This is a genomic window from Bacillus sp. J33 (genome assembly GCF_000518885.1).
Lineage (GTDB): Bacteria > Bacillota > Bacilli > Bacillales > Cytobacillaceae > Cytobacillus.
Genome location: NZ_JAEL01000012.1, coordinates 1 through 57671, shown reverse-complemented (window position 1 = coordinate 57671; position 57671 = coordinate 1). Strand labels below are relative to the sequence as shown.

General features: G+C 39.3%; 46 protein-coding genes and 4 pseudogenes (1 of these 50 running past the window's edge). 6 read left to right on the top strand and 44 right to left on the bottom strand.

Annotated elements, in window-relative coordinates; translation table 11 throughout:
• The 16 genes and pseudogenes from L634_RS0105600 to L634_RS0105525 form a co-directional block, all read right to left on the bottom strand.
• A protein-coding gene (locus L634_RS0105600) for an IS110 family transposase (RefSeq protein WP_026581599.1) crosses the window boundary here: on the bottom strand, positions 1 to 878 show its 5' portion. It extends 418 nt beyond the left edge of the window; 878 of the gene's 1296 nt are visible here — the first part of the coding sequence; its start codon is at positions 876 to 878; its stop codon lies beyond the left edge, outside the window.
• Positions 879 to 1100: 222 nt separating this feature from the next.
• Positions 1101 to 1406 (bottom strand): hypothetical protein, encoded by a 306-nt coding sequence (locus L634_RS30660; protein ID WP_232233708.1) that lies wholly within the window; start codon positions 1404 to 1406, stop codon positions 1101 to 1103.
• Between the two features lie 123 nt (positions 1407 to 1529).
• Positions 1530 to 1967 carry a VOC family protein gene (locus L634_RS0105590; protein WP_026581598.1) on the bottom strand — a complete coding sequence of 146 codons (438 nt, stop codon included), beginning with the start codon at positions 1965 to 1967 and terminating at the stop codon, positions 1530 to 1532.
• 161 nt (positions 1968 to 2128) lie between these two features.
• Positions 2129 to 2437 carry a DUF4362 domain-containing protein gene (locus L634_RS34185; protein WP_269521444.1) on the bottom strand — a complete coding sequence of 103 codons (309 nt, stop codon included), beginning with the start codon at positions 2435 to 2437 and terminating at the stop codon, positions 2129 to 2131.
• Between the two features lie 270 nt (positions 2438 to 2707).
• The gene (locus tag L634_RS0105580) at positions 2708 to 3079 is read right to left on the bottom strand and encodes a hypothetical protein (RefSeq protein WP_026581596.1); all 372 of its coding nucleotides are present in this window, start codon (positions 3077 to 3079) and stop codon (positions 2708 to 2710) included.
• A gap of 117 nt (positions 3080 to 3196) precedes the next feature.
• Complete coding sequence (locus tag L634_RS30655) at positions 3197 to 3496, bottom strand: hypothetical protein (protein ID WP_034262050.1); 300 nt, start codon at positions 3494 to 3496, stop codon at positions 3197 to 3199.
• Positions 3497 to 3851: 355 nt separating this feature from the next.
• Positions 3852 to 4266 (bottom strand): annotated as a pseudogene (locus tag L634_RS34180) (condensation domain-containing protein); the annotation flags it as partial.
• Positions 4267 to 4287: 21 nt separating this feature from the next.
• Positions 4288 to 4638 (bottom strand): GIY-YIG nuclease family protein, encoded by a 351-nt coding sequence (locus tag L634_RS0105565; RefSeq protein ID WP_026581594.1) that lies wholly within the window; start codon positions 4636 to 4638, stop codon positions 4288 to 4290.
• A gap of 25 nt (positions 4639 to 4663) precedes the next feature.
• Complete coding sequence (locus L634_RS0105560; protein WP_026581593.1) at positions 4664 to 5419, bottom strand: DUF2087 domain-containing protein; 756 nt, start codon at positions 5417 to 5419, stop codon at positions 4664 to 4666.
• Positions 5420 to 5774: 355 nt separating this feature from the next.
• Positions 5775 to 6359: a TetR/AcrR family transcriptional regulator gene (locus L634_RS0105555; protein ID WP_026581592.1), complete on the bottom strand. Its 585-nt coding sequence runs from the start codon at positions 6357 to 6359 to the stop codon at positions 5775 to 5777.
• 7 nt (positions 6360 to 6366) lie between these two features.
• A complete protein-coding gene (locus L634_RS0105550) occupies positions 6367 to 7116 on the bottom strand; it encodes an alpha/beta fold hydrolase (protein WP_026581591.1) in 750 nt (249 codons plus the stop codon).
• 128 nt (positions 7117 to 7244) lie between these two features.
• A complete protein-coding gene (locus L634_RS0105545; RefSeq protein ID WP_026581590.1) occupies positions 7245 to 7625 on the bottom strand; it encodes a DUF6262 family protein in 381 nt (126 codons plus the stop codon).
• A pseudogene (locus L634_RS30650) lies at positions 7618 to 9728 on the bottom strand (tyrosine-type recombinase/integrase). The gene L634_RS0105545 and the pseudogene L634_RS30650 overlap by 8 nt, the downstream one beginning before the upstream one ends.
• Before the next feature lie 13 nt (positions 9729 to 9741).
• A pseudogene (locus L634_RS34175) lies at positions 9742 to 9843 on the bottom strand (tyrosine-type recombinase/integrase); the annotation flags it as partial.
• 206 nt (positions 9844 to 10049) lie between these two features.
• Positions 10050 to 10403 carry a CBO0543 family protein gene (locus L634_RS0105530; protein ID WP_232233707.1) on the bottom strand — a complete coding sequence of 118 codons (354 nt, stop codon included), beginning with the start codon at positions 10401 to 10403 and terminating at the stop codon, positions 10050 to 10052.
• Positions 10404 to 10425: 22 nt separating this feature from the next.
• Positions 10426 to 11565, bottom strand: a complete 1140-nt coding sequence (locus tag L634_RS0105525) for a DUF2515 family protein (protein ID WP_084028838.1) — start codon at positions 11563 to 11565, stop codon at positions 10426 to 10428.
• Between the two features lie 66 nt (positions 11566 to 11631).
• Between L634_RS0105525 and shc the strand changes: the two genes are divergently transcribed.
• Complete coding sequence (gene shc, locus L634_RS0105520; RefSeq protein WP_034262069.1) at positions 11632 to 13506, top strand: squalene--hopene cyclase; 1875 nt, start codon at positions 11632 to 11634, stop codon at positions 13504 to 13506.
• 662 nt (positions 13507 to 14168) lie between these two features.
• On the opposite strand, the gene L634_RS0105515 is transcribed toward shc, so the two are convergent.
• Positions 14169 to 14606, bottom strand: coding sequence for an SRPBCC family protein (locus tag L634_RS0105515; RefSeq protein WP_026581586.1), 438 nt, complete (start codon positions 14604 to 14606; stop codon positions 14169 to 14171).
• A gap of 415 nt (positions 14607 to 15021) precedes the next feature.
• Here L634_RS0105515 and L634_RS0105505 point away from each other — a divergent pair, with 415 nt between their 5' ends.
• The gene (locus L634_RS0105505; RefSeq protein WP_026581585.1) at positions 15022 to 16443 is read left to right on the top strand and encodes a Na+/H+ antiporter NhaC family protein; all 1422 of its coding nucleotides are present in this window, start codon (positions 15022 to 15024) and stop codon (positions 16441 to 16443) included.
• Positions 16444 to 16599: 156 nt separating this feature from the next.
• Here L634_RS0105505 and manA read toward each other — a convergent pair whose 3' ends face one another.
• The 16 genes from manA to L634_RS0105420 form a co-directional block, all read right to left on the bottom strand.
• On the bottom strand, positions 16600 to 17544 hold the full coding sequence (gene manA / locus L634_RS0105500) for a mannose-6-phosphate isomerase, class I (protein WP_026581584.1): 945 nt from the start codon (positions 17542 to 17544) through the stop codon (positions 16600 to 16602).
• A gap of 67 nt (positions 17545 to 17611) precedes the next feature.
• Positions 17612 to 18493: an ROK family protein gene (locus L634_RS0105495; RefSeq protein ID WP_026581583.1), complete on the bottom strand. Its 882-nt coding sequence runs from the start codon at positions 18491 to 18493 to the stop codon at positions 17612 to 17614.
• Between the two features lie 17 nt (positions 18494 to 18510).
• A complete protein-coding gene (locus L634_RS0105490) occupies positions 18511 to 19911 on the bottom strand; it encodes a glycoside hydrolase family 1 protein (RefSeq protein ID WP_026581582.1) in 1401 nt (466 codons plus the stop codon).
• A 347-nt stretch (positions 19912 to 20258) separates the two neighbouring features.
• Positions 20259 to 21713, bottom strand: coding sequence for an ABC transporter substrate-binding protein (locus L634_RS0105485; RefSeq protein WP_026581581.1), 1455 nt, complete (start codon positions 21711 to 21713; stop codon positions 20259 to 20261).
• A gap of 25 nt (positions 21714 to 21738) precedes the next feature.
• Positions 21739 to 22722, bottom strand: a complete 984-nt coding sequence (locus L634_RS0105480; protein ID WP_232233706.1) for a carbohydrate ABC transporter permease — start codon at positions 22720 to 22722, stop codon at positions 21739 to 21741.
• Between the two features lie 37 nt (positions 22723 to 22759).
• Positions 22760 to 23641, bottom strand: a complete 882-nt coding sequence (locus L634_RS0105475; RefSeq protein ID WP_051428263.1) for an ABC transporter permease — start codon at positions 23639 to 23641, stop codon at positions 22760 to 22762.
• A gap of 297 nt (positions 23642 to 23938) precedes the next feature.
• A complete protein-coding gene (locus L634_RS0105465; protein ID WP_026581578.1) occupies positions 23939 to 25459 on the bottom strand; it encodes a response regulator transcription factor in 1521 nt (506 codons plus the stop codon).
• The gene (locus L634_RS0105460; protein ID WP_026581577.1) at positions 25452 to 27260 is read right to left on the bottom strand and encodes a sensor histidine kinase; all 1809 of its coding nucleotides are present in this window, start codon (positions 27258 to 27260) and stop codon (positions 25452 to 25454) included. Before L634_RS0105460 ends, L634_RS0105465 begins: the two co-directional genes overlap by 8 nt.
• 75 nt (positions 27261 to 27335) lie before the next feature.
• Complete coding sequence (locus L634_RS0105455) at positions 27336 to 30458, bottom strand: alpha-mannosidase (RefSeq protein WP_026581576.1); 3123 nt, start codon at positions 30456 to 30458, stop codon at positions 27336 to 27338.
• 54 nt (positions 30459 to 30512) lie between these two features.
• Positions 30513 to 31124: a YesL family protein gene (locus L634_RS0105450; protein ID WP_051428245.1), complete on the bottom strand. Its 612-nt coding sequence runs from the start codon at positions 31122 to 31124 to the stop codon at positions 30513 to 30515.
• 211 nt (positions 31125 to 31335) lie between these two features.
• The gene (locus tag L634_RS0105445; RefSeq protein ID WP_026581574.1) at positions 31336 to 33996 is read right to left on the bottom strand and encodes an endo-beta-N-acetylglucosaminidase; all 2661 of its coding nucleotides are present in this window, start codon (positions 33994 to 33996) and stop codon (positions 31336 to 31338) included.
• A gap of 120 nt (positions 33997 to 34116) precedes the next feature.
• A complete protein-coding gene (locus L634_RS0105440) occupies positions 34117 to 35448 on the bottom strand; it encodes a glycoside hydrolase family 125 protein (RefSeq protein WP_026581573.1) in 1332 nt (443 codons plus the stop codon).
• 4 nt (positions 35449 to 35452) lie between these two features.
• Complete coding sequence (locus L634_RS0105435; RefSeq protein ID WP_026581572.1) at positions 35453 to 38161, bottom strand: alpha-mannosidase; 2709 nt, start codon at positions 38159 to 38161, stop codon at positions 35453 to 35455.
• A gap of 12 nt (positions 38162 to 38173) precedes the next feature.
• Positions 38174 to 39100 (bottom strand): ROK family protein, encoded by a 927-nt coding sequence (locus tag L634_RS0105430; protein WP_026581571.1) that lies wholly within the window; start codon positions 39098 to 39100, stop codon positions 38174 to 38176.
• Positions 39101 to 39754: 654 nt separating this feature from the next.
• A complete protein-coding gene (locus L634_RS0105425; RefSeq protein ID WP_026581570.1) occupies positions 39755 to 40132 on the bottom strand; it encodes a DUF6220 domain-containing protein in 378 nt (125 codons plus the stop codon).
• A gap of 14 nt (positions 40133 to 40146) precedes the next feature.
• Positions 40147 to 40734, bottom strand: a complete 588-nt coding sequence (locus tag L634_RS0105420; RefSeq protein WP_026581569.1) for a TetR/AcrR family transcriptional regulator — start codon at positions 40732 to 40734, stop codon at positions 40147 to 40149.
• An 844-nt stretch (positions 40735 to 41578) separates the two neighbouring features.
• Here L634_RS0105420 and L634_RS0105405 point away from each other — a divergent pair.
• Positions 41579 to 42445, top strand: a complete 867-nt coding sequence (locus L634_RS0105405; protein WP_026581568.1) for an AraC family transcriptional regulator — start codon at positions 41579 to 41581, stop codon at positions 42443 to 42445.
• A 267-nt stretch (positions 42446 to 42712) separates the two neighbouring features.
• Here L634_RS0105405 and L634_RS0105395 read toward each other — a convergent pair whose 3' ends face one another.
• The 10 genes from L634_RS0105395 to L634_RS0105345 form a co-directional block, all read right to left on the bottom strand.
• Complete coding sequence (locus L634_RS0105395; RefSeq protein ID WP_026581566.1) at positions 42713 to 43525, bottom strand: sugar phosphate isomerase/epimerase family protein; 813 nt, start codon at positions 43523 to 43525, stop codon at positions 42713 to 42715.
• Entirely contained in the window at positions 43512 to 44702 is a 1191-nt protein-coding gene (locus tag L634_RS0105390; protein WP_026581565.1) for a dihydrodipicolinate synthase family protein, read from the bottom strand. Before L634_RS0105390 ends, L634_RS0105395 begins: the two co-directional genes overlap by 14 nt.
• Positions 44674 to 45864 (bottom strand): Gfo/Idh/MocA family protein, encoded by a 1191-nt coding sequence (locus tag L634_RS0105385; RefSeq protein WP_026581564.1) that lies wholly within the window; start codon positions 45862 to 45864, stop codon positions 44674 to 44676. Before L634_RS0105385 ends, L634_RS0105390 begins: the two co-directional genes overlap by 29 nt.
• Before the next feature lie 329 nt (positions 45865 to 46193).
• Complete coding sequence (locus L634_RS0105380; RefSeq protein WP_026581563.1) at positions 46194 to 47462, bottom strand: TRAP transporter large permease; 1269 nt, start codon at positions 47460 to 47462, stop codon at positions 46194 to 46196.
• On the bottom strand, positions 47459 to 47980 hold the full coding sequence (locus L634_RS0105375; protein WP_026581562.1) for a TRAP transporter small permease: 522 nt from the start codon (positions 47978 to 47980) through the stop codon (positions 47459 to 47461). The genes L634_RS0105380 and L634_RS0105375 overlap by 4 nt, the downstream gene beginning before the upstream one ends.
• A gap of 79 nt (positions 47981 to 48059) precedes the next feature.
• Positions 48060 to 49094: a TRAP transporter substrate-binding protein gene (locus tag L634_RS0105370; protein ID WP_051428261.1), complete on the bottom strand. Its 1035-nt coding sequence runs from the start codon at positions 49092 to 49094 to the stop codon at positions 48060 to 48062.
• Between the two features lie 240 nt (positions 49095 to 49334).
• Positions 49335 to 50183 (bottom strand): helix-turn-helix domain-containing protein, encoded by an 849-nt coding sequence (locus tag L634_RS0105360; RefSeq protein WP_026581560.1) that lies wholly within the window; start codon positions 50181 to 50183, stop codon positions 49335 to 49337.
• Positions 50184 to 50767: 584 nt separating this feature from the next.
• On the bottom strand, positions 50768 to 52333 hold the full coding sequence (locus tag L634_RS0105355; protein ID WP_026581559.1) for an HAL/PAL/TAL family ammonia-lyase: 1566 nt from the start codon (positions 52331 to 52333) through the stop codon (positions 50768 to 50770).
• A gap of 27 nt (positions 52334 to 52360) precedes the next feature.
• On the bottom strand, positions 52361 to 53941 hold the full coding sequence (locus L634_RS0105350) for a BCCT family transporter (RefSeq protein WP_084028835.1): 1581 nt from the start codon (positions 53939 to 53941) through the stop codon (positions 52361 to 52363).
• A 409-nt stretch (positions 53942 to 54350) separates the two neighbouring features.
• Positions 54351 to 54908 carry a helix-turn-helix transcriptional regulator gene (locus L634_RS0105345; protein WP_026581557.1) on the bottom strand — a complete coding sequence of 186 codons (558 nt, stop codon included), beginning with the start codon at positions 54906 to 54908 and terminating at the stop codon, positions 54351 to 54353.
• Positions 54909 to 55010: 102 nt separating this feature from the next.
• On the opposite strand from L634_RS0105345, the gene L634_RS0105340 reads away from it, so the two are divergent.
• Positions 55011 to 56510, top strand: coding sequence for a recombinase family protein (locus tag L634_RS0105340; RefSeq protein WP_026581556.1), 1500 nt, complete (start codon positions 55011 to 55013; stop codon positions 56508 to 56510).
• A 59-nt stretch (positions 56511 to 56569) separates the two neighbouring features.
• On the opposite strand, the gene L634_RS33305 is transcribed toward L634_RS0105340, so the two are convergent.
• Positions 56570 to 56731 carry a hypothetical protein gene (locus L634_RS33305; protein WP_157452361.1) on the bottom strand — a complete coding sequence of 54 codons (162 nt, stop codon included), beginning with the start codon at positions 56729 to 56731 and terminating at the stop codon, positions 56570 to 56572.
• 429 nt (positions 56732 to 57160) lie between these two features.
• On the opposite strand from L634_RS33305, the gene L634_RS0105330 reads away from it, so the two are divergent.
• Positions 57161 to 57385: a hypothetical protein gene (locus L634_RS0105330; protein ID WP_026581555.1), complete on the top strand. Its 225-nt coding sequence runs from the start codon at positions 57161 to 57163 to the stop codon at positions 57383 to 57385.
• A 126-nt stretch (positions 57386 to 57511) separates the two neighbouring features.
• Positions 57512 to 57671: pseudogene (locus L634_RS33300) on the top strand (IS21 family transposase); the annotation flags it as partial.

Genomic DNA, 57671 nt, shown 5'->3' with positions numbered 1-57671 from the left:
TTTATCGCTAACATTTGTGGTACACCGGGTATTTCATCAAGCAGACCATCTATTTTTGCATCCAATTCTTCGAACTGTAATTGGATTAATTCATACTTAGCCAGAATGGTTTTTAGCTCTAGCCTGGCCATTTCAGCACCTTGTCGAAGTCCGATGGATTTACTGGCTGCTTGCTTTAACTCCCGGATCTTGTTTATTCCAACACTCCGGGATACGGATTTTCTTAAATGGATTAGCAGTTCATCTTCGTTGAATTCAGCAATTTCATGTGGCAAGGCATAGAGCTTTAAGAATTGTAACGCTGCCTTGCCTTCCCACTTCTTAAACACCGACAGGAATTCCGGAAAATACCGGTCAATCCAATTGTGTACCTGTCCTTGGACTGTTTGAAGGTCTTCGGTTAGTAGATCGCGTATTTTCTTTGCCACACGGAGTTCGGCATAAACACCTTGCGGTATCGTAGGTTCGGCATATCTTCCGTCCTTGACCAGCTGAGCTATGACTTTGGCATCTTTGACATCGTTTTTGGTAGGTGAGTTATCATCTAACTCCTTGCTTTTCTTGACGTGCAAGGGGTTTACAGCGACAAATTTAATCCCGTTTTCTTTTAAAATATGGGCCAGGTTAAACCAATAGTGACCTGTTGGCTCCATGCCAACCATCACTTTATCCATACGCTGTTCTTTTTTGATTTCCGAAATCCATTTTAGAAAATGTTCAAATCCTTCTTTTGTATTTTCAAATTGACACGGAGATCCAAACTCTATTCCTCTAAAATCCTGTGCACGTGCCACATGCTTGAATTTAGCAATATCGACTCCTATAATAAGAGTTTGAGAAGATATTTGAGCAATCTTCTTATTCTGGTTATAATTCATTTTAAGGCCTCCTGGTATTTGTGAGATTTGTCCTTTTTGCTGGCCAGCGTCAGGACTCTCTCATTCTACCAAGAGGTTATTTTTTTGTTCAAACTCCATTTTCCTTCATTACAGGAATGCTGCCCCTTTAATAGAAAAAAAGCCCCTGGACGGCGGCTAATCTTAAACATAACGTTGTGCAATATATAATTTAGTTTAATATCCCCCAAATATTTCCGTCATTCATCTTAAAGAAAGTACCAAATATCCCAAAAGTTCTAAAAGTGAATTGCTCACCGTTTTGAAATTCAAAATCCGTCTCATAGGAGGCAAATATGCCAGCGTTCTAAAATGCGAAGAACTATTCCATATTATCTGATTGTCTTTTGTACATTCTTCATTCCAAACTATATTGTTACAAACAATACCATTCTCTGTTAATATCCATTTATCAAATTCATCCTTGGTAGGAGTAGTAAGCACCATTATAGCTATTAAAAGAATAACTGTAAAAATCCCTACTGCAAATCTTCTCTTCTTATTTTTCAAATGAGATGCACCCGTTACTTGAATAAGAAAAAGCGATCCTTCGTTATTGAAGCATCGCACCCGAGAGTTTAAGAAGAAATCTTTAAAGTTGGAGGTCTAAATTATTTAAAGTCCATTCAATATTTATCTGATTTTCTCGGCCAACTCTAAAATAATTCCCTCTGGACCACGAACGTAGCATAACTTATAACTTTCTTCATATTGCTGTATCTCACTAAAGATTTCCGTGCCTTTCTTTTTCAATCTTGCAACAATAGCCTCAATATCTTCAACAGCAAAGCAAATATGTCGGATACCCAGCGTATTTGCAAAAGGTTGCTGAATATCTTTTTCATCTGATGGCGTATAAAATTTAACTAGCTCTATCCATGTCTGACCATCTGGCATCCCCAATCCTACACATAACGTTTTAACATCATTAAGCCCAACTATTCTGTCCAACTGTTCTCCATCCAATTCCCATTCCGCTTGCACTTCAAGTCCTAAATCAAGAAAAAACGCTTTAGCCTCTGAAAGATCATTTACGTTTATACTCACCTGATCTATTCTATTGATCTTCATATCTCATACCTCCTATATTCCTGTTATTCTCAATACCTGTATTCGTGTTAGGTTTGTTTGAAATTCTAATTCGCTTAAAACAGAAAATATCCTTCTTCAACAAACCTGTCCTTTAGTTAAAGAAAAACGACTCTTTCAAAGTGATTTTGGTTCTGTAATTATCAAAAACTTTCTGCCAAGAAATAAGGTATTTCGTAACCCTCACATCCAGTAATTAAGTATGTTTTTTCTTCAACAATTATGCTTTCGCAATTAAACGTTTTAATTTCGTTGCTACCGTATTCATCTCTAGTGTTATCCCTAGTGACCTCTAACTGTTCTCCATTAAAATTAATATCAGTTAATATTGGGTCCCCTTCTTTGGTATAGCCAACCACACGGATACTATCCTTTTTCCCTGTTTCTGTATTTCGAATAAATTTTAATAATCTCGATTCATTTTCAATATCACCAGAATTCCCATTTACAATATCAGTATCAGATGGTGTATAGCCTTTTGATTTGGTAGGTGAATTAGTATTTGAATTAGTGCAACCAGTAACAAATATAAAAAAGATGCAAATAGTTACTAAACATATACATAAACGTCTCAGAATACTCCCTCCCTTTTATCTGTTTGACGGTAATTAATGATTTAAGGTTTCTTTTCCTTTTACTAAACTCCCTTTTGTTGAACAAGAAAAAAGCTGCCTGATTAGCAGCTATCTTGTATACAAGAAACAGTTTGTTTAAGACACATATTATAACTCTCTTAAGCGCACTCGTATTTCTGAAGCTATCTTAGTGGGGTTATCGATTTGGAAAATAACATACTTATACTTTTTATGTCCTTCCAGTTCAATAATAACCAGTGGTACACGACCTCCGTAAGATAAAAAATACCATTCACCTCGATATTTATAACTGCCCTCATAAATATTTAATGGAGAAATTGAAGTACCGGGCATCCTCATCATCCATTGTGGAGCATCGAAATAATCTACTAAAACACTTTTTATCATACGGTAAGGCATTATAACTCTTCGTTTTAAAGCAAAAAATCCTGTTAAGCCTGTAAGATTTAAAATTAATTCCTGAACACCGAATATTACCTGTCTGCCCGTTGTTTCCACACTCCCTTCAACTAAAAAAGGTGTAAGTTTTTTTGTAATTCCTTATCCGCTTACGAATTGCACCCCTTTTTTGAATGTAATTAATAAAAGATAATCATTGTTAAACTTTAGTGTCCGTTAGCTCAATTTTTTGTAGGAATCTTTAATCTTATGATAGGGAATTAACACAAAGGGTTGGTCTGTAGGTGTGAATTGCTCGATTCCATTCTGGTTTTCATCAGGTAAAAAGTATGTTCTTCCCCATTTTTTAAATATCCACCCTTCACAGCCTGCTGGGATTATCCCCCAGTTTTCTTCTTTAATATCGTCTAAAAAAGGATAAAACCCACCAAAAACATTATCGAGAATACCTATTACCTGGCATGGTTTAATAATCTGAATCCGATACAGTTTCTCTTCTTTGAATACAGAAGCCATTGATAATAATCTCCTTTTAGAAATATTTTTAACCGAATCCCCCTATAAAGAATATTTGATGAATCTTTACTTTCTATTTCTAATGACCTGCATTTCGGGAATATTTCTAACAATATCTTTATTTATTACTACGGTTTCTATAGAAAAATGGTTTCAATCACATTCAAATTATTAATTTAATATTTCATGGTGTCCCATAAAACTAAAGATAATAACAATTCCTGTTAATAATCCCTAAAATAAATAATGAGCGCTTTTCCTTATTTCAGAAAAGCGCCCGATTGCGGAATATTGAAAAATACGAAAGAACTTCAAAAATGCCTCCACTGTTACTAAAGCTGCCAGCAATTTGATATATTTCTTTCTTGACTCCTGCTCCATCGCTGCAAAGATGAGATAACTTTACAACCAAAAGATGTGCTGCTGTTCCTTGAAACAATTTAGCCTGAACCATAGGGCCTTTAACAAAATTCCCCGGTTCCTGTATAAAGTCGATGGCCATCTTTTCCAATTCATGATCAGTTCCCTCTCCAAAAAGGAAAGCTGGCAACTTAGCATTAGGCGGATATTGCTCCCAATAAGGAACCTCTTCTTCGACAAAACGGCTATTCAAGATGGCTGTAGATTTATCGTTATCCTAACGGTTGTTCCAGCAAACTCACTTGATACCTTCGGCGGAAAATAAAGGACTGCATGAATCTGCTGATCCGCGGAATACAGACCCAATAAATAATTCACCTATCTTGAGGTGTTGCCGAATGAAGTTCCACCGCGGTGTCCCCCCTTTCAAACTATTTTTTGTTATATCCGTTTTCTCCAAATGGCTGCAGCTTCTCAATCCACTTCTCTTCAAGCTTCTCTAAAGCTTTCTTCTCATTAAAATACGGATCATCGTTCTTTTTCAATTTTTCCAGGATATCGAATGTGAAATCCTCTTTCCCGAACTGATTCCATTCTTCCTGAAGCTCATTATTGGTGGTATATCCATTGTTTTCAAGCATGAACTTTATTCCATTTAGGCTTTTAAGATTTTTCGCGCTTCCGACCATTATTTTATTGTTCTTCATGTTTTTTATCTGATAAACACCCGCTTCAATTGGTGTTTCTTTATATTGCTGCTTTAATTCTTTTTTGCGATCCATCTTGTTTCCCCCGCTTTATTCCTATTTATTTTTTCACCCAATATTGGCTGCCATCTGCTTTCCGGTCTACTAATCCATATTCGATTAAATATCTTCTAATCAGAACATAATCCTCATAAAAGCCTTTTAATGTCTCATTTAATTCTTTTTCAGTATAGGTATGGCCGGTTTTCAATTGCTTGGCGATTTCCCGCAGGACAATCAGCCTTTGCTTTTCCTTTGGCGGAAACTTGATTAAAGCCTTTTCGGATCCATCAGGGAATAATTTTTTGATCACGTTCTCCTGTTCTTCCTGCGTAATATTGTATCTGTCATCGACCATGGTGGCGGTTTTATGCACAGGCAAAAACGCTGGTGCATATTCGTCTTTTTCTTTCAATAATTCCATCATCGCCAGAAACGTCTTGGCCTGCCGTTCCTTTTCTTTTAAGACAAAACGGTGATGGCGAATCGTAGAAGTGCTCCCCATATCCAGCTCTTTTTGAATTTCCTTGTCACTTTTCCCTTGATAAAAAAGCTGCAAGAGCGCCCTCTGATGCTCTGTAAGACCGGTAAGCTTCTTATCCATTCCCAGTAAATAGGCAAAAACGCTCTCATGCGCACTTTCGATATGAATTCGGACAAATCTTTCTGCTTCATAAAGCCGATCTTTATATGGATATACAATCCCTTTTTCAGCCTTTTCCCCGCATAGCAGGCATGTAAATGAATCTCTTTCTTCTATATATCCCTGTTTCAGCTCTTCCAGGGAAGCCTCCCAGAACAAATTGGATATTTCCATTGCAGTACACATCCTAACTTTCTTATAAATAAACATTTTAATCATCTGTTTGCTTTTTGATAAACAGATTACAACAAAGTTTAAAAATTGTCAATCGGCAAAACAAACGATATTTATTTTTGTTTATTATTAACCCAACAAACTTTAAATATGTTTATTTAATCTGCAATCAAAAGGAGGCCTTCAAACAAAAAGAGGCTGGCAAAAAGGAATAATTTTATCAAGACCTAATTCCAAAAAAGTCATAAAAAATAAGGAAGGATACATATTAGTCATGACTAATATGTATCCTTCCTTTACTTCTTGTTCAACAATTGCGCCCTATAATTGAATAAAAGCTTTTTTAAAAGGAAAGCTAGTTACAAAACTCATCAACGATCTGCTTTTTTATTTCTTCTATGGGAAACTGCTGTGGATAAGTCGATATCATCAACATGATCCCTTGAAGCGTGGATGAAAAATATAACGATCGTTTCCGCGCTTCCTTTGCTCCTAGCTTTTCAAATATCTCACATTGAAACTCAAACTGTCTGGCGTTCTCTTCAATAAGAAAACGACTGTATTTGATCAGCTCATGATCTGCTTCAGGTTGTGTTTGCAGGTGGAGATAGAAACGGAATACTTCCGGCTTCATGTAGACATTATCGATTGCGCCCTCTATAATATGTTTGAGCTGCTCCACTGGGGTCTCAATAGCCATTGCTTGATTCATGACTTCAACAATTTCCCCCACCCTCGCGTGAACCATAGTCGCCAGGAGTTCTTCTTTCCCTTTAAAATAATTGTAAAGCAGGCCTTTAGATATGCCAGCATGTTCGGCAATGTTGCTAATAGAAGTCGCATGATACCCCTGCTTGATGAACAATTCCATCGCTGCTTTAAGAATACTCTCCTTGGCTAACTGCCGAATACGCTCATTCTCTTGTGGTGTTCTTGGCATGTCAATCTCATTCCTCCAAAAATTCCATAATATGACGACACAAATCCTCGGGATGAGTTAACGTAACCATATGATCTGCACCAGAAATTTCAATGATTCGAGCGTCTGACTGCTTTCGAAAGTAGTTAGCGACTCGAAGGTTATCGGGTAATTCCTCCGTACCAATCATAAATAAAGTTTTAACAGACAACTCACCTAGTCTTTCGGCTGCAGGAGGATTCGGCCAAATCATTTCAAAAGCTGGCCAATTAAATGTCCGTTTGATATGGTGTCGAAGCATTTGTTCAGTAAGCTCCTTATGGGGACTAGCCTGAACAACACGATACGACACTGCACTTTGTGAAACCTCAATCATTTTGTCTATGTCTGGTGCGGCCGCACTTACCTTATTCATATATTCTACAAACTCCGATGAATAGTTAAACCCTGTCAATGACGGTGCAATTAAAACCAATTCCGATACGTATTCAGGATATTCTAATGAAAAGTCTGTTGCAATCTGGCCCCCCATAGAATGTCCGATTAAGGTGGCCTTATGAATGTTCAGATAGTCAAGGAGCCCCTTCAAATCTTCCACACAATTAACATCTCCAACTGGATCCGATGATTTTCCGGCTCCGTGTCCGTCAAAACTAACAACCATGTAATGTTTTGCTAAAAGTGGTGCAACAAATGTCCAGTCCCGTGAATCAGCGCCACCACTGTGAAGAAGAACGACAGGGTGCCCATTACCATTAACCTCGTAATACAAATCCATTGGAATCCCTCCATGCATTTTTTGAGTATTAACTTTATTTTATTGTTGAATGAACGTTTAGTCAATAAAAAAAAGCGATCCTCAACAATCTGGCCCTTTAGTTGAAGAAAGGAGGGAACGGTGTTCCCTCAGATTTTTTTATATACTTCTGCGTAAGCCACTTTCAATTGTTCTCTTAGTTCTTTGTTTTCGCTATCTAGCTTCTTAATGCGGCGCTGTAAAGAAGCAATCAGGGCATCTTTGTTATTGTCATCCATCTCTCGTTTGATTCGCTTCGGTGTAGGTGCTTGCGTTTGTTGTTGTCGCAAGGATTCAATCCGATCACGCAACTCAAGGTTGTTGTATAGCGTAGCTTTCGCTACGCCAGCCTCACTTGCCACGCTGTTGAAATTGATGCTCACGTTAGCTCGTACGAGCCGTTGAATGGCTTCATCGACCTTTTGATAGGTGGCAGCCTTCCGTGAGGTATGAATCTTTTTTAACTGTTCTCTGCGGTCATAATCAGCCATTTTTTACACCTTGCTTTCTCTTTATGCGATCTTGTCTACCGAAGATGACATGCCCCTCACGGATATTGTCCAATATACCTTGGTATCGCTGTAAGTTCCGTTCGTGCTTTTCTGCCATGTCATCACGACCATGCTGTTTCGCTACCTCGATGGCTCTTGCTGTTGTTTTTACGTGCATTTCATATTTCTCCACATCCAATTCCGAGAAGCCAATCGCCAAGTCTTTACACGGACTACCACTATTACACGTGAGACAAGGAGGGGCTTCCATATGCGGACAATCGCCTTTCAATCGCGCGTGACACGTCCCGTACGGGTTGTCCATCGCATTTAGTTTATGGTCCTGCCAGAGAGCTTGGAGAATGTCCTCTGGAATATCTTCACCTGCTTTGATTTCTTGCACCTCGCCGTTTAAGTCAAAACTGAATACGCCTTGATTGATAACAGATTCAAACGCTTTCCGTTTCGTGTCATCCAATAATTTGGCATACCGTAAGGTCATTTCAGGGGAAGCATGGGCTAATAGTTCCTGTACCGTTAAAATATCTGCACCGCCATTTAACATTTTAATGGCATATGTATGCCGGAACTGATGAGTTTTAAAATGAAATAAGTTTTCGTTCTCATCTACAATGTTTTTCTTTTTTGCTAAGATATTCAGTTCTTTTCCAATCCACATTTGGGAATAAGGCTTTCCCTTTCTGGAACCACGATAGCGAATAAAAATGAACCCTTCGGGATTATTATCTTGATTGCTATTTTCTTTTGCTCGCTGAATAAGGACCGCAAGGAGATTTGCTAATTCTTCGTCAATGGGAATTCGGTGTCCCTGCACGTACGTTTTTTCAATATCAGTCATAATCGAGTATTTACCGTTTAACTTTATTAAGCAATCGGTGGTCAATCCTAATACATCTGAAATACGTAGTCCTGTTTTAAATGCAACCCAAACCACAGGAATGACATCTTTGGGCAAATCATTAATATTAGTAAAAAGTTGTTCTAACACATAGTCAGGGATATAGTCGATTTGATCAATCGACTTTTTTCTTAATTTCGGTTTATCCTCTGGAAAGAGTAATAATCGCACATGAGTTTCTGGAGCGATATCATATTCGTATCGTTGAATATCTTCAAGAAACTTTCCTACAATATTTAATGCCTTTGATACATACCTTTCAGGATGTTTATCCTTTCTTTTTAAATTGTTTCTTGAGTATTCATGTAACCATAGAACATATTGTTCAATGTGAGAACGTTTCAAACTTTTTAAATCCATCCATGTTGGTTCTAGAGATAACATGAAAGATAAAAAATTTGGAAGGTATTGCAGATAATCTTGTGCTGTACCTACAGAAAATTTATTTTTACTTAGTAACCGTTGCTTGATATACTTTTTATTTGTTGACGTATTTTCATCTGTTCGACCTTAGTAAAATCAATGTAATATCTAGTATTACTTTTATTGTAATCAATACCATATTTATCATGTAAAACTCGTATATCCCAACGATCCTTTTCCCATTCTTCTCGTATATCAGTGATTTGTAAAAGAGTTGTAAAAACAAGTCTCAAAAAGGACGCTATTTTGGATTTTATGGTTATATCTTTGTAGAGTATTCTTTTATTAATCACCTGAGTATTAATACCCATTTCATTTAACCAAAATAAATATTCTCGTTCTACCTTATCAATCTCTAAATCTAATAACGATGTTAATGTAGGATATTTCTGGTTTAAGAACTCAGTCATTCTTTTTAGGGGACTATGCGCTCCAAAAATACTGTTTATGGTCCAATAATCATTAAACAATCGTTGATAGTATACATATTTTACTTCTAAATTAACCTTAGGATTAAGAAATCGGAAAGTAACATTTTTGCTACTGTATTTATAGGTTGCTACTTGTTCTTTGAACTGCTTAATCTCACGTAAAAAGTTAATATTCCATTTATCGTTAATCAAGAAATAAGGATTATTCACTTGCTCTATGGTAACAGAACCATCTTTGTGAATTGTTTTAACAGGATAGGTTGATAATTCTTGCTGCAATCGTTCATGAAACCCTAATTCCCCTATATTTGTTTGTTGTTTCTGTTTCATTCTCTCTCGCCTTTCAGTGCTGTTTCTGTATATCAAATGCACCCTGTGCCTTTTCCCAATCCTTGCGGATGTCTTCGTCTGAAGGATGAAGATACAAGTTCATCGTTGTCTGGAGACAGAGAAAGATTATAAAGATAGACCTTCCCCCTAAAACCTTTTTTACGCTCGGTCTTGCGACCACACTACGCTTCCACGATTACAATATCTGTTTATTCATTCTATTATGTATGAAAAAAGAGGATATATGCTCTCATATTGAACATAGTATCCTCTACTAATTATAGTCTGTTTAAATAATTCCTTCTTCACCAGCCTCTTTCCTTATATCCTTCTATTCATCCACTCATGAAAAGTATAAATCACAAAAATAAAAAGGCAATAACCCACAAAGGTATTAAGGTGATTCCAGTGATCAGCATGTACAAACAGCCCCATATCCTCTGCCATTTTTTCCATAGCCGCCATTATTAAACTGATGCATAAAACAAATAGTCCTTTTAGCCACCCTTTTAATTTTTGAATGATTTTAATAAAAAGAATCATAGTAACGGGAAGGACAGCCAGTGTAAATAATATATTAATAGAAAAAATGGATGGCAGCGGTCGGATTGGGAAGGAGTAAAGCTGCTTGCCGATAAAATAAAGATCTAAATAAGTTCCTATTAATGAAGCCAATAGAATAGCCGGTAAATAGCCTTTAATGCCAATTCGTAACGGCTTTTTTCGCGAGGGCTGCGAGCTCGAGTCTTTCAAGTGTTTTACAGTATGCATGCTGAATCTCCCCATTTACGGTATCTTTTAATTCTATGAAATAATCCATTACCTGTAAGTCTTTAAACCAATCCCCAATCTCTGCTTCTTCATGACTCACATTTTTCCAGGCGCTTTCAAGGCTGGGGCTATAAATTCTTCTTGCTCCCGGCCGCAGTTTGCAGGATTTTAATTGAAATTGATATTTTTCGCCTGGCAGTCCTTCGTGGACATCATTAAAAATTTCCGGCCAATAATCCTTCCTTGAGCCTGTATGCGGATGGCGATACGCCCACTGTTCCGCATGGGCCAGGACATCCTTGTCATGAAATAGAACTGCATACAATCTCTTCCCCAGCTGTATTCGTTCATGTAAAGATTCAAAATGGGTAAGCGTCTGCCCCTTCAAATGCATCACACCATTCTTCCTGTACGGAAAGAGGATGTGATTAAAGGAAAGCAGGTCCTGAAGCTTAAACTCAAGCTTATTCAAAACCTCCTGTTTGTAACGCGGATTCTGAATCACCCTTTTTTCTAAATAGCTTTGTTCATTAATAATGAGGGCTATAGTAAGAAGGAATGGCTGCGGATTTTTCCAAAAGCAGTTCCAGATCGTTTCCATAAACACGGAAATATCAAGGAATGGAAATAGGAAAAATAACGGCTTGTTTCTTTTCAGGCTTTCACGGTAGATCAGGAATTGAGGGTAGGCATCCTGAAAAATAAGCCAATTCCCTCTTTCCAAAAAGGAAAAGAAGGATTGCTTTTCCCTATCCGAAAGTAACCTGGACAGAAGCTCCCCTTTTAAATCGGTCATGTTCCAGCCCCCATTCCGGGAGACCATATGCCCCAAAAAGGCCCAATGGATTTCGGGGTGCTGCCTGTAAAAATCCAGATAGGCTTTTGTTCTTGTAACATTATTTTGATTCCATTCCTTTGTTTCCAGTTTAACGAACTCCAGGATCTGCTTTTCTTCCTCAGATAGATTTGCAGGTTTATAGATTTTTTTCTTTAATTCTTCCTTTATCACTTCAATTGGGGATTTTTCTTGTTTCTTTCGGAAAAAGATCGTGATCCCCTCCTTCATGAATTCTCCCTCTGTTATGTGAATATGTATGAGTATCATGAATTTTACCTGGAGAGGAATGTGCATATGATGACCAACACCATCTCAGGCATTCAATGGTTAATTCTTAAGCTGAAAAACGGGCAATCCCATGATGGATCATGGAAATACCCTTTTGAAACAGGCATTTCAACAGATGCTTATATGATCATTTTATTAAGGACATTGGAAATACATGATGAAAAATTGATTCAGAGGCTGGTTTCCCGAATTCTGAGCAAACAAGAAGCAAATGGTGCCTGGAAGCTTTTTTATGATGAAAAGGATGGAAATGCATCAGCCACACTGGAGGCGTATTACGCGCTTTTATATTCGGGCTATGTTCAGAAGGAAGATCCGAGGATGAAAGCAGCGAAACAATTTATTTTGGCAAATGGCGGCATGGAGGGGGTTAGTCTATTTACGAAAATCATGCTGTCTGTCACGGGCCAGTACGAATGGCCTGCATCTTTTCCGATCCCGATTGAGATTATGCTTTTGCCGTTTTCTTTTCCCTTTAACTTTTATCAGTTTTCCGTCTATGGGAGAGTGAATCTGACCCCGATCCTCATTCTGGCAGAGAAAAAATTCAGCTTAAAAACGAAAAACAGCCCTGATCTTTCCGATTTAATGTTAACGAGAGCTGGAACAAATGAGTGGGAGATTCAAGCAGAATGGCGGTCCTTCTTATCATCCATCAAGGAAGGCATAGAGGATTTATTGGGCATGCCTGAGAAGCTCCACTCATTGGCGATGGACCGGGCAGAAGAATATATGCTGGAGCGGATTGAACCGGATGGAACCTTTTATAGCTATTTCAGTTCTACCTTCTTAATGATATTTGCACTCCTATCACTGGGCTATTCAAAGAATGACCCGATTATAAAAAAAGCGGTTAAAGGCTTGAAATCGATGCGGACGGAGATTAACGGCCTCACGCATATGCAATATACCGATGCGTCTGTCTGGAATACTTCGCTCATTAGCTCTGCTCTCCAATTAGCCGGAGTTTCACCAGACGATCCCGCTGTAAAAAAGGCGAACCGCTACCTGCTGAAGCGTCAGCATGATCAGTTTGGGGATTGGGTGATTCATAATCCCAAAGGCTTGCCGGGCGGATGGGGATTTTCTGATGTCAATACCGTCAATCCCGATGTCGACGATACAACTGCCTCTTTAAGATCGATTGCCAGAAGTGTGCCAGGCAGCCCCAAATACCAGGAGGCTTGGGATCGTGGGGTAAATTGGCTTTTATCGATGCAGAATGATGATGGCGGCTGGCCATCCTTTGAAAGAAATACCGAGAATCCTTGGATTGATTTCCTGCCGATTGAAAAGGGTGAATATATATTTGGAGACCCCACCTCAGCTGATTTAACTGGAAGGACCCTGGAGTTTTTGGGGAACTATACAAACCTGCCAAAGGACCATCAGGCGTTTAAAGAGGCCGTGAACTGGCTATTGAAGAATCAGGAACAAAATGGTTCCTGGTATGGCCGATGGGGAATTTGCTATATATATGGGACTTGGGCGTCTGTAACAGGGCTCATGGCTGCAGGCCTGCAAGCCAATCACCCCTCCATCCAGCAGGCCTCTGCCTGGTTAAAGAGCATTCAAAACCCGGACGGCGGCTGGGGTGAATCCTGCCGAAGCGATAGCCAAAAAACATATATACCATTGAATGCAAGTACCTTAACACACACCGCATGGGCACTTGACACATTAATCGGAACGGAAAAAAAGCCGACGAAAACAATCCAAAAAGGCATCATGTATTTGCTGAACTCGATCAATAAGGAGGATTGGACAACAGCCTATCCAAAAGGGCAAGCTATGGCGGGCAGCTTCTACATCCACTATCACAGTTATCGGTATATCTTTCCCCTTATGGCTCTGTCCCATTATCATCAAAAATTCGGGTAATGATAATCGTTGGAGGAGTGTCAATCATTGTAGTTTCATCGTTAAACTTGTTTTCACAAAATGTGACTGAACGTTTCTCCATTTACTAGGTGGAATCATCTCGATATGGGCGAATGCATTTAAAATATACTCATTTTTTAGGTTTTGTAAAAAAAGACTCTCAGGCATAAGTCACATTTTCACAGTGCAAGTGCTGGAATATTGATGCACCGCGAAGTGACCGATATATCGGAAAACTGACCGATAAAATGAAAAAGTGACCGTTATATTGAAAAAGTGACCGATAAAATAAAAATCTGACCGATAAACACAACAAAGTGGCCGATATTTCCAAAACATTCTATAAATTAAGCAAGCAAACCCTGATCTGACCGGAGATTCCCAAGAAAAAACGAAAATTTTTCTGAATTTATTAGATCCGATGTTAAAAAAATAGTGTTTTTCCTATCATCAATAAGGCTCTTCACTGCAAAATGAAACGGCTAGCTCGTGTAAACGATCCAGCCGTTTTCTATGTATCAATCTTAACTTCTCCGATAAAGACCCTATTTTGTCCGGACTGCAAGCTGCCCAAATAGTTAAATATACAGAGTGCAAAACCGTTGATCAATCCATTCACCCGATAAATCCCCAAGCAGAACCCTGGACACTCTGCTAATAGATCAATCCTTCACTAAGGCTGCTCTCAGCTCAGTAACGCCAAATTCCAAATAACCCTTTAAACAGGTTAGCATGTACACCCAGCCTTCTTTGTTGTCTAACATATAAATCAGCAGGTTTTCATCCTTTTCATTAAAACCTTCCTCATTCACTTCAATAATCGTACTGGCACCATCCAGTTCTTTAAGCGTAATCGTAACTGTATGCGGTTCCTCCTCTTCGCCCCACAGAAATACAATTTTCTTATTTTCCTCGATTTCTATGATCTTTATATCACCTTCTGCACCGTACTCCTCATACCTTAAAGTAACCGTCTTGCCTTGTTCCCATCTCTCAGAACTCGATGAGAACCAGAAATTCCCGATTTTCGCTGGATCCACGAAAGCTTCAAATACTTCAAAAGCGGGTCTGCCTATTTTCATTTTCGTCAGGTTGTTCATCCCAAGATCACGTCCTTCAGTTTTTTTGCACTTACCCGTTAAGTTTATCCCCGGCAAATTCAATCATATACTTCCCCTCTATAATGAGCCAATAAAATTGTTTTCTATTAAAGGCAGAAAGTTTGTTCCTCTTCGGGCTGCTAATAGGCCAACTGAGTTGATTGTAGGGAAGGCAGCTGACTCCTACGGGAGAAGGCTCACATTCCTCCCCGCGGAAAGCAAGTGCCTCGTGCTGAAATTAACGGATAAAATTTAAAAATAACAGTTTAATAAAAAATCCTGCTTGAATGATAATCACGATACTTTCTCCCCCTTCCTCTATACGCCAATACTTAATATGGCCATACCCCATGAATGGAGCTCATTCCCATGGCTATACTAAATAAGCAATGGCATTTCATTGGAGGGCAGAATCTTGGATCAAACATGGCTTTCTCTCTTACCATTTATTATCGTTATCGCTATGTCCATCTGGATTAAAAATATCCTGCCTGGGCTCATTGTCGGGATTTTGGCTGGTTCCATCATTGTAAAAGCTGATTTATTGTCCGGAACCGAACAGTCTGTTTCGTACATCGTTTCCACCCTCTCCGATGAAACCAATATTAAAATCATCGGGTTTTTATATTTATTTGGCGGGCTTGTCGGGATGATGAATATTGCGGGCGGCATTAAAGGATTTTCGGAATGGGCCGGAACGAGGATTCGATCAGAGCGGGGATTGCTTGGCTTTATATGGATTACACTCCCATTTACGTTCATGATGCCGATGTTCCGTATTATGATGATTGGGCCCATCATTAAATCCCTGATAAAAAAGATGAACCTGTCCAAGCAAAAGGTTGGCCTGACACTGGATATTTCCACAGAGTCTGTTATTGTGCTTTTGCCGGTTGCAACAGCATTTGTCGGATTCATGGTTTCATTGGTTGAAGGGGGCATCAGCGGCCTAAACCTGGGCATGTCTGCTTATGAAGTGTTTTTACTGAGCATTTTGTTCAACTTTTATGCCATCATCATGCTGCTCATTGGGATCATCCAGACATTTTGGAATCCTAAGAGGACTGAACATAATCAAGTACATAAGGATCTTGAAGAGCAGGAGCATGAATTTCACCGCATGGGGATAAAGAAAGAATTGTCCCTGGTGAAAGCACAGCCATGGCATTTGATTTTTCCTGTCACGCTTCTCCTGGCATTTTCTTTGTTTCTTTTATGGCAGGACGGTGTGGCTCAAGGGGCAAAGACAATCTTTGAAGCCTTTTCTATGGCCGATGCTACCTTTGTCATGCTGCTGGCTGTTTTTATCACGCTTGTTCTGACTTTTGTTTTTTACGTCATCAGACGCGAAAAGATGAACGAAATTCTCTACCATTTTTACGATGGCGGCAATCAGATGATGGAAGCAATCAGCCTTCTCATTCTGATCTGGGCATTAACCCTGGCGGCTGAGGACCTTGGTTTTTCCGACTTTATCGGCAGCTCACTCGGAAGCTTTTTGCCTGCTTTTCTAACACCTGCAGCGATTTTTGTGCTTGGATCTGTTGTTGGTTATTTCATTGGCAGCTCATGGGGAACGTGGGGACTGTTCATGCCGCTTGGCATCACACTGGCCGTCTCTACGGGAGCACCCATCCCGCTGACTGTCGGTGCTGTTTTCGCAAGCGGCGCATTTGGAGCGCTAACCTCCCCGCTTGGCGATACCACCATTACGACTGCCTCCATTCTGGATATGGATATTGTTGACTATGCCCGCTATAAATTGAAGGTTTCTGCTATTGGCGGTGTGATTGCGGCTGGGCTGTTTATTGTGGGCGGGTTCATTATTTCATCATAAAAAGGCCCAGCTAATCTTAAAGCGCTCTGTTTCAAAGTGTTTTTTTGAAATGAAAGTCGTTTAACATTTTTTTAGATAAAAAAAAGCAAAACTCGCCGCTGCCGGGGAGTTTTGCTTTTAAACTAAGCTACCTGCTGGCGAACGCTCTAAGACATCTTATATATGCGATACTATAAATTCAGCATTCCCTTCCAATTGAAATACACCAAAACCAGATGGCAGCATAAAATGGTCTCCCTTTTTGAATGTGTATTTTACATCTCCTTTAGCCAGAAAACCTGATCCTGAAATGACGCTTACTAATTGGAAAGAATGGTTTTGCTTCATTTTCGCACAGCCCCCTAAGTCCCATTTATATACAGTGAAGCAAGTACTTTCAACAAATCTGGTTACCTTCATTTGTCCTGTTGTTTCAACCACTGGATTAATATCAATCTTGGCTGAAGGAATTGTGGTGACTGCAATGGATTGACCAATGTGCAGCTCTCGTAAATTGCCCTCATTATCCCTTCTGTCATAATCGTAAACCCTGTATGTTGTATCCGAATTCTGCTGTGTTTCAAGGATGACGATCCCTTTTCCAATCGCATGGACCGTTCCGCATGGGACAAAGAAGAAGTCGCCTGGCTTAACCGTTACCTTATGCAGAAGATCATCCCATTTCCCATCATGAATCAGCGCTTCAAATTCGGCCCTTGACTGGGCTTTATGCCCGTATATAATCTCTGCTCCCACATCACAATCAATTATATACCAGCACTCTGTCTTACCCAGGTCACCTTCATGTTCAAGACTATATTCATCATCAGGATGGACTTGGACAGACAAGTCCTGGGCAGCATCGAGGATTTTTGTTAAAAGCGGAAAACGGTCTCCTTCAATATTCCCGAACAACCGACGGTGTTGATCCCATAATTCGCCTAACGACATTCCCTTTAACTCACCGTTTTTCACAATGCTCTGGCCATTTCTATGAGCAGCAAATGCCCAGCATTCACCGATCTGATTGGAAGGAAGCTTATAGCCAAACGATTTTAGCTGCTCGCCTCCCCAAATACGTTCTTTAAAAACAGGCTCAAAAAATAACGGATATAACGACATCTTATAGAACCTCCACAAATAAATATTCTAAATATTCAGACTTTTATTCACACTCCTCTCCTTATACTTATTTGTCTCTCATCCTAAGAAAATGATAGAGAGCACCCACTTGACCAGCGGCATTTCCAAATTTACACACTTCAATCTCAGTAATGGATAAAAGGTCGGGACAAATAAGATGGAGGCGTTCCCGTATATGGTCCGCAAAGTTAGGCTGTTCACTTATTCCGCCCCCAAACAGGATCTTTTCCGGAGCTAGTGTGTGAATGAGATTGGCACTGCCGACTGCAAGCATATCAAAGAACGTGTCTACTATTTCCGAAATACGATGGTCATTAAGGTAATAGCGTTTAAATAGCTCCTCTCCAGTCATTCTTTCTCCTGTTTTGAGAAACACCCGATGAAGTAGGTTCCAAGTGGAGCCCAGCCTGCTAAGTATATTCTTCTCTATTGGCTGTGAAGCGTTCATATACATTCGCCCGACTTCACCCGCCATTCCCTTTTTTCCGCGATATAGATCACCATTTAGATAGATGCCTCCGCCTATTCCTGTTCCAATCGTCAAACAGACAAAGCTGCTGCAGTCCTGTGCATTTCCTTTCCATTTTTCTGCTAATGCGGCACAATTTGCATCATTTTCAAGTTCAATTGGAATTCCAAGGTCTGCAAGCTCATTTTTGATATTCTTTCCTGTAAAATCGGTTATTTGTCCTGCATAATGGACATAGCCGCTTTTCTCGTCAACTGCTGCAGGAACACTAAGGGCCAGCCCGCTAAGTGTATACTTTTCCTGATATGATTTTGCTGTTTCAATAAGCAGCTGAAAAATCGATCCATTCCGTACCGCCGGTGTTGAGAAGGAAGCTCTCTCTATTACATTTGAGTGTTCATCCATTATGGATAATTTCACGGAGGTACCGCCGATATCATAGACTAAATAGTGTATCAACCCTCTCCCTCCTTTACTTAAAATCCGTTATTTTTTGCAAGTTCTTTATACCAATACCCACTCTTTTTGATGGTTCTTTTATAGTTTTGCTGCAAGTCTACTGAGACCAGCCCATACCGATTTTTGAAAGCATTTAGCCATGACCAGTTATCTATAAAGGTCCACACATGATACCCTTTCACATTAGCTCCTTCCTGAATCGCTTTATGTATCCATTTTAAATGATCCTTATAAAAGGAAATCCGGTAATCATCTTGGATGATTCCCTCCTTATCCTTAAATCTCTCTTCATTTTCGACACCCATGCCATTCTCTGATATAAAGCACTCAATATTTCCATAGTTTGCTTGAATATTTTTTAAAATGTCATAGATTCCCTTTTCATAGATTTCCCATCCACGATAAGGATTCATCTTTTTACCTGGCATATCATAGAAATCAAAATAAAATTCTGGCATAAATGGAGCATTTCGATTCGGCAGGTGTTCCTTTGCTTTAACTCTTCTGGGCTGGTAATAATTAATCCCCAGAATGTCCACCGTGTTATCGCGAATAATAATTAAATCATTCCGTTCATAGCTTGGGAGGAAGTCTTCTTCCTTCAGCATTTTTATTAATTTAGCAGGGAACTTTCCTTTAATAGAGGGATCTAAAAATGATCGATTAAACAGTAAATCAGCCTTTTCTGCTGCATCTAGATCTGCTGGATGTACGCTCCTTGGATAGGAAGGAGTGACATTTAAGATGATGCCTATCTTTCCTGCAGAATCAAGATGATGATACTTTTCTATCGCCTTTGCTGAGGCTAACATGGAATGAAAGGCAACCTGCACCGCCTTTTTAAAATCTGTGACTGCGGGATAATGATGACCATATAAATAACCACACTCTACCGGAACAATTGGCTCGTTATGTGTAAACCATTTTTGAACACGATCACCAAATAGAGTAAAGCAAGCAGTCGCATATTTTACATATGCTTCGACCACAGAGCGGCTTTCCCATCCGCCTTCGTTTTGTAATGATAGTGGCATATCAAAGTGATAGAGATTAACAAACGGTTCAATCTCATATGAAAGTAATGTATCTATAACCTGATTGTAGAAGTTAACGGCCCTTTCATTTACCTTTCCTTTCCCGTCTGGAAACATCCGTGACCAGGAGATTGAAAAGCGAAAGCTATTATGGCCTGTTTCTTTTAACAATTTAATATCTTCCTTATATTTGGAATAAAATTGGGATGCCTGATTGGGCCCAATCCCATTAAAGAAACGATTTGGTTCTATTTCATGCCAGTAGTCCCAAATATTTACTCCCTTTCCATCTGCCTTTGAATATCCCTCCATTTGTGTAGCAGAAGAAGCAGAACCCCACCAAAAATCCTTTGGAAAGACATACTTTAATTCAGATTTAGCCACTTTATTTTTACCGCCCTTCTTTATAATCGAAAGCAAGCCGGAAAATGGAATCCCCGGCTTCGCTTTTATCCCGCATTAACGGGCAGTAAGAGCCCCACTTCAAAACTTTAAGTGGACAAAAAAGGGTAAGTGGGGGATCAACTGCCTGTAAAAGCCCGATTATTAGAACTCAGACTAAATACGCCACGTCCTCTCAAAAGCTATCACTCTCGGTCGTGCGATGTATCGCTGCCGTAGCCTTCCTTGTCCTGTGGCAACGTCTGAGTGACCCGTATCGTGCGTGCCCCAACTAACCATCAGCGGGGGAGAAAGCCCCCCACTGATGGAAGTTTCACTTTATTTCACCATTACTTATTATTCTTTTTCCATTCGTCATATTGCTTCTGAATTTCTTTTAGAACTTTATCTAAACCAGCTTCCTTAAACTTCTGATTCGCTTTTGGCAAAAATTCCTCTGGGTCTACACTGCCTGTTAACAATGCTGGAGCAAATTCCTGAGATACGTTCGCAATCGCAGCGATTTCGGTTCTAACAGGAGTGGTATCAAAATAGAATCCTAGAGTTGGTGCCGGACTGGAAGCGTCATTAAATGATTTGAATTGCTCCCATTTGTCTTCAGGGTCATTTTCATATAACTTAAGAATGAAATGGTTTCCTAGAGAATAACTTGGCATGTTATAGTTTTCCACACGTGCAGGAAGGTCTTTGATTTTCCCATTATCCAGCTCTTCGTAATGGACATCTTGAATCCCCTTATCCACTAAGTTACGAAGATACGGATCTGTGTTTAATAAATTCAGGAACATCATGGCACGCTCTGGATTTTTTGAAGTAGCAGAAATTGCTTGGATTGCACCTGTTACTGAGTTATTGAAAGTAATTGGGTCGTGCATTGGCTGTACCACTACATCATATCCTGCTGATCGGGACCAAAGTAATTCTGCTGTCGGCTGATACATTTCCTTACGTACAAACCAGTTCTCAACTTCAAGCGGCCAAGGGTCTGTACTTGTTGCAGCATCTGCTTTTATATAGCCAGCCTTGTAGTATTCATGCATTGTCTTTAATGTTTCCATCATGATATCCGTTTCATAGATATTCACGACCTTATCCGTGTCTCCATCAATAGGGAACGCAAACGGCATCTCGTCCTCTAACACATAATCAAATGGCAGATATGGCTTAAAGGTTGCAATTGGGGTGAAATTAGGCTCGTTTTCCTTTACTGTTTTTAATAATGGCTCTAAATCCTGCAGAGATTTAACACTTGTTACATCCATATTGTATTTATCTACCAGGTTCTTATTAAATACGTAAACACTTTGCTGGCCAACTTCTTTATTGGATGGAATTCCATAAAGCTCTCCATCAATTTTTGCTCCTTCCAAGAAGGCTGGATCAAGTGCTGCTTTTAATTCCTTGCCATGGGAATCCAGTAATTGATTCAGGCCCTTGAAGGCACCTTTTTGTGCATTTAATACATAGTTTCCGCCTGCTGTGTAAGCAATATCAAAAGATTCACCTGATGCAATCATTACCTGCATTTTTTGGTCGTAATCGCCCCAGTCAATTTGCTTAAGCTTCACTGTAGCGTTGATCTTTTCCTTTGTATATTTACTAACCTCTTCAAATACTTTGTCTACATCTTTTTGTGGAGTTCCAATTGTATACCATGTGATTTCATACGGTTCCAGCTCTCCATCCTTTTCATTACTTGATGCCTTTTCATCACTCTTGCATGCTGTAAGCAGTGTTGCTGCAGTAAGCAGCACGGTTAGAAAAATGGCAAACTTCTTTTTCATTCTTCATTCCTCCCTCTTTCTTTTGTTATTCTTTTACTCCGCCAATGGTAAGTCCCCTCACAAAGTACTTTTGGAAAAACGGATATGCAATGGCAATTGGCAAGGTTGAAATGACAACCATAGCCATTTTGGCTGCATCCTGAGGTATGGACTTCATTACTTCATTTTGCATACCACCTGTTAGTGCATTTTGTCGTAAAAATTCAATATTGTTTTCTATTTTCATCAGCAATGACTGAAGTGGCACCAAATGGGGTTCATCAATAAACAAAAGGGCATTAAACCAATCATTCCAATAGCCCAAAGTACTGAAAAGGGCGATTGTTGCAATCCCAGGCAAAGAAAGGGGCATCACGATTTGGACAAAAATTCGCCATTCACTTGCTCCATCCATTCGGGCAGATTCAAGAATGGATTCTGGAACAGACCTTTGGAAGAAGGTTCTCATAATGATAATGTAAAAAGCATTCATAGCAAGGGGCAGGATTAATGCCCAAATCGAATTGCGCAATTGCAGAAATTGTGTTGCCACTATATAGAACGGCACTAATCCGCCGCTAAAAAGCATCGTAAAGAAAGCAAAAAATGTAAAAGCTTTTCTAAACTTAAATTGTTTTCTGGATATTGCATAAGCGTAAAGTGAAATCATAAGCACACTGATAATGGTTCCAAGCACAGTGATTACAATTGTAATCGTATAGGATTGAAACAATTGATCCTTCATCTGCCAAAGATATTTATAAGCTTCCAGACTCCAATTCTCCGGAATAAGCTGATATCCGTTTCGAGCTAGAGATTCCTCGTCGCTCAGGGAGATGATAATGACATAAATGAATGGAAAGATACACATTAAGGCAAATGAACCTAATAAGATATTCATCAATAGATTGGGAATTCCACTTAACCCGTGTATGGAATTTTTCTTCTTTTTTTGATCTGGATTTGTTGCCTGCTTTATAACAGTCCCAGTTTCTATCGTAGGTTGGGAGCTATTCATATTTGTTGTCATGATTTATTGCCACGAGCTCGCGGCTCCCCTCCCTTTTTTAGAATAGTGCATATTCCTTATCAATTTTCTGAACCAGATAGTTTGTAAGTAATACTAGGATAAATCCAACAAATGATTGATAAAGGCCAGCAGCGGTACTCATACTAATATCCCCCATTGTTGTTAATCCTCGATATACATACGTATCAATGACATTTGTTACGGAATATAATGGGCCTGAGTCTCTGGGAACCTGATAAAACAAACCAAAATCAGCACTGAAAATTCTGCCGATATTTAAAATGGTTAAGATAACCATAAGGGGTGTAATTAATGGAATCGTAATGCTTTTTATCTGCTGCCACTTGCTCGCCCCATCAATCATGGCCGCCTCATAATAGGTCCGGTCAATTCCTACAATGGCAGCTAGATATACGATGCTTCCATACCCTACACCCTTCCAAATACTTGTCAGAATGATAATGGCTGGCCAGAACTTGGGTTCGTTATACCAAGAGATAGCATCAATTCCTAACCAGCCCAGCATATTATTGAGTAAACCGCGGTCAACACTCAGAAAGGTAAATACGAAATAACTTACAACTACCCAGGATAAAAAATGCGGAAACAGCATACCTGTTTGATAGATTTTACTTAGCCGCTTGTTGGCAAGTTCACTCAATACAATTGCTACAAATACCGCTAACACAAGCCCCAGGACAATAAATACTAAATTATAGAGTACTGTGTTTCTTGTGATAATCCATGCGTCATTTGTATTAAATAGGAATCTAAAATTTTCAAAGCCTACCCATTCGCTGTTTTGAATACTTGCGAAAAATCCATTTGGATCGAAGCGGAAATTTTTAAAGGCTATCACTGTTCCAAACATAGGCAGATAGGAAAAAAGTAAAAACCATATTGTTCCCGGCAATACCATGAGGAGCCAAACTCGATTTTTATAAATATCTCGAAAAAAGTTCTTAAAATGACTCACAAAGCGCCTCCTCTCTTCAATTGAAAGCCCTTACATGATTATCATAAAAAAAAGCGGCAAACACTTAAAGTTAACAATATTTAGATTTACTGTACTTATTAAACATTCGAAAAATTGCATGTAAATAAGGGGGCTAGTTATCATTGGTAAATAAGAAAAGGGCAAGGATGTTTAGGATTTGAGTTAGCTTTCATTTCAAAATCAGCAATAAATGAAACAGAGCCAAATAAAAAAATCCTGCTAGACAGGATTTTTTGGTCGTTCATTCATTGATCTCCAGGCAGACGGCGTAGTACCCACTACCTTTTTGAATTGCTTATAAAAATAGGCAGAATCTGAGTAGCCAACCATTTTCCCAATTTGCCCTGCCTTTTCATGAGTATCTCTCAATAGCTGCTTTGCTTTTTCTAATCGAATATGATTAATATATTCAGAGAATACAAGTCCTGTTTCTTTTTGAAACAGCTGTCCCAAATAAATGGAATTAATATGAAATTTATGACTTAATGTTTTTAATGACAGCTCCTCATTATAGAATTCGTGAATATGCCTTATAACACTTTGTATAACCGGACTTTGATGCCCTGCCTTGGCCTCGATTTTTTCAAAAACGGTTCTTATATATTCTGTTAGAATTGAAACAAGCTGATTAAGCGAATGTGACTCTAAAATGCTTTTTACAATCGCAACTTTTTGATTAGCAGCACGATCATTAACCTCTTTTTGGACGGAGGTAATGAGATCAATCGCAAAACCTCGAATGCTTATTGGTGACACCTTTTTTGAAGATTGTGCGATTTGTTCAAATGCACCCTCTATCCAGCGAAATGCCATTTCCCTTTCCAGACTCACAATATATCTCTTCAGATCATTCATTTCATAGGTGGTTGAAATAGTGGTATCAGAATATTGCTTCGTAAAATCATCAGTAATTATATGACTCTCTTTAAGCACTAAGCGATAGCCAGCAAGTTCTTTTGCGCGATCGTAGCTTGTATGAATGTCTTTTATTGAATGAACAAGTGATCCTACACTACTAAAATACATACATGGCACAGTGATAGCTAACAGCCTGTGCAGCTGATCCGCTTTTTCTTTTATATCATCTTCATTCTTTGCCCAGGCAAGAAGGATTAACTCACCATCCGGGTTAATAATGCAAACTGACTGAAATTTTCTTTCAACTTCATAACGGACCTTTGCCAAGAAAGAATTGTCGAGCTTATTGGAGAATTGAATCAAAACAATTGCTAAGTTTGTACATTCAAATTCCAGATTATAGAGTTTTATTCTATCTCGCCATTCCTTTTCATCGATTTCCTGGTTCAGCCCTCGCCAAATCGTATTATCCCGCAAGATTGTATATGCTTCTTCATGATTCGCTGATTTTCCAAGCTTTTCTATACAATTTAGTAACGTAAAATGAAGCTCCTGTTCATTAACTGGCTTAAGTAAATAATTTTCGATCCCTAGCTCCATACCTTTTTTCACATAGTTAAATTCCTGGTATCCAGAAAGAATAATACATTTTATATCTGGATTACGTTCTTTAACTTTACTGATTAGCTGGAGCCCGTCCATAACAGGCATCATAATATCGGTTAGTAAAATATCAACTTGTGTATTCTCTATTTTTTCCAGTGCCTCTCTTCCATTCGAAGCATCTCCAACAACTTGCAGTCCATAATCCTCCCATTGCACTAGAGCCTTCATGCCTTCGATAATAAAAGGTTCATCATCTACAATAAAGACATTATACATTTGGAACCCTCCTTCTAGCGGCTGGAATTTTAATAAAGACTGTCGTTCCTTTTCCTTCAATACTATCAATCGTAAGGCCATAATCCATTCCATATTTTAAATGAAGCCTTTGATGCACATTGCTTAGTCCAATAGAATCCTCAGCTGTGGTGGTACCTTCTCTTAATTTTGCCTGAATATAACTAAGCCTTGGCGGGGAAATCCCTCTGCCATTATCATGTACCATTATCTCAATGTCCTGGTTTTTGCCTTTTACTTGAATCAATAATTCATTTTCCTCAGTTTCTTTTCGAAAACCATGAATAATATAATTTTCCACAAGAGGCTGCAAGGTGAATTTTAAAATCTTTTCATCTAGATAGGTTTCAGGAATGTCATAGGATACCTTTAACCGATTGTGATATCGTATTTGGATAAGTCCCACATATTCCTTTACATGTTCAATTTCATCTGAAATTTCCACAATTTCCTTTCCGCTTAATGAATAGCGAAACAATTGCCCTAAGCTATAGATCATATTACTTGTTGTTTTGGACCCATCTGCAATTGCCTTCATCCGGATAGCCTCTAGTGTGTTATATAAAAAATGAGGCTGTATTTGTGATTGAAGCGCTTTCATTTCTGCGTCTCTTTGTTTTAGATTTAGTACGTATACATCCTTAATATACTTATTGAGATCATCCAGCATTTCGTTAAAGCTCTCGGATATTGTAGTCAGTTCATCCTTTTGCTTGCTTTGTGGAATTCGAATTTGCAGGTTCCCGCTGCGAACCTCGTGTATAGCTGAATCGATTGCACTGATTCTTCTGGAATAAGACCTCATGATAAAATAAGTAACTCCTATAGCAATACTCGAAAGCAGAATGGTTGCTAGCAGCATATATTGCTTTACCTTTGTTACTTTCTTCATCTCTTTTTCAGGGATTAGCCCGACATATAAATAACCCATTTGGTCATCTGCTAAAGTATTGACATAATATTTTTTACCCTGCCATTTTAGTTCAGAAAAAGCAGTGATGAACGGAAGATTCCGCAACTGATCAGGACTTGCTGATTGATTCGAGCTAAAAAGGCTGGTGCCATCCTTACTGATAATATGTACGGACCCTTTGTATTGGGATCTCCGCAGCCGCAGCATGTCTTGAATACCTGCTGTATCATAATATACGGTTAGATCACCGATTGTTTTAAGGGTAACCGGGTCATTAATGAAACGGGAAATTTGAATTGTATTGTAGCCCTCTTTTTTTGGCTCCCATTTAACCAGCTGCAGCTCCCCATCTCCATTTCCTAATTTAAGATTCCTGGATGCCTCTTGCGCTAACTTGCTGTTCTTTAAAAATAGATTCCATCTATGATGATTATTTACATAAATATACTCTGTTCCATAATCTGCACTTTTTAGACTAACAGCATTGATATCAAGGTCTTGTGAAAAATATGCCTGAAAAAACGTATCAAGATTATTGGGTACAAATGAAGAGCTTTCACTGTATTTATCCAATCGATAAGATAAATAGGTACTGTAATCATTTTGCAGGGCGAAAGCAATATCATAAAGAATAAGGTCTTTTTTCAAATACAATTCTTTTATTGCATTCTGAACAAACTCCTGTTTTCGATTAATACTCAGTTCAATTTGTTCCAGTGTTTGCGTGCTCGCATCTTTCTCCCTTTGAATAATTACTTCTGTGTAATACCTTGATAAAAAAAACAATAATAAAAACATAGCTAATAATGTAGTTGCAGAAAAAAAGAAAAGAATTTTGCTAAATACTTTATTTTTCAGATGCTTCTCCATTTCTAAGACACACCCCTAATACGAATCTATCGGAAAGCTTGCCTTTCCGATAGATTGTAATCTACTCCTATTTTATCAAGAAAAATAGAGAAGAAGTGTTTTAATTTCATATGGGTTAATCGTCATTTTAATTTCCCCGGTATTCTCTGCACCCTCTTCTTGTTCCATTAAATTTGTTTCTGCCCATTTTTCAACGTGAAATGGGAAGTCTAATTTGATTGTCCCGCGTCTGCCCTCAAATTCATGGAGGCGAAAAATCACCGCATCTTCATCTTCTTTTCTCTTAATGGCATCGATGATAACATGAGTATTATTGATTTTCACAAACGACTTTTCCTTCGGAGCAAATCCGCCTTTAACAGCTTTTAATGGATGATTCAAATACCAAGCTTGTTTTACTGTTTGCCCTTCTCTCCAATCTCCCAAATGAGGAAGCAAAGAATAGGTAAATTCATGCTCCCCTTGATCCGCTGTTGGATCTGGATATATAGCAGCCTTTATTAGAGAAAGGCGCATGGTATTTTCCTTGATGTCATAGCCATACTTGCAATTGTTCAATAGGCTTACACCATATCCGGCTTCAGATAAATCTGCCCACTGATGGCCTACAGTTTCAAAGCGCGCCATATCCCAGCTCGTATTCCAATGTGTCGGTCTCTTCACATTTCCAAACTGAATATCATACATGGCTTCCGTCGTCCGTATATCAACAGGAAATGCTACCTTCATCAGCTTTCGTTGCTGATGCCAATTCACTTTTGTTTTGAAGTCGATCCGGCGATTGCCAGCATAGAAAATCATGTCCTGTTCAATCCGTGAGTTTTGATATTTCCATATAGTCCGAATCACAATTCGTAATGGACCGTTTTCTATAACCTCACTGGATACAATTTCACGGACTTCCTCCATCTTTTCCTGATAATACAAGTCAATATCCCATGCATCATGAGCTAATGGTTTATCTTCAAAAATTTGGAGTACATTTCCATTTTGATCGGCTTTTAATACATTGCGCTCTGCTTCCTTATCGTACAGTGATGCTATTTGCATAGATTCATTCCATTTTACTGAATAATAAGGTGTTTCTAATGAATGTTCATTGAACATAAAGGGACTCTCAGTTTTAATTGTCTCTCCTTGATGGTATTCCACCTCTATTGCTCCAAAGGATGCTGGTTTCCTGATTTCAACTAACCAGCCAATTTCGGTACGCTGACTTCCTTGCTTTACACCCTGTTTTGTTGTCCAATAACCATTTCCTTGATTTGTATCATCATAAGGAATGCATACAAACTCTTTGTCCTGCCATTGTGCTGCATTAAGGACAGTGTATGCCTTGGAATTTGTTTCAACTAAACTCTCAACCTGTTTTTGGCTGATTTGGTTTTGAATATTTTCTGCCTGGGTATATTCCAGCTTCGCATCTTCATATACCTCTTTGATTGAAGAACCTGGAATAATATCGTGAAATTGATTTCGCAAGATAATCTTCCATCCCTCATCCAGCTGCTCCTTCGGGTACATTTTCCATGTGGAAAGTAAAGAGCTCCATATAGACAGCCATTCTATTTCTCTGTAGCCTAACTCTAGTTTTCGGTTCATACGTTTTGTGTAAGCTTGGCTTGTGTAGGTCCCCCGATGATACTCAAGGTAGAGCTCTCCATCCCATGTATGCACATATTCATTTGTATTCTCAATCGTATCGTGGAGCTTTTTGAAGTAATCACCCGCTCTTGCTGTTTTTACTTTTGGGAGACCTGGCATATCCTCAAACCTGCGTCGCAGCTCAAGCATTTCCCGATTTACGCCGCCGCCTCCGTCCCCATAACCGTACGAAAGCAGTAAATCCTGATTAATATCCTTGTTCCGATAGCTCTTCCAAGCTCCAATTAATGTTTTGGCGGTTAATAAACCGTTATATGTGTAAAACCAGGAATCAGGTGAGTTCCACGGTTCTGGAGTCGTAATGAAATGCGTTAAAATTTCCGAGCCATCCATTCCCCTCCATTTAAACGTATCATGCGGCATCCTGTTGTATTGGTTCCAGCTAATCTTTGTTGTCATAAATGTATGGATGCCTGATTTTTTCAAAATTTGCGGGAGTGCCCAGCTATACCCAAACACATCTGGAAGCCATAAATACTCACAATTCACCCCAAATTCCCGATTAAAAAATGCTTTCCCATATAAAATCTGTCTGACAAGTGATTCGCCATTTGGAATATTGCAGTCCGCTTCAAGCCACATAGCACCTTCCGTTTCCCAAAGTCCTGCTTTCACACGATCTTTAATCATTTCATAGATTTCCGGGTAATCATTTTTTATATATTCGTATAACTGCGGCTGGGATTGAAGGAAATAGTATTCTGGGAATTGTTCCATTAAGCGAAGCACTGTCGAAAAAGATCGAGCCGCTTTTTCACGAGTATGCTTGAGCCGCCATAGCCATGCAACATCAATATGAGTGTGTCCCACACAATGAATGGTGATTGGGCTATGCTTTTCAATCTCCCGTAAACTGCTCTGTAATACCTCTCTTGCTTGCTCGCAGCTTTTGTAAAACATATCGTCTCCTGGCTTACTCCAATCAAGCACGGCAAAGGCGCGGTTTAATGCCTTTACCATTTCATGCTTCTCTGGCCTCTCTTCACCTAGCTCCTTAATCGTTTGCCATGCAGCCAAAGAGGTATAGTAAAGATCATCAACTGCTTCATCTAACCAGCAGATTTGTGATGTCTCTAGTGTATAGATTTGCTCTCTTGGCTCTCCGCCGCCCTCGAGACCTGACCACAATCGAAAATGCAGCTCAACAGCTTTTCCGGTCTCTTCCTCTTTGAAGAATACCTCTTGATGATTCGAGTCCACGCCTTGATAGGGCTTATGATTGACAAATAACAAAGACTCAAAGCCAGAGTTATTCCCTCCGCCTGTACGACCAAAGTCAAACAAACCAACTACTTTTTTCCCTAGCCATTCAGCTGGAATCCTGCAGGTTGTATGCAGCCAAAGATATCGATCTCTTCCTCTCCATTGATCACCTTGCTTTAAGATATACCCATCCATGCTTGTTGGTGGATAAGTCCCTATTGCTCCTTCATCCTCCACAGCTTGAAACTGGTGCAGCTGGATCGCATCCCGATATCTGTAACCCGATAACTCTTGTATTCTTGCCTCTAATTTTCTTTCTGTTAAAAACATATTCATACCCCATTTTTTCTGTAGTTTATGTTTTCATCTGTGAGGATATTGACTTCAATTTGGTTTGTACTGTTTTTCAAGCGCTTGAAACCGATTTATACTTACATTCATAATCCAATAAGCTGGCAGCACACCTAGTAAAAAGGGGATTAATCCTGGCATATTCACCAGTAAATAACCAATAAAGAAGAGGCCAATCGCTATTAAAAAGGTTGAAGTTGGACTGATAAGAGAAATGATAAAGGATTGTTTGATGTACTCCTTTACTGAATAATGATAATGGACATAAAGAGGGAAAAAGTGAATGACCGTATTCACAAATAACAGAATAATAAAGCCGATAAACACGTAAAGTACTACTGAAATAGTTCCCTGCATTCCTTCTGCAATTTTTAAATCAAAGTAAAGCAGCACGCCAATGATAGCGAAGATCATTCCAGTTACATTAGAGCGTACAAATTCTTTTTTATAGGTAGCTATAAAAAGTTTCCGAATTGAAAAATCAAATTCTTTCAGCTTCCATTTCCGCGTAACTGTAAACAAGGCTACTGTTGCTGGCATAATGCCAAAGACACCTGCTCCAACTGCTGTAAAAGCAATCCAGAGGAAATTAGACCAGGCTAATCTGACAATCCACTCACTTGCTTCTTGAAATATTCTCCCCATGTTTTTCATCCCCTAGGTCGGTTGGTTAATTTTGATTTCGCTGAAAGCCGGCTTACGTTGTAAAAAGAGGAAAGGAGAAGAATTCCCCTTTCCAAATTTGTGCTTATTCCGCATTAACGGGCAGTAAGACCCCCACTTCAAGACTTGGATGGAACCTTAAAGGATAAGTGGGGGATGAAAGCCCCCCCCACTGATGGAAGTTTCACTTTATTTAAAATCCGTATGCTTCGAATTCAAATATTCTCGTTGCTTGGTCTCCGCCTTGAGTAGGCTGCTGAACCTCAAAACGAAGGTATCGGCCCTCGGTCAATTGAATAGAATGCTCTGAAATCGCAGCTGTATTATCCTCTACTGTTACAGCATTCGTCCAATTCTCTCCATCCAGGCTTACCTCAATCGTAAATGCTCTTGTATTAAATGCAGCTGGCTCTCCGCCTGCTTCTGCATGCTTAATAACAAAACTTGATAAGTTATATACCTGGCCTAAATCCACCATTAACCAATGGTTTGCGCCAATTGCACACCATTTGCTATTATTTATAACACTTCCATCAACAGCGTATTTGGCTGCTTCTGAAGGTGCACATTGTCCGCTCGCTGTTGCTATTTTGTTTAACGCCACATTGCTAATATGTTTGGCATCCTCTGAAATCGTGATGAACGCTTCTTTTAGAAGCACATCCTCTCCCTCGCTGTTTTTTGCTTTTAAGGTTACAGAGTACACCCCTTCTTCCTGGTAGGTAACAATAGGATTGTGATCTGTACTTACCTCCGGAGATCCGCCTTCAAAATGCCACTCTACCTCTTCAGTTGCCTCAGAGGATTTATTGAAAAATTGAATTTCTTCTCCTGGCGCTGCAATTGTTTGGCTTGCACTAAAGTCTGCTTTAGGTTTTGGATATGGCGGCCACTCGAAACTTACAGTTGCTGCTTCACCTCGAACAAACTCTGGTGTAACCGCAATAATTTCTAGCGTTGTGGCAGCTTCCTTACCGCTTCTTCTTAACTCAGAAAGATAGAATACTTGATTTGGTACAGCACCAACCAGCTCTTTTTCCCCATTTGGAAACTTTCTGTAGATTTCATAATGGTGAATCTGCCCTTTAACCGGTTCCCAAGCTACTTCTGCGTCTGCATATAAGCCATTTGTAAACGCAGCATTTTCAACTTTTAGATTTTTTGGTGCAGCAGGTACTTCTTTGTCGTTATGTTTATTCGTTACCTTTAACTCACCAATATTCATTTGGTAATCCTCGATCGCATCCTCACTTTCAAAGAAAAGAGAGATAGTTGCTATGTTCTTGCCTTTGTATTGGTTAAGGTTAATGGTTTCTTCCGTCCAGTTATTATGACTTTTTTTCTTCACATCAAAATAAACAAATTTCTCTGGCTGGTCAGCAAAGCTTATTCCAATCTTCATGTTTGGTTTTTTCACAGCTGTTTTGTAGGTTACCGAAAGCTCAGTATCCTTCCCGATCGGAAGATTTGTTTTATAAAGCTTTACATGTGTTGCATTTTCCTTTGAAAGGTTTCCCGACACCTTTAGAGAACTGCCGCCGTAAAATGCTGTATTCCAATCAAAATCCACATCTAGGGCTTCACCTTTACTTTCTCTTATCCAGCGCCATGTTGGCAAAATATCTTGCAAGCTACGATTATTCCATTCTGAGTCTCCAAGCACAGCACCATCTACAGCAAAGAACTTCCCGCTTCCGGTATTAAAATGAGTCACAAAAGGAAGTTCTTTTATAACTGTTTTCGCAGTAAAATAATGAGCTATACCCTTCCAGCTACCATTTTCACTTGTCTTACGAGGGTCCCCGGCCAATCCTGTCCAGAATTCTTGCTCCTTTTGATAAAACGCTTCCATTGTATCCGTTGTTTTAAATGCCCAATCTGGACGATAGATGCCTAAGGAAGTCAGTGGAGCCTGCCCCTCTGGAAAAATTCCATTCCAACGAATATTTGTATTTGTTCCATTTGCTTCTACATCAATTCCAGTGAAAAGATCATAAGGGCTTCTCCCAATTTCTAATGCTTTGTTATGAGAGGATTGCTGATTCGTCCACCAGAAATTTAAAAACATGCTATCTGATATTCGATCAGTACCATCCTGCAGGAACATTTTATTCTGATCTGTTAGATGATTTTGCCAGCGAATCGAACCATTTTCAACCATGGAGTCGTACCACATAATATGCATGCCTTCAGGCTTATTATCCTGCAGATACTTCAGGAAATCCTTCGTCTTTTGAGCTGTTTCTGCTGTACCGCCTTCTGTTTCCTGATTAATAAACCAGCCATCAAAGCCGTAATATTCAGCTGCCTCAAGCAGCTTATCTGCTGCAGGAAATGAGCCATCCTCACGCTGAGAAAGCATTTGATCTACCCACTGCTCCTGTCCTCCATATACCTTAGGCGGAAAGAACACATTTCCTAAGATCGGAACACCATTTTTATGAGACGCATCGATTACATCTGCGCTAGGCGGAACGATAATGCCTTCTCCTGCTGATCCAGCCCAGTACACCATTAAATCAACATATTGCCAATAGCTAAATGTGTTTGCAAAAAAATCTTTTCCACCTTGAGATGGGACACCGCTCGTATTTGGATTCAATGCCGATAACGCAACTAGCTTCGCCTTGGATTGAGCCGTTTCATTCACATTAAACATGGTCTCACGCTCGGCTAACGGAACGGAACTTTTATTATAAACCGCATTAGGATCCGTTTCAGGACTCCAATTTAATAGATTCTCGGGATACCAATAGGATGATTCAGGCATCTTCGCAAAGCCTGTTCCCGGTAATGTGCACACTAAAAGCAAACCCAAGAGAATTGTGATAAAACTCAGTTTTCCCTTTAACATCAATCCACCCCTGTTCGTTAGATAATTTCTTTTTCTTTCATAACTAGCTTGAGTGTATGTTTCTACTTGGATGATGCGGACTTCCAATTACTCTTAGATGCTGCTAATCTTTTAAAGCTGTCACACCTTTTTGCCATCCTGCAAGCTCTTATGAAGCGGACTTCCCTTTACTGCATATCCACAAAGACTTAACACAAACTCACTAAACATCGAATTCGCCCATGAGAACCACTCTCTAGTAAATTCTTGAGGCCGGTCCGCATTAAAGCCTTCATGCATGAAGCCCGTTCCGCCATCTGTATGTTTCATCACCTCCAGTATTCTGTATTTATCAGAAGCATCAATTGATGTCATTCCTTCAATTGCTAATGCAATATGCCAAATATAGTGATCAGGAGTATGCGGACTGCCAATTCCTTTTGCCGCCTTTCCTTCGTAATAATAAGGATTATCTCTGCTCAACAGGAATCGGCGTGTATTTAAATACGTGCTATCTTGAAAGGAACACCAGCCTAGATAAGGTGCAGCTAATAAGCTAGGGACATTCGCGTCATCCATGAGATTATAATGGCCCATTCCATCTGTTTCATAGACATACATATCTCCGTATATCGGATGATGTAAAACAGCAAATTTTTCAATTCCTGCTTCTATTTCAGATGACAGCTTTTCACATTCGCCTGCAAGCACCTCATCTTGAAGGACTTTTCTGCATATCTCGGACGCATATCCTAATACGACAACGGCAAACATATTGGCTGGAACTAAATATCCATATAAACAAGCATCATCGCTTGGCCTAAAACCACTCCAGGTCATTCCCGTTCTTTTTGTTTTAGATCCTTTCCCTGCTCTATGTAATGTATCTGATTGTCTGCAATCGTTTCTCTCAAAAAGATAAGGTGACTCATCCTCGTGATTTTGCTCTACTCTCCATACTTGCAGAATGTTGTTAAGAACTTGAACAAATGCATTATCAAAATGAGTTGTCCTCCCGGTTGATTTCCAAAGCAGGTATGCAAGCTGAATCGGGTAACATAGTGAGTCAATTTCATACTTTCTTTCCCAAACCATTGGTGACATATCTGTTTTATCTTCCTGGTGTCCCTTTCCATTTGTAGTCTCATTAAATGCATTCGCATATGGATCGTGTAAAATATATTTAAACTGCCTGCGAACAACCCCATCAATGAGGTCTGCTATCATTTTGTCCTCTTCTGCAGCTATTAAATAAGGACGAACTTGGGCAGCTGAGTCGCGCAGCCACATCGCTGGAATATCACCTGTGATGACGAATGTGGTTCCATCCTCTTGTGGCTTTAATGTTGTCTCATACGTATTTACGAAGCATTTTTCGAACATTTGCTGAAGCTTGCTATCATTTGGAAAATGTTCCTTTACCTTTTCGATTACCTTTGCAAGTGATGCTGGTATAGCTTTTTCCTTTTTCATCCCTTCACTCCTTCACTTTCCAGCCAAAACTCAAAATTTCAAATGGTTTAATTTCAGTTTGGACTTGTGGACCTTTCATCGGCTCTGCTATTGTTTCAATAATTGTACTCTTGTATGAAGCAGACCCGTTCATGATAGCAGCACTGAGGATTTCCTCCTGTTCTGATGTATTAAACCATCGAACTATGACATCATCTCTTTCTTCTGCTAGCTTCATAGAAGAAAAGGCGGCCGCTTTTCCTTCCCATGAGAAAAATGTATGTTCAGCTGGAAGTTCCCCCTCATGCACATCTGTTTGAACTGAAACTACGGGTACTTGGAAATCATAAGCTTCTTTGTATGCCTCTGAACTAATGACAGTCCCCTTATGAGGAATGATCATCCATTCCGCATAATGTGTTCCGGGACATTGCGCCTCTGGAGCGGGGAAGAGCCCCCAATCACCTAACTCTGATGTTGCTCTGAGAATTGTAACTGCAATGGTTTGTTTTTCTTCCAATATTTCATATTCATGTAACCCTTTGTTTGCAATCGTCAATCCATAATCCCCGTCCGATATACTTACAAATGCTTGCTGATGATGGTCAAAGCTCGGATTCTCCCATTCCCGTTCTGGTGTATTTGATCGTTTAACCACTTCAAAAATACTATCAGCATAATGCTCAGTTGTTTTTAAGCTTGTTGGGAACAGAACCCGCAGCCGGTGATCCTTGGCGTTGTTTTCTATCATTACCTTAACCTTTGGACCTTTTGCTATTTGATCTAATTGAATTTGCGTTACTAAGCGTAGAGTTGCCATTTCATTAGACCTGCCAGATGTGCGGTCTTTATGCCAAACTAGCTTTTCCTTTTCTAACGCAAGCTGCTCATCAGCTTCCTTCGGTATTTCCCACTCATGCACCACTTCGATAATGGATCGAATGGCATTGTTTTCGATAACTTTAATCTTCGCTTTCTGGCCTTCTGTTGTAAGCGGCACTTCTCCGTCTGGCTTTCTAAACATATACTCATTGCCAATATCTCCGCTATTTTCATAGATGCCCAGATTTTTATACACTTTATTCGTTTCCTTATCTGTAAGCGTGTATGAACCATTCTCGTGAATCCCGATATGCACATATTCATTCTCCAGGAAGTAACTATTTGAAACTGGGAGTTGGTTTAGTTTTCCTTGCCGGGTTTTTGGTTTTAGAAAAAATGTCTTATATCCAAGCCCCGGAAGTTCTTCAGCAATGAATGTGATTCGCAGCATTCTTGCATAATATGGCTGCCGAAAGCCATCGTTTGGAAGGTCATAATGAAATCGAACTCCAAGGTCGCTTACGATACACTCATGTTCTCCTCCATCAGCATCCATTACTGCTAAATCAGGGATTTCCTTCGTACGTAACGTATCTGGTATCTCTGAAAATGCCATTTCCGAAAAATAGATTTTCTCTAACTCTATCTCCTTTTCAACGACTGCATCTCTTGTGTTACCTGATGTGTTAAGAACCACAACAGGAATGGCGTTCGCTCCCATTTGGTCCGTTTCTATATGGGATACAATTTCCTTTGTTTTTTCATCGATAATCATGGACACTGTTTGTTTTACTTTTTCAAATCTAGTCACCATTTCACGATGAACTTCATCTACACTGCAGCCGCAAATACTGTCATGTGGATGATTTTCCATCAAGGTTTTCCATGCATAGCGTAAATAATCACGAGGATAATCCTGACCTAGCAAATAAGAAAAAACAGCAATTGGTTCTGCTACTTTTTCAAGCATTGTTTGGCATTCCTGATTCATCTGTTTTAAGTAAATTCTTGCTGATGCTGTATTTACAAGAGTGGACCAGCCATCTGTACGCTGGTTACGGAGCTCACCTGTAATGGTTTGAAGTTTCACTGGAAGTGATTTTGTAAGAGCTTCGATATAATCATCAAAATTTGAATGTGTAAATGTAATGTCTGGATATAGCTCTTTTGCAACCTTAATAGCTTCACCCATATCTGTTTGTACAGGCTGATGGTCACACCCATTCATAAATAAAAGATGTGTTGTGGAGGAATAACGTTTTGCATCTGAAAGCTTTTCTTCCCAATATTTCTTGGCTTGCTCTCTTTCCACCGGCACTTCATTTCCATTTGAATACCAATTCGCAAACAAAATCCCTAATACCTCTGATCCATCCGGGGATTTCCAGGTTAGCTCTGAATAAGGAGACTCAAAGGTTTTTGCATCACTCACCATATTATTAAAACCAGTTGGTTTTACTCCTCTTCCAAAAGCAGCTGTATGAATACCTGCCTGCTGCAGCAATTGAGGGGCCTGGCCATAAATGCCAAATGTATCTGGAAAATACCCTAATTTCGAAACAGCACCATATTCCTTCGCATCCTGCAGCCCATAAAGCAAATTTCGTACATTTGCCTCTGAGCTTGTTAAAAATGCATCCTGTAAAACGTACCATGGCCCGATATAAAGCTTCTTTGCTTGAATTAGCTTTTTGAGAGCCTCTTTCTTTGCCGGTCTAATTTGCAGATAATCCTCTAAGATAATGGTTTGCCCATCCAGGTGAAAGCTTTGAAAGTCTTCACCCTTTTCAAACATTTCTATGAGGGTATCAATCAGCTTGACTAGATAATAGCGATGCTTTTCAAAAGGCATATACCATTCCCGGTCCCAATGTGAATGTGAAATTATATGAGCGGTAGTTTTCAATTCCATATGCTGTTCCTCCTATTTAGTATTCTCTAATATGGAAGCAGCTGCTCCTTTTACACCTGCCATTGCCCCATGACTTGCTCTTTCTATTTGCAGGGTTTGTTTGTGCTGGTCAAAAAGAAAGTCAGGCAGTTTATTCTTAACCTTTTCATAAAACGCTTGCTGACCGATAATAACCCCGCCGCCAAGAATCAGCAGTTCGGGATTTAAGGTTTGAATGGCTTGGCTTAGCCCAAGCGCAAGATAGGTGGAGGCCTCCTCAATAACCTCTTTTGCGAGTGCATCCCCCGAGGCAGCTTTAGCAAAAAGCTCTTTACCATTCCAAATCGGTTCTGCAGGAATGCCCTCATTAACAAGTCTTCTCTTCCAAATCCTCATAAGCGCAGTTCCTGAAGCTAATATCTCTAAACACCCACTCTTCCCACAGCCGCACAGCGGACCATCTGGCTGTATTACACTATGTCCTATCTCACCTGCTCCAGACGCTGCACCTTCATATAACTGGCCATTTATAATAATTCCGCCACCAATTCCAGTACTGACGGTTACATAAAGGACGTGCTTATGTGTTTTTCGAAAGGTAAAAAAATACTCTCCCAACGCAGCTGCATCAGCATCATTCAGCAGCCTTGCCGGCATTTGGAAAGCGCTATCAATTTTTCGCATGAGCGGATAGCCATGCCAGGTTTTCAAATTGGGTGGATTGTCTATAGTTCCTTTCTTCTTATTAATGGGTCCCGGACACCCAATCCCTATACCCACAATCCCTTGGTGGTTCTCCCTCATTTCTGATACGTATGAAATTATTTGATTTATTGCATAATCAGGGCCTGCATCAACCTTTGTTGGGAATTGCCTATTCGAAAGAACATGGCCATTCTCTTCTACAACTCCAATTGCAATTTTCGTTCCCCCAATGTCAATGCCAATTGCTTTCCTCATAACTTCCCCTTCTTCCGCTTATCCTCACCATAAACATATGTTCAAGTAAATCGAGAGTCAACACATCCTGGTAAACTGATAAAGTTATTCCATCTAATCTAAAATTTATCCATTTTCCAGCTTGGATCATTAATCTATTTTTGTGTGAAAGTTTAAAGAAAAAGGAAACATAGCTTTAATTGGATAAATTACCGGCATATAGATTATTAAAATGCTTTTATCATTAACTTTTATGGTAATGACAACGTAAGACATATAGTAGCGATAACCTTTTGATGAAAAATGATTCTTTATTCCTGTTTATACATTACAAGCGAAGGCCGTAAGCGACTAACATAATAATAAAGGCTCCTGCTGTTTTAAAGCAGGAGCCTTCCGCATTTTGGTGATTATTTTTAGTAATGGTATTAAGTGAGCCATACATAAAGGGGAAATTTTCTTTTGTTTTTTACTTCGTCCTGTGTTCTCTGCTGCCCCAAATTCAATTAGTTTTATTTAAAGCATCTTATTGTTGTTAGTTATTAATAACTAACATTTATTTTTAAAAAATTTTTATTTAATATTATAAAATGCTTCAAAAATATTAAAACCAGGAAAGCACTCTTTGTATTAACGATTACATTTTCTTATCTAATAACAAAAATTATCCGCCATCTATCCATGTATTTTTCCTGCTTTTTTTATTACATCTAATACTGACCAAAACAGTACCAGCGCAATAACTGGATGTATTGCCCCCAAACCAGGTATATTAACGCTAATATATTGGAGTGGAACTATAAGAAGAAATAATCCAGCAACTTGCCCGCGAATTACTTTTGGGAAATTTCCAGTAAAAGATAGTACCAGCATTAGGATCGGTATAAATTGAAACCAAACTACGAATGTTGTATGATACGTCCAGTATGAATAGTTGGTGAAGATTGCTAAACCAGCAAGGAAAGTCTGAATAGCAATACTGACTGAAAAAATCCATGCTAAAGTAAGGAATGCCAGTCTTGAATATTGAACTCGACTATTTAAATTAAACATTTTAAAAAACCCCTTTACTTTTTTATTCCATTACAAAATGTTTTCACACTATTTGTAATGAAGTCGTCCCTAGATACATTTATAAATTCAGTCTCCCATAGAGCTGTTGAGATAAAAAAACCAAACATCATGGATAAGAAGGTCGATGCTTGTACATATGAATCCAATTCAACTATTTTTTTCTTCACCTGCATTTCATTAAAATATTCTGTAATAAATATTTTTAACTGTTCTGTATTATCGGAGATTAATCCAACTAGTTCAGGCATCGTATTTCGTTCTTGAACAGCAATTAAACAAATAGACTTATTACTTTCCATTAAATTAAGATATAACTTAGCTATCAGCATTAAGTCCTGATCTAAATCCCAAACGATATTCTCCTCAAAATTTCTCTTGAAACTGGGGATAACCGCATTTTTTTTAATCGCAGCCTCCAAGACTCCCTTCTTGGTTTCAAAATGGCGAAATACTGTCATTTCACTCACATTGGCTGCATCGGCGATTTCTTTTATAGTTACTGAATTAAATCCTTTGTCCTTCATTAATTGAAGAGCTGATTGAAGAATACGGTCTGCTGTGTTTAACTTTTTTTCCTGCATAAAGGCACCCCACATTATATTTTCTCAATTTTAGTTATTAATAACTAACATCATTATGACACTTACACATGCCGTTATTTATATTTAAAACTTACTTGAATATTTGCAGCAAAAAAGAACATTCAAAAAGGACCCCACTACCACGATAAAGTTCATCCATTCTCTGTTTAATTTTAACCGATGAAGGATGTGAGGATTTCATACTTTTTGTGCTGTCAGCCAATCCCGGTTAGTTCATAACTTTTCCAAGGGAAAAGGATCATTTCGAAACATAGTTATCAACAATTTAGACACCTATAGATTAAAATGGCAGCATTAATTAGGAGAATCATAATGTTTGTTATCAATAACTAACATTATGATTAAATTCATTTTATTTCTGAATCAAGCTAATGTCAATAAAAACTTTAACATGATGTTCTTCTCCTTACTTAAGCTGGAAAATGTTTTAATACAATAGACTACTTTTTAAATATGATCCCGCTTGCTTTTTGCTGCAACATCTTTAAATGCATTGGAAATACGACTAACTCCTGCTTTTCCACATCTCCAACTGCATCGATCGCATTGTCCAAAATCTGAAAAATGGATTGAATTTTTATCATGCTTGATTGATGGTATGAGCTTGCAGCGGATGTGCTGATGAATAAAGTTCTGATACCAATAATGATATTCGTTTACACTATTTAACGTCATAGATGGCTAATATAGAATGTTATGAAATGATCATTAAAGTGCTTATAATAATAAGCATGAAAGACGAATTCCGATAAATTCCGTATATAAAATATCGGGTAAATAATCATTCTTACCGATATTATGTATTTGTAAAGGAGGGAAATGAATGTTACAAGAATTCAATCATTTAATGGACTATATTGAAACACATTTGACGGAAGATATCTCTGGCAAAGATATATCAAAAATTGTAGGAATATCTGATTATCATTTTAAAAGAATGTTTTCGTATTTGGCTGGAATGTCATTGAATGAGTATATCAAAAATAGGAGATTATCATCTGCAAATGTTGAATTAATTAACGGAGCAAAAGTGACAGATGTCGCCTATAAATATGGTTTTCAATCTATAGAAGGATTTTCAAGAGCCTTTCGTGAATGGAGTGGCTTTTTACCTTCAGAAGTAACAAAAAACAAAATTCAAAAATCATTTCCCAAATTTTCATTCTTTATAGATATAAAAGGAGGAATATCAATGGAATTCAAAATTGAAAAGAAAGAGAAGTTTAATATAGTAGGTGTATCGAAAAGAGTGCCAATTCAATTCGAAGGTGAAAATAATGCTATCATAGAACTGGCCAAGTCAATTACCGAACAGCAAAGAAATGAAATGCATCAATTAGCTGATTTATATCCTCATCAAGTCTTGAATGTATCCTATGATTTTGATGATGGTTTCTTGGAAGAAAAAGGCTGCTTAACTCATATGATTGGTTTTGCAACTACAAAAGAAAATCCATTCGATGATTTAGAACAGCTTTCTATTGAAGAAAGTTTATGGGCAATTTTCCCTAATCAAGGACCATTTCCTGCTGCACTACAAGAAACTACCGCTAAAATATATTCCGAATGGCTGCCTTCTTCAGGTTATGAAGTAGCAGATCTGCCTGGAATTTCTTTTACAAAGCACAATGGTACTTCGGAAAATGTATATAGCGAAATTTGGATGCCGGTTAAAGAAAAAAATAGTTAGTGATAAACTTGGATGATTATTATATATACAGAAGTGTTATTCCGTAAAATATTCTAGACCAGTTAGAAAAAATCTGACTGGTCTTTTTGAAATTGATAAAAATCAGCACTTATCTCTAACAGAGCCATTTCCCTTGAGAATTCATCTTTGGAATCCCACATCAGACAGGTAACAAGGAAGATCTGCATAAAACACTTGGTTATTTCTTGTGGCCAGGATCTGCGCCCTAAAAAAGGAAGCGACAAACTATCGTCACTCCCTCCCTTATTAAACGTGCTTTAAATAGCTTTGTTTCATTTGGAGTAAAGTATCATCCGCAGGTTGACTCCAAATTTGGTCGTTGAAAATTTCAACTTCGATTGGCCCATTGTATCCTGCTTTTTCTACAGCTTGACGGATTCGGCTAATTTCAATGACCCCGTCTCCCATCATACCGCGTCCCTTTAACATATCCGGTGTTGGAACAAGCCAATCGGACACATGGAAACCTAATATCCTGCCTTTAGCACGATTAATTTGGTTATATAAATCCGGATCCCACCATACATGAAAGACATCAACAACAACGCCAACCTGATCAGACTGGTACGCTTCCGCCAGCGTATTCGCTAAGTCCAGGGATACCACTACCGACCGTTCTGCAGCATACATGGGATGCAATGGTTCAATTCCCAATTTCACACCATATGCTTCTGCAAAAGGAGCCAATTGGGCAATTCCTTCTGCGACCATTTGCCGGGCAGACACAATGTCCCGGTCAGCAGACGGGCCGCAGACAAGCACGAGAACTTCTGCTCCCAGCTCAGCAGCTTCTTCCACCGCCTTTTTGTTATAGTCAATCCTTTTTTGCCTCTCATTTGCAGTTGCTGCCGGGAACATTCCGCCCCTGCATAAACTGGAAACCTTCAGCCCGGCATCCTTTATCAGCCTTTTGCTTACGCCTAACCCCAGTTCTTCTACCTTATGCCGCCATGGGGCAATCCAGGGAACTTCCGCCCTGGCACAGCCTTCAATCGCTTCACGAAGGTTCCATTGTTCAGTAGTGATTTGATTCAAACTAAGTCTCTCATAGTTTTCCACTGTAAAATTCCTCCTGACGAATTCCGGCTAAGTTCAATACCAGCTTCATTCTTTCAGCAGCAAGATCGGGCTCTGAAAGAAGGCCGGCCTGATCAGCTAATACAAATAACTCTGACAGGTGTACAATGGACCGTGCGCTTTCAGCCCCGCCAATCATTCGGAAGTGTGACTGGTGCCCATTCAGGTAGGCCATAAAGACAACACCGGTTTTATAGGAATAAGTTGGCGCCTGGAAAATATGACGTGAAAGCGGAACTGTCTTTGCCAATAAAGCGTTATAGGACACATAGTCACCATCATCCAGTGCATGCAAAGCTGCAGCCGCTGCTGGCGCTATGGCATCAAAAATACCCAGCAGGGCATGGCTATAGCCAAATTCATCCCCTTTAATCAGTTCCGGATAATTGAAATCATCACCGGTATACATTTTGACTCCTGGAGGAAGGTGTCTGCGCATTTCGATTTCACGTGATGCATCGAGTAAAGAGATTTTTATGCCATCGACCTTTTCTTTGTTATCCCAAATGACATTCAGGCAGACTTCCATGGCATCATCCAAATTTTTATAACCCCAATATCCTTGAAGAGCCGGATCGAACATGTCGCCCAGCCAGTGCAGAATAACTGGCTTGGAAACCTGACTTAATATATTGCCATAGACTCTTTCATATTCTTCAGGACCTTGGGCACAATCTGCCAGTGCCCTGCTTGCCATTAAGATAATTTGCGAATTATTCTTTTCCACAAATTCACATTGCTCTTCATACGCAGCCTGAACATCCGCCAATGTCACAGAAGGACCTGGAAGAAGATGATCCGTCCCTGCTCCGCAGGCAATCTTTCCTCCTGCTGCATTCGCTTCCGCTGCCGATCGGCAAATGAGCTCCTTTGCCATTTCCCAATTAAGTCCCATACCGCGCTGTGCCGTATCCATTGCTTCTGCCACAGAAAGGCCAAGAGACCAAAGATGCCGTCTATAAGCAAGCGTGTTTTCCCAATCAATCTTTGCGTGTAAAATGGGGTCCGAATTCACAAGCGGATCGCAAACGACATGTGCAGCCGAAAAGGCGATTCTGCTTTTGAATTGGCCTTCCGGTATGCTAAAAGAACCAGAATCTCCTACACGATATTCATAGGTCCCGCCCTTCTTATCTGGCAGAGTTAACAGCTTCCCCATTCTTTCTCACCTCCAGGCTTAGTTCCGGTACATCAATCCAGCGGCGCTCCTCCCAAGATTTAAGGCCTAATTCTGCCAATTGAGTGCCTTTTGCACCCTCTAATAAATCCCAGTCAAATGGTTCATCCGCTGCAACATGTTTTAAAAACAACTCCCATTGCACCTTAAATCCATTATCAAAGGTTTGATTGTCAGGTACCGGCTGCCATTGTTCTGTAAATTTAAACGGATTTTCAATGTCAGGATTCCATACCGGCTTAGGGGTATTAATACGGTGCTGTACTTTACAATCCCTTAATCCGGCAACAGCGCTTCCATGGGTGCCATCCACTTGAATCGTTAACAGATCTTCCCGATTCACTCTGACTGTCCAGGAAGAATTTACTTGTGCAATAATGCCGCCTTCCAGCTCAAAGGTTGCATAAGCCGCATCGTCGGCCGTGCAAACATAAGGATTACCTTTCTCATCAACCCGCTTCGGAATATGGGTCACACCCAGGCAGGATACAGATTTTACATTTCCAAATAAGTTATCGAGGACATACCGCCAATGGGCAAACATATCCACAATGATTCCGCCGCCATCTTCTTTGCGGTAATTCCAGGAAGGCCTCTGGCCAGCCTGCCAATCACCCTCGAAAACCCAGTAGCCAAATTCCATTTGAACAGAAAGAATTTTTCCGAAGAATCCTGAATCTGCTAATCTTTTTAATTTTAGTAGGCCCGGCAAAAATAACTTATCCTGCACAACCCCATTTTTTACGCCAGACTCGTAGGCCAGCTGCGCTAATTCAAGGGATTCTTCCAAATTGGCAGCGGTCGGCTTTTCACAATAAATATGTTTCCCTGCTTTTATCGCTTTTCGGATAGCATCTGCCCTTCGGACGGTTGTTTGGGAATCAAAATAAATCACATTATGCGGATCAGCCAGACACTTATCAAGATCTGTGCTCCACCGGCCGATATTGTGCTTCTCTGCCAGCGCCTGTAATTTATCTTCATTGCGGCCGACCAGAACTGGATCCGGCATGATGTAATCTCCATTCGCAAGCTCCACCCCGCCTTGTTCGCGAATGGCAACAATCGATCTGATTAGATGCTGATTCGTCCCCATCCTTCCGGTTACACCATTCATAATAATTCCAATATTCTTAACTCCCATGATTCTTTTCCTCCTTTTGGCTTTAAAAGCCGATTCGTTTATTTGTTTAACTTACTTTTATTCTAGAAAAACAAGGATGGATTATCTCATCTATATCGGAAGGCTTTTTGCAATATCGGAGATAAGAGGGAAGTCTATTATTCGTAATACATCCGTTGAAAAATGGTCTTCTCTTAGATAATGTTATTTTTGACCGGCATTTTTTCGATTTGTCCGGTATTTTTATGAAATCGGCCGGTAAATGTTATATTAACAGTTATTGAAGTTATGCTTACTTATTTTTCAAAAAAAAACGCCTCTTCTATGAAGAAGGGGCGGAATTTAAGAGATTATTGATAAACAAAGTTTGTTAAATAAAGAGAGAGCTGCGGTACATAAGTGATAACCATTAAAGCAGCAATTAACACAAAAATAAATGGCATCGTTCCCCGCGTTACACCAGCCAATGACACCTTACTAATGCCCGAGGCTACAAACAGATTCAAGCCGAATGGCGGAGTTAACATTCCAATTGCCAGATTGATGATCATGATGACGCCAAAGTGTATCGGATCGATTCCCATCTCAAGCACCACCGGCAGGAACAGCGGAACCAGGATCAGCACTGCTGCGCTGGAATCCATAAACATTCCTACTATTAAAAGGATGATATTTACCAAAATTAAGAAAATAATCGGATTGGCTGCATATTCCATTAGCTTTCCCGCAACTGTCGATGGAATTTGCTCATATGTTAAATACCAGCTAAATACCTTTGAAGCGGAAATGACAAGCATAATCATGGCAGAAGTTACAATTGACCGTTTTGTGACGGCGAATAACTCTTTAAAGGTCAGTTCCTTATAAATGAAAAAGCCAACAATCATGCTATAAACAATTGCTACCGCAGCGGCTTCAGTCGGTGTAAAAACACCAAAGTAAATGCCTCCCAGTACGATAACAGGCATCATAATTCCCCAAATGGCTGAAACGGTGGATTTCCATAATTCTTTTCCGGAGGGTCTGGGATCCGGCTTGTGCCCTTGTTTTTTAGCAATAACATAACCGACAATCATTAGGATCAAGCCGATAAAGACTCCCGGAATGATTCCTGCAATAAACAATTTGCCAATAGACACTTCCGCAACAGCGCCATAAACCAAAAACGTAATACTTGGGGGAATGATGATTCCCAGCGAACCGGATGCACACATTAATCCGACCGAAAATTTTTCGGAAAAACGGGCTTCCTTCAGGGACGGGATCATGATGCCCCCGATGGCGGCAACGGTTGCAGGACTTGAGCCGGAAAGGGCAGCAAAAAACATGGACGATAGGACACCGGCAATTGGCAGGCCGCCTGTTGTCCACCCGACCCATTTTTTCGTAAAGTCTATTAATCTTTTGGATGTTCCGCCGGCAAGCATTAAATCTCCTGCGAATACAAAAAAAGGGATCGCCATCAGCGAGAAGGAATCAACCCCAGAAAACATTGTTCTTGCCAAAGTATCAATTGGGACATTACTTTGTAATATGACAATAATCGTACTCAAGGCAATCGTTATCGCAATTGGAACCCCCAATAAAAGAAGGATCAGAAAAACCATTAATAGCATCATAGCTTCGGAGCCTCCTCTTTTGGCGGGGTAAAAGTATGTCTTGCAGAGCGAAAGCTATTAAGATCCTGAACAAAAAGCTGCAGAAATCGAATCAGCATCAAACCTGCACCTATTGGCAATGCGAGATATGGAATATACATTGGCATCCCTGTAGCAGGTGTCACACTTCCGGACTCTATTACACCAGAAACGATCCTGCTGCCTGACCATATTAAAAAAGCACAAAAAACAATCGAAACGAGATTGGCGATCATCGAAAAGACTTTTTTTCCTTGATCAGGCAAATAGGCAACAAGAGCATCCATGGTAGCATGTGCTTTTTCTCTGACAGCAATACTGTTCCCTATAAATACAAACCAGACAATTAAATATCTTGCTACTTCCTCTGACCACGAAAGTGAATAATTAAAAACATACCTGAGCACTACCTGTAAAAATACAAGCAATGATGTAAAGATTAGGGAAAAAACTCCCGCATATTCTTCGAAATAGTTCAGAAAGTGATTGATTCTTTTCAATGAATGTCCCTCCCTCTTGAAAAAAGAGACGGCTAAAAGCCGTCCTTGCAATGCATTTTAATTTATAGGAAAGCAATATTTATTCCTCTTCCGCTTCTTTAATAGCATCCAGTAATTCCTGGCTGCCTTCCACTTCTTTAAAGTCTTCATATACACCGCTTGTAGCCTGTATAAAGGCCTCTTTATCCGAATCTGATAACTCTGTGATCTCTATTCCGGATTCTTCTATTGTTTTGATATAAGCCTCTTCGTCCTTGGCAGATTGCTCCCACTGCCAATCCGTTACCTCTGCTGCCACTTCATCAACAGCTTTTTGCAGGTCTGCTGGAAGATTCTGATAAAATTGCTCGCTGATAATTAACGGATAGGCCATATAACCGTGGGCGCTAAGAGTTAAATAATCTTGGACTTCATAGAACTTTTTGCTGACGATGTTGCTTAATGGATTTTCTTGTCCATCAACGGTCTTTGTTTGAAGGGCTGTATACAGCTCAGCAAAGTCGATGGATACCCCGCCGGCACCCATTGCCTGGAATTGAGAAATTAATAGCGGGCTTTGGGAAACACGCATTTTCAGGCCATCCAGATCTTCCGGCTTTTGAATCGTATGCTTGGAATTCGTTAAGTGTTTAAATCCGCCATCCCAATATCCCAATGCGCGAAGACCTTGTTTTTCCAGATGCTGGTTGAAGATTTCCCCTAATTCTCCATTTACCGCTCTCTTCACATGATCCCGGTCTTTAAATAAGAACGGCAGGTCAAAAACCTCAAATTGTTTAACAAAGGCAGGCAGAACACCTGTAAATGGAGCGTTCATTTGAATGGTGCCAGATTGCATCTGTTCCGTAATTTCTCGGTCAGCACCTAATTGTGAATCAGGAAAAACCTCGACTTTTATCTGTCCGTCTGTTCGCTCTTCCAAAAGCTCCTTAAACTTTTCAGCCGCTTTCCCTTTTGCAGTTGAAGCGCTTACAACATGGGCAAACTTTATAACATATTCCCCTTTTTCTTCTGCTTTCCCGCTTCCCTCTGTTGCCGTTGTATTTCCACATCCAGTTGCAAGCATTAAGAGTAATAGAATGCTAATTGAAATAATGCCCCATTTTCTTTTCATCATTCCTCTGTCCTCCTTAGAAATATGTTTTCTCTCTGATTACTATTTTGAATTTTCCGCCAATTAAAGTCTTATGAGTTTGAGAGAAAAATTCTTAATTTTGGAGAAACATATATTTAATTTGTTACATTCGATGAAGGACCTTTCTGCTTCTTTTCTCTTCGATTTTGGCCTTCATAAGCCCGATGAAGGACCTTTCTGTTTCTTTCCTCTTCCATTTTGGCCTTCATAAGAAGCTTATCAGGAAACCGTATCCGTAATGTCTGATGGTGACTGACCGGACATACGAAATTTATTTGGTGAAATCCCTACTAAATTTCTGAAAGTGCGATAAAAAGTTGATAATGTTTCATAACCCACCTCAAAGCAAATAGATACAATATCCTGGTCGGATTCCAGAAGCAATTCCTTTGCCTGGTGAATTCTTACTTTTTGAAGATATTGCAGCGGGGTATCATTGAATTTACGTTTAAAGATATCATTCATATATCTGGTTGATATGCCAAAGACCGAGGAAAGATTTTCTGCCGTGATATTATTGAAATAATGTCTCTCTATGTATTCCTTGATTTGAATCGAACGAATATCATTCGCATCCTGAACATAAGAAAAATTTTGCTGACGCAGCAATTGAATGATGATTTCAAGAAGATAAACAGGCATGGACAGATTACCAAAAAAATCATCATTTTTTTGTTCATATAGCATTTTCCTGAACAACGGCCGTATTTCACTTGCCGTATAAAAGTCAAGCTCAAAATGTCTGGAATTTTTCTGAATTAAAGTTAGCAGCTCCTCCTGTATGGCCACTTTCAAAGCGGGTACTGAAAACGCAAGTACCAGCACCGTCAATTTAGTCGTCGCTTTTATCGAGTGAATGCAATTCGGATTAATAAGGACAACCTTGTCTTTCGAAAAATTATAAGCCTTTCCATCAAGTGTAATTTCACCTTCCCCATCCAATGCATAAAGAACTTGAAAATGATCATGGTAATGTTCAGATACAAACTGGCCTCTCCGATGTTTACTTTCATACAGAATGATCCCTGTATCCGGGAAATCAAATCTTCTCAAAAGTTTTTTGTCCATGTTAACCCTCCCTAGTCTATAAACCTTAATATTTATTGTCTTTTAATCTTTTGCTGCTATTACATATTCGATACATACGCAGGTTCCCCTTTAATAAATTTCTGCACAATATTATTAGGAGAATAACAATTGGCTAATATAGTTGATCCTTGTACTGAATCGTATCATTATCCAGTGAGAACTTAAGAATGATATTTTTAATGTGCGCAGAAACTATTGTTTATTATGTCATCCCATCTTTTTATTACGCTGTTTTCGCAAAGTTTGTTGCTTTTCAGCGCTATCTATAAGGTTTACCAACTAAGTTGATGAGAGCGGGGGGGCACTTGACTCCTGCTCAGAAGAGAGAGTGGGAGACCCCACAGGCGAAGCCGGGGAGGCTTCATTCCTCTCCGCGGAAAGCAAGTGCCCGGAGTGGAAATCATGACCAATCTTGATTCACACCTAGTTTGCTTTTTCGAGATTGATGTAATATATCAAAACAAAAAGGCTCCTGTTAAACTAGGAACCTTCTTTTTTAGTGTATATTTTCAGACTTAATGAAAGAACTTTAATATGTGCACATACTACATCCACTACACTTTTTATAAATCCTCAACCTTTAATTCTTTGTTAAAAATCTTCCCTAGCGTATTCTCCACACAACCGATCATTTCACCAGTATGGATCAATTCTCTTATTCCCTCTATAAAAGGGTAAAGATATTGGTCTTCTTCCAATTTAGGAATAAAATTAGCTAGCCGTCCCAGTACAGCTTTGCTTGCAGATCCTGGTGCCGGAACATTGTCTGTGAATTGATGAGCCGTGTAAATGGATAACAGCTCGATTGCTAACACATACTCCAGCTTTGCCGCTACCTCTCGAGCCTTTTTGGCAGCATTGTACCCCATCGCAACATAATCTTCCTGATCCCCGCATGTGGGGATGCTGTCCACTGTTGCTGGGTGTGAAAGTATTTTCATATCATTTAATAGTCCTGCCTGGCTATATTGTGGAATCATCAACCCGGAATTTAATCCGCCATTTTTAATTAGGAAATCAGGAAAGCCTGAATGCTTTCCATTGATAAGCCGGCTATTGCGCCTTTCTGACATTTTGGCAATGGCTGTCGCAGCGATACAGGCAGAATCAAGCTCGATTCCAACATAGGAGGAATCACAATTGCAGCCTGATATGGTACCCCCTTCTTCACTATCTGGCCATAGGATCGGATTGTCACTGCAGCCGTTCATTTCGATTTCAATGGTATTAAGGGCATCATTAAGGGTTTTTTTCGCTGCTCCGTGCAACTGGGGAATAGCCCTAATAGATAAAGCATCCTGTAAGCGGAAATCCTTGTATGCATTAGCCATGGGTGAGTCGGAAAGCAGCCGGCGTATAGCAGCAGCTGTCTCTTGCTGTTCTTTATGTGGACGGGCAGACATTAATCGATCATCAAAAGCACGAACGGTTCCTTTTAAAACTTCAAGAGACATCGCACCTATGATGTCTGCAGTGGAAGCTGCTTTTAACATATCGTACAATGCCAGTGCCCCCATTCCGGTTGGACTGGTTGTTCCGCTTGTAAGTGCCAGTCCTTCTTTTGCTGAAAGCTCAATTGGTTCAAGTCCAGCCATATGCAAAGCCTTTTTCGCTGGCATTAGCTCTCCGCCCCAATAAGCCTGGCCCTCACCGATTAAAACTAAGGCTATATGAGCCTCTGGACTTAAGTATCCGACAGAGCCTTCCTTCGGGGAAAATGGAGTTAAGTCCAGATTTAAGAATTGACGATACATTTCCAGCGTTTGAAGCCGAACTCCAGAATATCCTTGGCCCAGATTTTGCAGAGCCATTAACATAGTTGCCCTGACGACTTCTTTAGGAAGCGGTTCACCCACAGAGGTGGCATGTGATAAGAGAATATTTCTTTGAAGCTGGGCTGTTTCCTCAGGGGAAATAATTTGTGTGTAGAGTGCTCCGAAGCCCGTATTCACTCCATACATAATTTCCCCCTTCTCCATCTGCTGTTCTAAAAGGCGGCGGGATTTGACTACCCTCTCCTGATAATGGAAAGAAAATTCAACCTCAGCCTTAAACCGGGCAACAGCTACAAACTCTTCCAGTTTCAGCCTATTGCCTAAGACAACTTTTTTTATACCTTTTGCACACATGCTCCTTCCCCCCTATAAAAGTGACAGTTATCTTTCGATTTTATCTATAAAAAACATCTTAATCGCTGAGGCGACCTGAAGGACAAAGATAAACAGGACCGCCGACCCTCCAAGTGCTGCCAAATACTTAACTCCATCTACCCCTTGGGCTCCGCCGGCGTAAGCCACCATTACAAAAGCGATTGTGGCAATAGAAAGTGCCCAAAGAAGCTTTTTCCACTTTGCAGGCTCCTCATCATGTCGTATATTCTCTGTACATAACGATGAAATAGTCCGGACCATGGAATCGGCGGCGGTTGCAAAAGAAAGGATAAGTGTTATCATCACAACAGGAATTAATATACTGCCCAGCGGCAAATTAGCCAGGAATGCCCACAGCCCGGCAACTGCACCACTTTCAGTTATAGTCCCAATGAGGTCCACTGCTTCATTTTGCTGCCAGGATAAAGCCGTTCCTCCCCAGACACCGAACCAGATGATGCTGAATACGGAAGGCAGGATCCAGTTAATCATCATAAACTCACGAATCGTACGGCCATGTGAGATAATAGCCAGGAAAATGCCCATCAATGGTGCATAGGCAATCCAGATAGCCCAGTCATATAATGTCCACCACATAACAAGAGCTTCCCCGCCCATGTCAATCGGGTCCAGTCCCCAAATCCAAAAATTCTGCAGCCAATATCCCATTCCTGCAGTTGAAGTGCGTAAAATGTACAATGTAGGCCCAACAATAATAATGGTAATTAAAATAATATAAAAGATTTTGGCATTAACATCAGACAAGATTCGAATTCCCTTATCTAATCCTTTCAGGGCGGAAAGTGTAAATGTCCCCGTGATCAAAAAGGTGAGCACTAGCCACATGATAGGTCCCTGCTGAATTCCATAGGTGGTCTCGATTCCTGAACCAACAAGAGCCAAGCCTGCACCAAGTGAAGAAGCAAGGCCTAATGCAATAGCCAATACCGACAATGTATCAATTATGTTCGTCCAAATCCCCTTTGTCAGCCTATCTCCAAATAAAGGGATTAATGTGGCTGTCACCGATAGTGATTTTTTGCGATTAAAGTACATGTACGCTACAACCAAACCGCTTAGTGAATACATTGCATAAGGGATAAAAGACCAATTATAGAAGCTGCGTCCCATGGCAAAAATGGCCGCTTCAGCGGTTCCGGGTTTGATCCCTGTCTGCTCCATTTCGCCATAAATATTGCCAAAGTAGATTATGGGTTCATTTACCCCATACGTGATAACCCCGGTAGCGATGCCGCCCGTTAATGCCATTGCAAACCATACAGGAAAAGAAAACTTTGGCTTTGCATCTTCTCCCCCTAGCCGAACCTTCCCAAGCTTTGTAAAAGTGACAAGTCCCACTATGACCAAAGCTGCAATCGATATTATTTGATAAAGCCAGCCAAGCCCCCGCAGTGAGCCTAAGAATCCGTTCATAGAAATGTCGGCCAGCATTTTGTTGTTAACAATTCCGAGGATTGCCCCTCCGCCAACAATCAGGAATGCTGGCCAGAAAACACCCTTCCGTGTTTTCCGTTCTGTCTCAGCCACTATTTCAGGACTGCTCGTCTTACCGGTTTCTAACGACATGAAAACTCCCCCTATTAACAAAATAAATGCAGAAAAAAATACAAAGAAAAGGTAGTAACTCTGCTAAAACAATCTTTAGATGAGGATCATGACCTTGTTCTGATTTTTTCTTAGCAGCACTGCCGGTAAGTTTATTTTTATCTGTCCGGCACACCCATCTTTCCTTTGATGCTGTACTGAGATAAAGTAAAAATCAGCATGAATGCACATTTTTCTTCTAAACCCAGACCGTCACCTACTTTTATATTTTAATTTACAGAAAATTATAAATTATAAAACGCTATAAAAAAATGCATCATCATTTTGAACATCAATACTTTTCTTTGATATTTTCATTTGCATTAAATAGAAATCTATAAATATTTTAGATTTCTATATTTTTTTTAGGTTATAAGAGAAGTTATATGAATTATTTATTTAATCGGTATGCCCTGGGTGTATAGGAAGTAGTTTCTTTAAAAAGGCGGGCAAAATAATTGGGATTATGGAAACCAACTTTATAAGCTATTTCTTTAATTGACCATTCCGTTGAAGTTAAAAGACGTTTTGCCTCTTGTATTCTTACATTTGTTAAAAGCTGCCGGAAAGGCGTGCCATGCTTGGTCATTAATAAATGGCTATAATAGGAAGGATTCCTGCCCACTTCTTCAGCAACTTTTTCCAGTGATAAATCCGGATCACTATAATTTAACTCAATAAATCTGATTCCTTTTTCTATTACATCATTTTTTGAAACTGTTTCAGCCTGAAGGGCACAATCAATAATTTGATAAATAAATAGAAGCATCTCCTGAACGATCCGGAATAAAACACTATTGTTTAATATCTCAGAGTAAATTTCCATATAATATTTTTCCATCTCATGCTTGTCGAGTTTATAGGTCTTCATAAATCGTCTAATTTGAGCTAATATACTTGTCAATCTTGTTCTGAGATTTTCCGGATTTGTCAGTAAAACACAGTTCATCCTCCAATAATTGAATAGCTCTGATAACATGTCACAGTTTTTAAAAGCTCTCTAATTATAGTAATAGAGGCAAAATCAGAGCATAACAGGAGGAGAAACAAAATGGTACAAACAGCACTAAAATTGAAAGTTGCACTTTATGTGAGAAAGTCCAGAGAGGAAGATGGGGGAACAGAGGAAACTTTACTAAATCAAAGGGAAACTTTAGTTAGAATAGCTGAGCAAAAAGGATACAGCTATGACATTTTCCAAGAGGTAGAATCCTCAATAAACTGGAATAGACCAGAGTTAGCAAAGATGCTTGAGGGAATAATCCAAGGTAAATACAGCAGAGTACTTGTTACTCACCCTGACAGATTGAGCAGGGATGAAAGAGACTCAGCAGAATTAAAGGAAATATTTATAGAGCATGGAATTATAATTGAAACTCCAGATAACACCATTGACCTCTCAGATGAAAATCAGGAGCTAATGTTTGGCTTTACCTCAGTATTGTCAGCTTATGAATACAAGAGGATTAGACACAGATTAAATAAAGGCAAATATGATGCAGTTGCAATTAAAAATAGATGGATTGGATCAATTGCTCCAATTGGATATACATGGGATAAAAACACTAAACAGCTACTTGTTAATCCTGAGGAGAAAAAGATAGTTAGAAAAATGGTTGAGTTAGCTTTATTAGGCTACTCCTCAAGACAGATAGCTGATAAGGTAAATAAATTAGGATACAGGTCTAGAAAAGGTAATACTTTTAAAACTGACAGGGTATTAGGTATCTTACAAAATAGAGTTTATTTAGGGGAATCAAGTTATAACTCTAAGAGGTTGAAAAAGACTGCTATTGCTAAAAATACTCATGAGGCAATCATGACTGAGCAGGAGTTCAATCAGATTCAGACATTGTTTAAGTTAAGAAGGTCAAAAGAAAATCTGCAATCTTTAGGAATTAAATCACCTGTAAATAAGCTCCTTGTTTGTGGAGTATGTGGTAAAGGAATGACAATTCAGCTAAATAATAAAGTAAGAAAAACTGGGAGAAATTACTCCTTTTATCAAATTAGACCTTGTAGAAATCATATTGACTTAGAAACAAAATGCCATAATGGTGGAGCAGCTATTTATAAAGTAGAAAATGCAGTCCTTGAGGCTTTAAACCTTTACAAAAAAGAGCTAGAACAGACTCTAGTTAGTTTATTAGCTGAGGATACATCAGGGATTGAGGAAAGCTTAGTATGTACTTTAGAAGGGCTAAAGGTTGACCTAGCTAAGCAGGAAAGAAAAGCAAAAAGGCTGTTAGACCTTTATCTTGATGAAGAGTTAGATAAAGACTCTTATCAGCAGAAAAAGAAGGTTTTAGAGGAAACCATTTCTGCTTTAAAAGATGAAATAAGTATAATTCAAACTAAACTGGAAAGCTTAGATGCATCTGTTCAAGTAGAGAAAGTAAAAGGGATAATTGAGATGATTGATACATTTGAGGAGTTGGATTTAGAGGAGCAAAATGCTACATTAAAGCTTATCATTGCAGGGATTGTTTTTACTAAAACTGCTGAGACAAATAATGAGCCTGTTATAGATATTAAGTGGAGAGAGTTGTAAAAACCTCTCCTTTTTTTATGTATACAAATAAAAATGGAGAAGTCTTAAAGACTCCTCCTTTAACTAGCTGAGTTATTTAGTTTTTGATTGTACAGGTCAATAAACTTTCTAGCTAACATGTCTAGGTTAGGCTTACCATGTACTTTAACTGTAACCTTATCTTTTGTCTTAAAGGTAATAACCTCTATTTCTTTGTTTTCCTGATTTTTTAATTGATCCATTTTATATCCTCTCCTGTTTGACTGTATTATAGAGCTATAGTTAGAAATAGGGATAAAACTGTGACAACTGTTTATTCTTCCCCTTCATGTCTATCATTAGAGTTGGTTTACAAACTGTGACACTTTCTCAAATTGCTCCTAACAGTGTAATATTTAGAAAGAATTATTTTATTGTGACAGATAATGCAGCTAACTACTAAACAAATTCATGATACTATTTAAAGGAATGGAGAGAACATGGAGGGGTTACTTAATGTGTGAGCCTATTCAAATTATTTATGATGTTGAGGCATTGGAAGGAACTGTTATGTAGAATTAAAACCTGGAAAATTTACAGGTAATCACTGGAGCAATGACTCCATTTATTTCACAGATGAAACATTTTCTTTTTTCTCTCTTGCAATTCAAAAACATTATAAGAGTTATAATTTGTTTGCTGTGAGTGAGATAGATAAACAAACTTGGGGACTAATAATAGCTGAGCTTGAAAGACTAAAAACAGTATTACAGAACAATCCAACCATAAATGAATTAAAAAAACATTTGATATTTTTGTTAGAGGATATTACAGAAAATAACTTTTTGAAAGACTTTAATGGAAATAAAGATAGGCTTATAAAGGTGATTACTGTTTATGGCATCATAAAAATGTAGGTTATGGCATTTAATTTGTGCTGGCCCCTAGGGGCCTGCACAAATTAAAAATGGCCACTTGTCAACATTCCAAAATACACATACACTTCCTGTTGGGTACAAAACGTGCAGGAGGTATTTAAGGAGATGTTGGCAGTGGCCGAGATTAATTATATCAGACATGAGGTTAACAATAAAGACTGCGGATATTCAAGTGTAGCTAAAAGGACAGGGAGAGATCCGCGAACCATTAAGAAGTATGCAGAAATGGAGGATTTCAACCAAAAGCCAAAGAAAAGACAGAATA

Coding starts and splice junctions, on each gene's coding strand:
- L634_RS0105590 (WP_026581598.1), bottom strand. CDS start 1,967: ATGAAGATCAATAGAATAGATCAGGTGAGTATAAACGTAAATGATCTT.
- L634_RS30655 (WP_034262050.1), bottom strand. CDS start 3,496: ATGGCTTCTGTATTCAAAGAAGAGAAACTGTATCGGATTCAGATTATT.
- L634_RS0105565 (WP_026581594.1), bottom strand. CDS start 4,638: ATGGATCGCAAAAAAGAATTAAAGCAGCAATATAAAGAAACACCAATT.
- L634_RS0105560 (WP_026581593.1), bottom strand. CDS start 5,419: ATGGAAATATCCAATTTGTTCTGGGAGGCTTCCCTGGAAGAGCTGAAA.
- L634_RS0105555 (WP_026581592.1), bottom strand. CDS start 6,359: ATGCCAAGAACACCACAAGAGAATGAGCGTATTCGGCAGTTAGCCAAG.
- L634_RS0105550 (WP_026581591.1), bottom strand. CDS start 7,116: ATGGATTTGTATTACGAGGTTAATGGTAATGGGCACCCTGTCGTTCTT.
- L634_RS0105545 (WP_026581590.1), bottom strand. CDS start 7,625: ATGGCTGATTATGACCGCAGAGAACAGTTAAAAAAGATTCATACCTCA.
- L634_RS0105525 (WP_084028838.1), bottom strand. CDS start 11,565: ATGAAGGAGGGGATCACGATCTTTTTCCGAAAGAAACAAGAAAAATCC.
- shc (WP_034262069.1), top strand. CDS start 11,632: ATGATGACCAACACCATCTCAGGCATTCAATGGTTAATTCTTAAGCTG.
- L634_RS0105515 (WP_026581586.1), bottom strand. CDS start 14,606: ATGAACAACCTGACGAAAATGAAAATAGGCAGACCCGCTTTTGAAGTA.
- manA (WP_026581584.1), bottom strand. CDS start 17,544: ATGTCGTTATATCCGTTATTTTTTGAGCCTGTTTTTAAAGAACGTATT.
- L634_RS0105485 (WP_026581581.1), bottom strand. CDS start 21,713: ATGAAAAAGAAGTTTGCCATTTTTCTAACCGTGCTGCTTACTGCAGCA.
- L634_RS0105480 (WP_232233706.1), bottom strand. CDS start 22,722: ATGACAACAAATATGAATAGCTCCCAACCTACGATAGAAACTGGGACT.
- L634_RS0105475 (WP_051428263.1), bottom strand. CDS start 23,641: ATGGTATTGCCGGGAACAATATGGTTTTTACTTTTTTCCTATCTGCCT.
- L634_RS0105465 (WP_026581578.1), bottom strand. CDS start 25,459: ATGTATAATGTCTTTATTGTAGATGATGAACCTTTTATTATCGAAGGC.
- L634_RS0105460 (WP_026581577.1), bottom strand. CDS start 27,260: ATGGAGAAGCATCTGAAAAATAAAGTATTTAGCAAAATTCTTTTCTTT.
- L634_RS0105455 (WP_026581576.1), bottom strand. CDS start 30,458: ATGTTTTTAACAGAAAGAAAATTAGAGGCAAGAATACAAGAGTTATCG.
- L634_RS0105450 (WP_051428245.1), bottom strand. CDS start 31,124: ATGGGGAGAATATTTCAAGAAGCAAGTGAGTGGATTGTCAGATTAGCC.
- L634_RS0105445 (WP_026581574.1), bottom strand. CDS start 33,996: ATGTTAAAGGGAAAACTGAGTTTTATCACAATTCTCTTGGGTTTGCTT.
- L634_RS0105440 (WP_026581573.1), bottom strand. CDS start 35,448: ATGAAAAAGGAAAAAGCTATACCAGCATCACTTGCAAAGGTAATCGAA.
- L634_RS0105435 (WP_026581572.1), bottom strand. CDS start 38,161: ATGGAATTGAAAACTACCGCTCATATAATTTCACATTCACATTGGGAC.
- L634_RS0105430 (WP_026581571.1), bottom strand. CDS start 39,100: ATGAGGAAAGCAATTGGCATTGACATTGGGGGAACGAAAATTGCAATT.
- L634_RS0105425 (WP_026581570.1), bottom strand. CDS start 40,132: ATGTTTAATTTAAATAGTCGAGTTCAATATTCAAGACTGGCATTCCTT.
- L634_RS0105420 (WP_026581569.1), bottom strand. CDS start 40,734: ATGCAGGAAAAAAAGTTAAACACAGCAGACCGTATTCTTCAATCAGCT.
- L634_RS0105405 (WP_026581568.1), top strand. CDS start 41,579: ATGTTACAAGAATTCAATCATTTAATGGACTATATTGAAACACATTTG.
- L634_RS0105390 (WP_026581565.1), bottom strand. CDS start 44,702: ATGGGGAAGCTGTTAACTCTGCCAGATAAGAAGGGCGGGACCTATGAA.
- L634_RS0105385 (WP_026581564.1), bottom strand. CDS start 45,864: ATGGGAGTTAAGAATATTGGAATTATTATGAATGGTGTAACCGGAAGG.
- L634_RS0105380 (WP_026581563.1), bottom strand. CDS start 47,462: ATGATGCTATTAATGGTTTTTCTGATCCTTCTTTTATTGGGGGTTCCA.
- L634_RS0105370 (WP_051428261.1), bottom strand. CDS start 49,094: ATGAAAAGAAAATGGGGCATTATTTCAATTAGCATTCTATTACTCTTA.
- L634_RS0105360 (WP_026581560.1), bottom strand. CDS start 50,183: ATGGACAAAAAACTTTTGAGAAGATTTGATTTCCCGGATACAGGGATC.
- L634_RS0105355 (WP_026581559.1), bottom strand. CDS start 52,333: ATGTGTGCAAAAGGTATAAAAAAAGTTGTCTTAGGCAATAGGCTGAAA.
- L634_RS0105350 (WP_084028835.1), bottom strand. CDS start 53,941: ATGTCGTTAGAAACCGGTAAGACGAGCAGTCCTGAAATAGTGGCTGAG.
- L634_RS0105345 (WP_026581557.1), bottom strand. CDS start 54,908: ATGAACTGTGTTTTACTGACAAATCCGGAAAATCTCAGAACAAGATTG.
- L634_RS0105340 (WP_026581556.1), top strand. CDS start 55,011: ATGGTACAAACAGCACTAAAATTGAAAGTTGCACTTTATGTGAGAAAG.
- L634_RS33305 (WP_157452361.1), bottom strand. CDS start 56,731: ATGGATCAATTAAAAAATCAGGAAAACAAAGAAATAGAGGTTATTACC.